Source organism: Bacillus sp. 2175, from assembly GCF_057812155.1.
In genome coordinates this window covers 4,536,785-4,594,455 of record NZ_CM173819.1, presented here as the reverse complement: position 1 = coordinate 4,594,455, position 57,671 = coordinate 4,536,785, and the positions used below count along the sequence as shown (strand labels likewise).

The 57,671-nt window shown below is 36.2% G+C and carries 51 protein-coding genes and 4 pseudogenes (1 of these 55 cut by a window edge); 36 read left to right on the top strand and 19 right to left on the bottom strand.

What is annotated here, in order from left to right; genetic code table 11:
• Window positions 1–517 (bottom strand): annotated as a pseudogene (locus ACXKY9_RS23845) (dockerin type I domain-containing protein) (its annotated part extends 362 nt beyond the left edge of the window); the annotation flags it as partial.
• Between the two features lie 327 nt (window positions 518–844).
• On the opposite strand from ACXKY9_RS23845, the gene glgB reads away from it, so the two are divergent.
• From glgB to glgP, 5 genes are all read left to right on the top strand, one after another.
• Complete coding sequence (glgB, locus tag ACXKY9_RS23840; protein ID WP_000111398.1) at window positions 845–2,782, top strand: 1,4-alpha-glucan branching protein GlgB; 1,938 nt, start codon at window positions 845–847, stop codon at window positions 2,780–2,782.
• The gene (glgC, locus tag ACXKY9_RS23835) at window positions 2,730–3,860 is read left to right on the top strand and encodes a glucose-1-phosphate adenylyltransferase (protein WP_000057606.1); all 1,131 of its coding nucleotides are present in this window, start codon (window positions 2,730–2,732) and stop codon (window positions 3,858–3,860) included. The genes glgB and glgC overlap by 53 nt, the downstream gene beginning before the upstream one ends.
• Before the next feature lie 18 nt (window positions 3,861–3,878).
• Window positions 3,879–4,913 (top strand): glucose-1-phosphate adenylyltransferase subunit GlgD, encoded by a 1,035-nt coding sequence (glgD, locus tag ACXKY9_RS23830; RefSeq protein WP_000504161.1) that lies wholly within the window; start codon window positions 3,879–3,881, stop codon window positions 4,911–4,913.
• A 114-nt stretch (window positions 4,914–5,027) separates the two neighbouring features.
• Window positions 5,028–6,458 carry a glycogen synthase GlgA gene (gene glgA / locus ACXKY9_RS23825; protein WP_023901191.1) on the top strand — a complete coding sequence of 477 codons (1,431 nt, stop codon included), beginning with the start codon at window positions 5,028–5,030 and terminating at the stop codon, window positions 6,456–6,458.
• Between the two features lie 18 nt (window positions 6,459–6,476).
• Window positions 6,477–8,885 (top strand): glycogen phosphorylase, encoded by a 2,409-nt coding sequence (gene glgP, locus ACXKY9_RS23820; protein WP_000494096.1) that lies wholly within the window; start codon window positions 6,477–6,479, stop codon window positions 8,883–8,885.
• Between the two features lie 103 nt (window positions 8,886–8,988).
• Here the strand turns inward: glgP and ACXKY9_RS23815 are convergent, their stop codons facing one another.
• Window positions 8,989–9,123, bottom strand: coding sequence for a hypothetical protein (locus ACXKY9_RS23815; RefSeq protein WP_000911065.1), 135 nt, complete (start codon window positions 9,121–9,123; stop codon window positions 8,989–8,991).
• Window positions 9,124–9,199: 76 nt separating this feature from the next.
• On the bottom strand, window positions 9,200–9,922 hold the full coding sequence (locus ACXKY9_RS23810; protein ID WP_001260134.1) for a lipase family protein: 723 nt from the start codon (window positions 9,920–9,922) through the stop codon (window positions 9,200–9,202).
• 265 nt (window positions 9,923–10,187) lie between these two features.
• Here ACXKY9_RS23810 and ACXKY9_RS23805 point away from each other — a divergent pair, with 265 nt between their 5' ends.
• Window positions 10,188–10,505, top strand: a complete 318-nt coding sequence (locus tag ACXKY9_RS23805) for a hypothetical protein (RefSeq protein ID WP_167541651.1) — start codon at window positions 10,188–10,190, stop codon at window positions 10,503–10,505.
• Between the two features lie 231 nt (window positions 10,506–10,736).
• Here the strand turns inward: ACXKY9_RS23805 and ACXKY9_RS23800 are convergent, their stop codons facing one another.
• Together ACXKY9_RS23800 and ACXKY9_RS23795 are read right to left on the bottom strand one after the other, a co-directional pair.
• Window positions 10,737–12,173 carry an IS4-like element IS231C family transposase gene (locus ACXKY9_RS23800; protein WP_001053969.1) on the bottom strand — a complete coding sequence of 479 codons (1,437 nt, stop codon included), beginning with the start codon at window positions 12,171–12,173 and terminating at the stop codon, window positions 10,737–10,739.
• A gap of 117 nt (window positions 12,174–12,290) precedes the next feature.
• Window positions 12,291–13,073 carry a TIGR00266 family protein gene (locus ACXKY9_RS23795; RefSeq protein ID WP_001147834.1) on the bottom strand — a complete coding sequence of 261 codons (783 nt, stop codon included), beginning with the start codon at window positions 13,071–13,073 and terminating at the stop codon, window positions 12,291–12,293.
• A gap of 391 nt (window positions 13,074–13,464) precedes the next feature.
• On the opposite strand from ACXKY9_RS23795, the gene cspD reads away from it, so the two are divergent.
• Window positions 13,465–13,665, top strand: coding sequence for a cold-shock protein CspD (cspD, locus tag ACXKY9_RS23790; RefSeq protein WP_001193054.1), 201 nt, complete (start codon window positions 13,465–13,467; stop codon window positions 13,663–13,665).
• 45 nt (window positions 13,666–13,710) lie between these two features.
• Here the strand turns inward: cspD and ACXKY9_RS23785 are convergent, their stop codons facing one another.
• Both ACXKY9_RS23785 and ACXKY9_RS23780 read right to left on the bottom strand, forming a co-directional pair.
• A complete protein-coding gene (locus ACXKY9_RS23785; RefSeq protein WP_000957364.1) occupies window positions 13,711–14,442 on the bottom strand; it encodes a yteA family sporulation protein in 732 nt (243 codons plus the stop codon).
• Window positions 14,443–14,551: 109 nt separating this feature from the next.
• Window positions 14,552–15,505, bottom strand: a complete 954-nt coding sequence (locus ACXKY9_RS23780) for a 1,4-dihydroxy-2-naphthoate polyprenyltransferase (protein ID WP_000425740.1) — start codon at window positions 15,503–15,505, stop codon at window positions 14,552–14,554.
• Window positions 15,506–15,699: 194 nt separating this feature from the next.
• On the opposite strand from ACXKY9_RS23780, the gene ACXKY9_RS23775 reads away from it, so the two are divergent.
• The 16 genes and pseudogenes from ACXKY9_RS23775 (at window position 15,700) to ACXKY9_RS23700 (ending at window position 33,209) form a co-directional block, all read left to right on the top strand.
• Window positions 15,700–17,094 carry an isochorismate synthase gene (locus ACXKY9_RS23775; RefSeq protein ID WP_000616748.1) on the top strand — a complete coding sequence of 465 codons (1,395 nt, stop codon included), beginning with the start codon at window positions 15,700–15,702 and terminating at the stop codon, window positions 17,092–17,094.
• Window positions 17,091–18,845 carry a 2-succinyl-5-enolpyruvyl-6-hydroxy-3-cyclohexene-1-carboxylic-acid synthase gene (gene menD / locus ACXKY9_RS23770; protein ID WP_001059214.1) on the top strand — a complete coding sequence of 585 codons (1,755 nt, stop codon included), beginning with the start codon at window positions 17,091–17,093 and terminating at the stop codon, window positions 18,843–18,845. The genes ACXKY9_RS23775 and menD overlap by 4 nt, the downstream gene beginning before the upstream one ends.
• Window positions 18,842–19,654: a 2-succinyl-6-hydroxy-2,4-cyclohexadiene-1-carboxylate synthase gene (gene menH, locus ACXKY9_RS23765; RefSeq protein ID WP_000869215.1), complete on the top strand. Its 813-nt coding sequence runs from the start codon at window positions 18,842–18,844 to the stop codon at window positions 19,652–19,654. Before menD ends, menH begins: the two co-directional genes overlap by 4 nt.
• Window positions 19,655–19,723: 69 nt before the next feature.
• A complete protein-coding gene (gene menB, locus ACXKY9_RS23760) occupies window positions 19,724–20,542 on the top strand; it encodes a 1,4-dihydroxy-2-naphthoyl-CoA synthase (protein WP_000963884.1) in 819 nt (272 codons plus the stop codon).
• 167 nt (window positions 20,543–20,709) lie between these two features.
• Window positions 20,710–22,194, top strand: coding sequence for an o-succinylbenzoate--CoA ligase (locus ACXKY9_RS23755; RefSeq protein ID WP_000449561.1), 1,485 nt, complete (start codon window positions 20,710–20,712; stop codon window positions 22,192–22,194).
• Between the two features lie 12 nt (window positions 22,195–22,206).
• Window positions 22,207–22,806, top strand: a pseudogene (locus ACXKY9_RS23750) (IS607 family transposase).
• Window positions 22,803–23,959 (top strand): annotated as a pseudogene (locus ACXKY9_RS23745) (RNA-guided endonuclease InsQ/TnpB family protein). Before ACXKY9_RS23750 ends, ACXKY9_RS23745 begins: the two co-directional pseudogenes overlap by 4 nt.
• A 155-nt stretch (window positions 23,960–24,114) precedes the next feature.
• A complete protein-coding gene (gene menC, locus ACXKY9_RS23740) occupies window positions 24,115–25,221 on the top strand; it encodes an o-succinylbenzoate synthase (protein WP_176887172.1) in 1,107 nt (368 codons plus the stop codon).
• A gap of 255 nt (window positions 25,222–25,476) precedes the next feature.
• The gene (locus tag ACXKY9_RS23735; protein ID WP_000822518.1) at window positions 25,477–26,175 is read left to right on the top strand and encodes a response regulator transcription factor; all 699 of its coding nucleotides are present in this window, start codon (window positions 25,477–25,479) and stop codon (window positions 26,173–26,175) included.
• A complete protein-coding gene (locus ACXKY9_RS23730) occupies window positions 26,168–27,274 on the top strand; it encodes a HAMP domain-containing sensor histidine kinase (RefSeq protein WP_000002610.1) in 1,107 nt (368 codons plus the stop codon). Before ACXKY9_RS23735 ends, ACXKY9_RS23730 begins: the two co-directional genes overlap by 8 nt.
• Before the next feature lie 82 nt (window positions 27,275–27,356).
• Window positions 27,357–28,217, top strand: a complete 861-nt coding sequence (locus tag ACXKY9_RS23725; RefSeq protein ID WP_000759395.1) for a D-Ala-D-Ala carboxypeptidase VanY — start codon at window positions 27,357–27,359, stop codon at window positions 28,215–28,217.
• Between the two features lie 319 nt (window positions 28,218–28,536).
• Window positions 28,537–29,637 carry an amidohydrolase/deacetylase family metallohydrolase gene (locus ACXKY9_RS23720; RefSeq protein WP_000139960.1) on the top strand — a complete coding sequence of 367 codons (1,101 nt, stop codon included), beginning with the start codon at window positions 28,537–28,539 and terminating at the stop codon, window positions 29,635–29,637.
• Complete coding sequence (locus ACXKY9_RS23715) at window positions 29,615–30,718, top strand: DgaE family pyridoxal phosphate-dependent ammonia lyase (RefSeq protein ID WP_000510106.1); 1,104 nt, start codon at window positions 29,615–29,617, stop codon at window positions 30,716–30,718. The genes ACXKY9_RS23720 and ACXKY9_RS23715 overlap by 23 nt, the downstream gene beginning before the upstream one ends.
• Before the next feature lies 1 nt (window position 30,719).
• A complete protein-coding gene (gene dagF, locus ACXKY9_RS23710) occupies window positions 30,720–31,475 on the top strand; it encodes a 2-dehydro-3-deoxy-phosphogluconate aldolase (RefSeq protein WP_000181937.1) in 756 nt (251 codons plus the stop codon).
• Window positions 31,468–32,484: a sugar kinase gene (locus tag ACXKY9_RS23705; RefSeq protein ID WP_001227523.1), complete on the top strand. Its 1,017-nt coding sequence runs from the start codon at window positions 31,468–31,470 to the stop codon at window positions 32,482–32,484. Before dagF ends, ACXKY9_RS23705 begins: the two co-directional genes overlap by 8 nt.
• The gene (locus ACXKY9_RS23700; RefSeq protein WP_000539262.1) at window positions 32,484–33,209 is read left to right on the top strand and encodes a GntR family transcriptional regulator; all 726 of its coding nucleotides are present in this window, start codon (window positions 32,484–32,486) and stop codon (window positions 33,207–33,209) included. The genes ACXKY9_RS23705 and ACXKY9_RS23700 overlap by 1 nt, the downstream gene beginning before the upstream one ends.
• A 54-nt stretch (window positions 33,210–33,263) precedes the next feature.
• Here ACXKY9_RS23700 and ACXKY9_RS23695 read toward each other — a convergent pair.
• Window positions 33,264–34,423 (bottom strand): IS3-like element ISBth8 family transposase gene (locus ACXKY9_RS23695; RefSeq protein ID WP_087874946.1). Its coding sequence is split into 2 segments (ribosomal slippage): window positions 33,264–34,165 and window positions 34,165–34,423, totalling 1,161 coding nucleotides; the frame shifts between segments, so codons are not numbered across the junction.
• A 192-nt stretch (window positions 34,424–34,615) separates the two neighbouring features.
• Here ACXKY9_RS23695 and gntP point away from each other — a divergent pair.
• Window positions 34,616–35,941 carry a gluconate permease GntP gene (gene gntP, locus ACXKY9_RS23690; RefSeq protein ID WP_000356199.1) on the top strand — a complete coding sequence of 442 codons (1,326 nt, stop codon included), beginning with the start codon at window positions 34,616–34,618 and terminating at the stop codon, window positions 35,939–35,941.
• A gap of 135 nt (window positions 35,942–36,076) precedes the next feature.
• Here gntP and ACXKY9_RS23685 read toward each other — a convergent pair whose 3' ends face one another.
• Window positions 36,077–36,748: a YqeB family protein gene (locus ACXKY9_RS23685; RefSeq protein WP_000710356.1), complete on the bottom strand. Its 672-nt coding sequence runs from the start codon at window positions 36,746–36,748 to the stop codon at window positions 36,077–36,079.
• A 46-nt stretch (window positions 36,749–36,794) separates the two neighbouring features.
• Complete coding sequence (locus ACXKY9_RS23680; protein WP_000132246.1) at window positions 36,795–37,385, bottom strand: TetR/AcrR family transcriptional regulator; 591 nt, start codon at window positions 37,383–37,385, stop codon at window positions 36,795–36,797.
• Window positions 37,386–37,641: 256 nt separating this feature from the next.
• Between ACXKY9_RS23680 and ACXKY9_RS23675 the strand changes: the two genes are divergently transcribed.
• Window positions 37,642–37,836: a YjcZ family sporulation protein gene (locus tag ACXKY9_RS23675; protein ID WP_001290395.1), complete on the top strand. Its 195-nt coding sequence runs from the start codon at window positions 37,642–37,644 to the stop codon at window positions 37,834–37,836.
• A 53-nt stretch (window positions 37,837–37,889) separates the two neighbouring features.
• Here the strand turns inward: ACXKY9_RS23675 and ACXKY9_RS23670 are convergent, their stop codons facing one another.
• The 6 genes from ACXKY9_RS23670 to ACXKY9_RS23645 all read right to left on the bottom strand — a co-directional run bounded on the left by ACXKY9_RS23670 (window position 37,890) and on the right by ACXKY9_RS23645 (window position 46,451).
• Entirely contained in the window at window positions 37,890–39,863 is a 1,974-nt protein-coding gene (locus tag ACXKY9_RS23670; protein ID WP_000144954.1) for an FtsX-like permease family protein, read from the bottom strand.
• A complete protein-coding gene (locus tag ACXKY9_RS23665) occupies window positions 39,860–40,612 on the bottom strand; it encodes an ABC transporter ATP-binding protein (RefSeq protein WP_000393250.1) in 753 nt (250 codons plus the stop codon). Before ACXKY9_RS23665 ends, ACXKY9_RS23670 begins: the two co-directional genes overlap by 4 nt.
• Window positions 40,613–40,632: 20 nt before the next feature.
• The gene (locus ACXKY9_RS23660; RefSeq protein ID WP_000144974.1) at window positions 40,633–42,588 is read right to left on the bottom strand and encodes an ABC transporter permease; all 1,956 of its coding nucleotides are present in this window, start codon (window positions 42,586–42,588) and stop codon (window positions 40,633–40,635) included.
• A 68-nt stretch (window positions 42,589–42,656) separates the two neighbouring features.
• Window positions 42,657–44,636: an ABC transporter permease gene (locus tag ACXKY9_RS23655; RefSeq protein WP_000145049.1), complete on the bottom strand. Its 1,980-nt coding sequence runs from the start codon at window positions 44,634–44,636 to the stop codon at window positions 42,657–42,659.
• Window positions 44,637–44,730: 94 nt separating this feature from the next.
• A complete protein-coding gene (locus ACXKY9_RS23650; protein WP_000765341.1) occupies window positions 44,731–45,753 on the bottom strand; it encodes a sensor histidine kinase in 1,023 nt (340 codons plus the stop codon).
• A gap of 2 nt (window positions 45,754–45,755) precedes the next feature.
• Window positions 45,756–46,451, bottom strand: coding sequence for a response regulator transcription factor (locus ACXKY9_RS23645; RefSeq protein ID WP_000276738.1), 696 nt, complete (start codon window positions 46,449–46,451; stop codon window positions 45,756–45,758).
• A gap of 209 nt (window positions 46,452–46,660) precedes the next feature.
• Here ACXKY9_RS23645 and ACXKY9_RS23640 point away from each other — a divergent pair, with 209 nt between their 5' ends.
• Genes ACXKY9_RS23640 through ACXKY9_RS23630 form a run of 3 tightly spaced genes read left to right on the top strand, consistent with a single transcriptional unit; the run spans window position 46,661 to window position 48,230 of the window.
• Window positions 46,661–46,933, top strand: coding sequence for an autorepressor SdpR family transcription factor (locus ACXKY9_RS23640; protein WP_001070526.1), 273 nt, complete (start codon window positions 46,661–46,663; stop codon window positions 46,931–46,933).
• Entirely contained in the window at window positions 46,930–47,568 is a 639-nt protein-coding gene (locus ACXKY9_RS23635) for an SdpI family protein (RefSeq protein WP_001225508.1), read from the top strand. Before ACXKY9_RS23640 ends, ACXKY9_RS23635 begins: the two co-directional genes overlap by 4 nt.
• 23 nt (window positions 47,569–47,591) lie before the next feature.
• Window positions 47,592–48,230, top strand: coding sequence for an SdpI family protein (locus ACXKY9_RS23630; protein WP_000820678.1), 639 nt, complete (start codon window positions 47,592–47,594; stop codon window positions 48,228–48,230).
• Between the two features lie 44 nt (window positions 48,231–48,274).
• On the opposite strand, the gene ACXKY9_RS23625 is transcribed toward ACXKY9_RS23630, so the two are convergent.
• Entirely contained in the window at window positions 48,275–49,147 is an 873-nt protein-coding gene (locus ACXKY9_RS23625) for an AraC family transcriptional regulator (protein WP_000377728.1), read from the bottom strand.
• 306 nt (window positions 49,148–49,453) lie between these two features.
• Here ACXKY9_RS23625 and ACXKY9_RS23620 point away from each other — a divergent pair, with 306 nt between their 5' ends.
• From ACXKY9_RS23620 to ACXKY9_RS23595, 6 genes and pseudogenes are all read left to right on the top strand, one after another.
• Window positions 49,454–50,224, top strand: a complete 771-nt coding sequence (locus tag ACXKY9_RS23620) for an ABC transporter ATP-binding protein (protein WP_000859655.1) — start codon at window positions 49,454–49,456, stop codon at window positions 50,222–50,224.
• Window positions 50,211–52,160, top strand: coding sequence for an ABC transporter permease (locus ACXKY9_RS23615; RefSeq protein ID WP_000176154.1), 1,950 nt, complete (start codon window positions 50,211–50,213; stop codon window positions 52,158–52,160). The genes ACXKY9_RS23620 and ACXKY9_RS23615 overlap by 14 nt, the downstream gene beginning before the upstream one ends.
• A gap of 142 nt (window positions 52,161–52,302) precedes the next feature.
• Window positions 52,303–52,881 (top strand): class I SAM-dependent methyltransferase, encoded by a 579-nt coding sequence (locus ACXKY9_RS23610; RefSeq protein ID WP_001176053.1) that lies wholly within the window; start codon window positions 52,303–52,305, stop codon window positions 52,879–52,881.
• Window positions 52,881–53,480, top strand: a complete 600-nt coding sequence (locus ACXKY9_RS23605) for a DedA family protein (RefSeq protein ID WP_000418920.1) — start codon at window positions 52,881–52,883, stop codon at window positions 53,478–53,480. Before ACXKY9_RS23610 ends, ACXKY9_RS23605 begins: the two co-directional genes overlap by 1 nt.
• Before the next feature lie 109 nt (window positions 53,481–53,589).
• Window positions 53,590–53,781 (top strand): annotated as a pseudogene (locus ACXKY9_RS23600) (hypothetical protein).
• Window positions 53,782–54,013: 232 nt separating this feature from the next.
• Window positions 54,014–54,241 carry a hypothetical protein gene (locus ACXKY9_RS23595; RefSeq protein ID WP_000970752.1) on the top strand — a complete coding sequence of 76 codons (228 nt, stop codon included), beginning with the start codon at window positions 54,014–54,016 and terminating at the stop codon, window positions 54,239–54,241.
• A gap of 212 nt (window positions 54,242–54,453) precedes the next feature.
• Here ACXKY9_RS23595 and ACXKY9_RS23590 read toward each other — a convergent pair whose 3' ends face one another.
• Entirely contained in the window at window positions 54,454–55,173 is a 720-nt protein-coding gene (locus ACXKY9_RS23590; protein ID WP_000461060.1) for a glycosyltransferase family protein, read from the bottom strand.
• A 232-nt stretch (window positions 55,174–55,405) separates the two neighbouring features.
• On the opposite strand from ACXKY9_RS23590, the gene ACXKY9_RS23585 reads away from it, so the two are divergent.
• Window positions 55,406–56,077 carry a DUF7003 family protein gene (locus tag ACXKY9_RS23585; protein ID WP_001168352.1) on the top strand — a complete coding sequence of 224 codons (672 nt, stop codon included), beginning with the start codon at window positions 55,406–55,408 and terminating at the stop codon, window positions 56,075–56,077.
• Window positions 56,078–56,101: 24 nt separating this feature from the next.
• Entirely contained in the window at window positions 56,102–56,611 is a 510-nt protein-coding gene (locus ACXKY9_RS23580) for a DUF2199 domain-containing protein (RefSeq protein ID WP_000830213.1), read from the top strand.
• 40 nt (window positions 56,612–56,651) lie between these two features.
• On the opposite strand, the gene ACXKY9_RS23575 is transcribed toward ACXKY9_RS23580, so the two are convergent.
• Window positions 56,652–57,554, bottom strand: a complete 903-nt coding sequence (locus ACXKY9_RS23575) for a diacylglycerol/lipid kinase family protein (RefSeq protein ID WP_000167894.1) — start codon at window positions 57,552–57,554, stop codon at window positions 56,652–56,654.
• Window positions 57,555–57,671 lie beyond the last annotated feature (117 nt).

Here is a 57,671-nt window from a genome sequence, read left to right as displayed (position 1 = left end):
TCACCTCTACATATAAGTTATAGTCGCGTTTATTAACTGGAAGTCCATTTAGTTTGAAGTATCCGTATTTATCTAGTGAGCCTTCAAACTTATGACGGTAAGAATCAGTCGCATATACTTTTACGCCAAGCTTTGTATAATCGAACTTTTCATCTAAATATTCGCGTTCATTTAAGAACGCACCAGGTTTAATATTTCCTTCTACTAGTGAGTTTAAGGACATAACTGAGAATGTTTGATCTTGAAGTACACGCATTCTATTTGGTTCTGATTCACCTTGTTTCCAGTAAACAAAAATTGGTGACTCTAATTGAGCGTTTGCTTCATAAAATTCATCATTTTCTACTTTGAAAGTTACATCAATGAACGGGAAATCACCATCTAATCCAGCAAAGTTTTTGTCATCGATAGCGCCGCCAACTGTAACAGAACCTGCCTCTAATTTCGGTTCATTTACTTTTGCAGTTACTCCTTTTTCGGAAAGTAGCTTTTCAAAAGCAGGATTAAATTTCGCATTTCAATAACATTGTGACAAAAAATATTGAGAAACATTTTTTTATGACAGATTATTTTGTTTTGATTTTGAGTGGAAAATAGCATGAAAAATAGGATAAACATAATAAAATAAAGGTTGAGAAAAAATAATTGGTAAAAATATAGAAGAATAATAAAGCGTTTTCAATGAATATTCGTCAAAATTCGATATTTTACACGGAAATGTGAAGAAAAACTAACATTTTTAAGAAAAAAACGAATGTTTTTTATAAATTAACAAGGATATTGCAGTTTTTCGCAGAAATAGTTAAAGTATAAAAAATTCTGTCATCTAAGTGAGGTGAACATATTGAGTGTAATAAATTGTGAAGAAGTGAAACGAGATGAGTTTCATACAGAAAAGTACTATGAAAGTTATAACATCTTTGGCGCACATGTTGTGACGGAAGATGAGATTCAAGGGGTACGATTTACAGTCTGGGCTCCTCATGCGAAAGCAATGAGTGTTGTTGGAGATTTTAATGAGTGGGATTATGAGCAACATAAGATGCTACAAGTGACAGAAGAAGGGATTTGGTCCTTATTTATACCGCATATTGAAGAAGGAGAAATATATAAATATGCGATTGAAACGTTGGCTGGTGACGTCATTTTAAAGGCAGATCCGTATGCTATATATGCAGAAGTAAGACCGAATACGGCATCTGTAGTTTTTGATATAAAAGGATATGAATGGAATGATAAAAACTGGAATCGTAAGAAAAAGAAAAAACCGATTTATAAAGAAGCGATGACAGTTTATGAATTACATTTTGGTTCTTGGAAAAAGAAAGAAGATGGAACACTATATTCTTACAGGGAAATGGCAGAAGAACTCATTCCGTATGTGGTGGAACATCAATTTACACATATTGAAATTATGCCGCTTGTTGAGCATCCATATGATCGTTCTTGGGGATATCAAGGAACGGGATATTATGCAGCGACGAGTAGATTTGGTACACCGCATGATTTAATGTATTTTGTCGACGAATGTCATAAATATGGAATCGGTGTCATTTTAGATTGGGTACCGGGGCATTTTTGTAAAGATGCTCACGGTTTATATTTGTTTGATGGCACACCGACCTATGAATATAAAGATAAAGATGTACAAGAAAATCTAGTATGGGGAACTGTCAATTTTGATTTAGGAAAGAGAGAGGTACGTAATTTCTTAATTTCAAATGCGTTATTTTGGATGAGATATTTCCATATTGATGGTTTCAGAGTAGATGCAGTTGCGAACATGTTGTACTGGAATAAAGAAGGACAAGAGCAAAGTAATGAGTACGCTGTGTCATTTTTAAGGGAGTTAAATGAAGCAGTGTTTGCAGAGGATGAAGATTTTCTTATGACGGCAGAGGATTCAACAGCTTGGCCACTTGTAACAGCACCAACGTATGAAGGTGGGCTTGGATTCAATTACAAATGGAATATGGGCTGGATGAATGACGTGCTGAAATATATGGAGTGTGCGCCAGAGTACAGAAAATATATTCATGAGAAAATGACGTTCTCTTTACTATATGCTTACTCTGAAAACTTCATATTACCCCTTTCTCATGATGAAGTCGTTCATGGGAAAAAGTCGTTATTAAATAAAATGCCAGGTGATTACTGGGATAAGTTTGCTCAGCTTCGTTTATTATATGGATATTTCTTTACTCACCCAGGAAAGAAATTACTTTTCATGGGAGGAGAATTCGGGCAGTTTGATGAGTGGAAAGACCTTGAAGATTTAGATTGGAATTTACATGATTTTGAAATGCATCGTTATATGCATGATTACTTTAAAGAGCTCATAGCATTGTATAAGCGCTCAAAACCACTTTGGCAGCTTGATCATTCGCCTGAAGGTTTTCAGTGGATTGATGCTAATAATAACGAGCAAAGTATTTTCTCGTTTATCCGCCAAGGGGATAAACAAGAAGATGCGTTAGTTATCGTATGTAATTTTACGAAAGCTACATATGAAAACTATAAAGTAGGTGTACCAGATTTCGAGTATTATAACGAGATTTTAAACAGTGATGCACAGCAATATGGCGGTTCGGGACAAGTGAATAAGAAACGTCTTAAGACGATTCTAGAACCGTACCATAATCAAGCAGCACATGTAGAGATTACAATTCCACCATTTGGCGTATCCATATTACGACCAGTGAAGACGAGAAAGGGGAGCAAAAAACAAGATGGCTCAAAAACAAAAGTGCGTAGCAATGTTACTAGCAGGGGGAAAAGGTAGTCGTTTAAGTGCATTAACAAAGAATTTAGCCAAGCCAGCTGTTCCATTTGGTGGTAAATATCGCATTATTGATTTTACGCTAAGTAACTGTGCGAATTCTGGTATTGAAACGGTTGGGATTTTAACGCAATATCAACCACTCGAACTTCATAATTATATCGGAATCGGAAATGCGTGGGATTTAGACCGAGTAAACGGTGGGGTCACAGTCTTACCTCCTTATGCGGAGTCTTCAGGGGTTAAGTGGTATACAGGTACGGCAAGTGCCATTTATCAAAACTTAAACTATTTAAGTCAGTATGAACCGGAGTATGTTCTCATTTTATCAGGCGACCATATTTATAAAATGGATTACAGTAAGATGCTAGATTACCATATTCAGAAAGAATCGGACGTATCCATTTCTGTTATTGAAGTACCTTGGGATGAAGCGAGTCGCTTTGGCATTATGAATACAAATGAAGAAATGGAGATTGTTGAGTTTGAAGAGAAACCACAATTTCCAAGAAGTAATCTTGCATCAATGGGAATCTATATTTTTAATTGGTCAATTTTGAAAGAGTATTTAGAGATGGATGCAAGAAACCCTGAATCTAGTAACGATTTTGGAAAAGACGTACTTCCCCTTTTATTGGATGAAGGGAAGAAGCTAATGGCGTATCCGTTTGAAGGATATTGGAAAGATGTTGGAACGGTGAAGAGCTTATGGGAAGCGAATATGGATTTGCTTCGCGATGAAACATCACTGAATTTAAACGATCGTAATTGGCGTATTTACTCTGTCAATCCAAACGAACCGCCTCAATATATTGCTGAAAAGGCGAAAGTAGAAGAATCGCTTATTAACGAAGGGTGCGTCATTGAAGGGGACGTGAAGCATTCTGTGTTATTCCAAGGAGTGACGGTGGAAGAAGGAAGTATGGTGATTGATTCTGTCGTTATGCCAGGGGCTAAGATTGGTAAAAATGTTGTGATTGAAAGAGCGATTGTTGGATCAGAAATGGTTATCGAGGATGGAACAATCATTCGTCCAGAAAAGAATGTTGACGATGTAGTATTAATTGCTGAAGGGAAATAGAAAAGGGGGATGAAATGAATGGGAGAAAAAATGTTAGGAATTATTAATGCAACGGGAAGTTTTCCTTCCTTAAAGAAAGTAACAGGGCATCGTTCACTAGCGGCGTTACCGTTTGGGGGCCGTTATCGACTCATTGATTTCATGCTTTCAAATATGGTGAATTCTAGTATTCATAGTGTGGCAGTTTTTACAAGCCATAAAAATCGTTCGTTAATGGACCATGTTGGTTCAGGAAAACAGTGGGATTTAGATAGAAAACGAGACGGACTATTTTTATTCCCGCCAAACTGCCAATGTGACCAAGATGAATTTGGGTCTTTTGCACACTTTAGAAGACATATTGATTATTTTCTAAGAAGCAGAGAAGAGTACGTTGTTATTACGAATAGCCATCTCGTAACAGCATTAAATTTTCAAGCGGTGTTAGAGCGACATATACATACGGCAGCTGATATTACGGAAGTTTGCCATGAAGGGGTTTCACTTCAAACATATGTGTTAAAGAAACAATTATTGTTAGACTTATTTGAGTCATATAAAGATCTGGAACAATACAGTTTATTTGATGTAGTGAGAGAAAAGCGCGGGAAATCATTACACATTGCTACATATGAACATACTGGATATGTAGCAATTATTGACTCGATTGAAAGTTACTATAAACATAGCTTAGAAATTTTGCAACCTGCTATTTGGAAGCAATTATTTAAGAAAGAAGCACCGATCTTTACGAAAGTAAAAGATGAGCCACCAACTCGTTATTTAAAGGGTGCAGTCGTGAAAAATACAATGATTGCAAACGGTAGTATTATTGAAGGGGAAGTCGAAAACAGTGTTGTTTCTCGTTCAGTTAAAATTGGAAAAGGTTCAATTATTCGTAACAGTATTATTATGCAAAAGAGCCAAATTGGAGATAACTGTATAATAGATGGTGTTATTATTGATAAAGATGTGAAAATTGGTGACGGTGTCGTATTAAAAGGAAACGCCGATGGGCCGTATGTTGTAGAAAAAGGAAGCGTACAAAACAGTACGATTAATAGTTATTCTTAAAAGAATCAGTGGGGGCTTTTTCCTCCACTGATTAAAGTTTTAATTCAAATGAAAACTCGAAGGGAGGAAGCTGCAAGAGGAGTAATAAAAACTTTTCGCGCAGTGGGACAACAAGTGAATATTTTATTTGCAGTATCAGAATGTGTACCGTTTGTGAAATCGGGAGGATTAGCTGATGTAGCGGGTGCGCTCCCAAAAGAGCTGAAAAAATTAGGAGTGGACGTTCGTATTATACTTCCGAATTATAGCCTCATTCCGCAAAAGTTAAGAGATGGATGTACGTTACATAAAGTAATTAACGTCCCGCTTGGGTGGAGAAATCAATATTGTGGAATTTTAAAAGGTGAGCAAGACGGAATTACGTATTACTTAATAGATAATGAATATTATTTTAAGAGAGATTCTCTGTATGGTCATTATGATGACGGAGAGCGTTTTTCTTATTTCTCAAAAGCGGTGTTAGAGTGTATTCCGCACCTTGATTTTGAAGTGGATGTTCTTCATAGCCACGATTGGCATACGGCTATGGTTAATTTCTTACTTCGTGAAAAGTATCAAGATAACCCGTTATATGAGCGTATTAAAACGGTATATACAATTCATAACTTACAGTTCCAAGGTGTATTTCCTCCTGAAGTAATGTACGACTTGTTAGAACTTGGTGATGAATATTTCCACAGTGAGCAGTTAGAGTTTTATGGGAATGTGAACTTTATGAAGGGCGGTATTATCGCTTCGGATCAAATTACAGCGGTGAGCCCGACATATAAAGAAGAAATTCAATATGAATTTTTCGGTGAGAAGTTAGATGGATTACTGCGAAAATATAATGATAAGCTTAGCGGCATTGTAAATGGTATTGATACGAGCGTATATAATCCAGAAACGGATTCGTATATTAAGGCTCAGTATGATGCAGAGTCATTATATGAAAAGAGTGAAAATAAACGCGCCTTGCAGCGTTATTTTGGTTTGCCAGAAAAAGAGGATACACCAATTATTTCAATGGTAACGAGATTAACGAAGCAAAAAGGTCTTGATTTAGTACGTACTGTATTCCGCGAAATAATGGAAGAAGATGTACAATGTATTATTTTAGGATCAGGTGATTCGGAATATGAGCAATTCTTTGAATGGATGGCATATGAGTATCCGGAGAAGGTAAAAGTTTATATCGGATTTAATGAAGAATTAGCTCATCAAGTGTATGCAGGAAGTGATTTATTCTTAATGCCATCGCTGTTTGAACCGTGTGGACTTGGACAACTTATCGCATTAGCATACGGTACGATTCCAATTGTAAGAGAAACAGGTGGATTAAACGATACGGTACATTCTTATGATGAAGAAACTGGAGAAGGAAATGGTTTTAGTTTCACGAATTTTAATGCACATGACATGCTGCATACGATTCATCGTGCAATTGAATTCTATCACGATAAACCGGTATGGGAGCAGCTTGTAAAACAAGCGATGACTGAAGATTATAGCTGGGAGCAATCGGCTCTTGCTTATAAGGAATTGTATAAAAGTCTCATGGAATAACATGTAGGTGGTGAAAAAATGTTTACTCATGTTGAAAGTTTTAAATCAACTTTTCTAGAAAAGTTAGAGACGATGTATGGTAAAAGTTTTAAAGATTCTACAACTCGTGATCAATATAATACACTCGGCCATATGGTACGTGAGTATATGAATAGTCAATGGATTGCAACGAATGAGAGTTATCGATCCGGAGAGCAAAAGCAAATGTATTACTTGTCTATTGAGTTTTTGCTTGGACGTTTGCTTGGAAGTAACATCTTGAATTTAGGTATTAGAGATGTATGCGAGCAAGGGTTATCTGAACTAGGGATTTCGTTACAAGAGTTAGAAGAAGTGGAAGCAGATGCAGGCCTTGGTAATGGTGGGCTTGGACGCTTAGCAGCCTGTTTTCTCGATTCACTTGCATCTTTAAACTTGCCAGGACACGGCTGTGGAATTCGTTATAAACATGGTTTGTTTGATCAGAAAATTGTTGATGGTTATCAAGTCGAATTTCCAGAACAGTGGCTTCTTCATGAAAACGTATGGGAAGTAAGAAGGCATGATCAAGCTGTAGAAGTAAGTTATTTCGGCAATGTTGAACCGCTAGAAATTGACGGGCGTTTAGAGTTTAGGCATACAAATGCAGAAGTCATTATGGCCGTGCCATATGATGTGCCGGTAGTTGGCTATGAGACGAGTACTGTAAATACACTTAGACTTTGGAATGCTGAACCAGTTCCTTTCCCGCAAAACTGCAAAGATATTTTGAAATATAAGCGTGAAACAGAGGCTGTATCGGAGTTTTTATATCCAGATGATACGCATGATGAGGGAAAAATACTTCGTTTAAAACAACAGTATTTCCTCGTATCAGCAAGTTTGCAAAATATCGTTCGAATGCATAGAGAAAGATATGGTGACCTTCGTCAACTACATGAAAAAATTGCGATCCACATTAACGATACACATCCGGTTTTAGCAATTCCGGAACTGATGCGTATTTTACTAGACGAAGAAAAGTTAGCATGGGAAGAAGCTTGGCACATAACGACGCAGACGATTTCTTATACGAATCATACGACGTTATCAGAAGCGCTCGAAAAGTGGCCAATTCACATTTTTAAACCGTTATTACCGAGAATTTATATGATTATTGAAGAGATTAATGAACGTTTCTGTCATGAACTGTGGGAACAGTATCCGTATGAGTGGGATCGTATTGAAGCAATGGCGATTATTGCACATGACCTTGTGAAAATGGCTCATTTAGCGATTGTCGGTAGCCATAGCGTAAACGGTGTAGCGAAAATTCATACGGAAATATTAAAGCAGCGGGAAATGCGATTGTTTTATGAATTTTATCCAGATAAGTTTAATAATAAGACGAATGGAATTGCTCATAGGCGCTGGCTTATGAAAGCAAATCCACAGTTAACAAATCTCATTTCAGAGGCGATTGGAACAGAGTGGAAGAAAGAACCGATTAAGCTTCAAGAGCTACAATTAGTTCAATATGATGCGAGTTTCCAAGAGAAATTTGCAGAGGTAAAACAAGAGCGTAAAGAGATTTTAGCGGAGCGTATTCATAATACAATGGGGATTACCATTGATCCAAATTCTATTTTTGATGTGCAAGTGAAAAGATTACATGCTTACAAACGACAATTATTAAATGTTCTTCATATTTTATATTTGTATAACCGTTTGAAAGAGGATGCTAGTTTTACATTTTATCCGCGTACTTTTATTTTTGGAGCGAAAGCATCACCTGGCTATTATTACGCGAAAAAAATTATTAAATTAATAAATGAACTCGCAAGAAAAGTAAATAATGACCCGTATGTCAGTCAATATATGAAAGTTATCTTTCTAGAAAACTATCGAGTTTCTTTAGCAGAAGATATATTCCCGGCAGCGGATGTAAGTGAACAAATTTCAACGGCGAGTAAAGAAGCATCGGGAACAGGTAATATGAAATTTATGATGAATGGTGCGATTACACTCGGAACGCTAGACGGTGCTAACGTTGAAATAAAAGACCGGGTCGGTGATGATAACTGTTTCATTTTCGGTTTAACAGCCGAAGAGGTTCTTCATTACTATCAAAATGGTGGATATCGTGCAAGTGATTATTATCACCACAATGGGCACATTAAAAAGGTAGTAGATCAGTTAACGAATGGTTTCTTTGCACAGTCGGGAGCCGAATTTGAAGCAATTTACGATTCTCTCGTTATTCAAAATGATGAATATTTCGTTCTGCGAGATTTTGGTCCATATGCTGAAAGACAAGAAGCTGTCGGTAGAGCTTATGAGAACCGAACGAAGTGGCTAGAAATGTCGATTTTAAATATTGCACAGTCTGGTCATTTTGCGAGCGATCGAACGATTTTGCAGTACAGTAATGAAATTTGGGGTATTGGTAATGCAGTTAAACAGTTTTAAAGAGGTTGCTATATTGGGAGATATATTATCGATTTACCAACAGAAATGGATATTAATAAATAAAACGTGCTTAATAAAATTAAGCTCGTTTTATTTATTTTGCTTAAGAAAGAAATGGAACAGTGGTATATATGATACCTGCCCCATCATACTCTCCTGTCGCAAAGTATGAAAATGTAAAGAAACCTGTAACCGTAAAAATTACAATAAGGAAAAATGCGAAGATAAATTTTAACATGTAAGGTCCCCTCATCCAAAAATAACTTCATAGATTATTATAGTATACGAATATTTTATTTCCAATTGTTTACTGGTTAAAAATGAGAAGTCAGACATGTTTTGTATGTTGTAATGGAATGATTATTTGTAATGGATTTTGTGTTTTTTGTAAATGTCATGTTGTGATGGACGTGTGCATACTCCCAATCATGATCATTAAAATTTATGTTTCGGGGAGGGAGAAGTGGGACGACATCGAATAAGTTGACGAAACGAAAGCTACTAGCTACTTGTAGTTTATAATAATTTCGAAAAGCGATATCTCCTACTTTTGGAGAAGCGAATGTATAAAGTCCATACTGTGCGAAGGCAGTATTTATACGTGCATCTAATATGTGTAATGTGGCAAGCGCGCCACCTAGACTATGCCCAGTAGCTAGCAGTTTTTTATGTGCTGGCAATGATACGAGCATATCCATAATAGAATCACGACAAGACTCATAAATAGAGAGAAAACCGTTATGGACATTTCCGCCATTTAAAGCATAAGGATAAGGTTTTTGATTGACGAGAGAATCAATAATCCAATCTGGATCTGTTTGAGTGCCTCTGAAGGCAACGATAATTGTATCCTCAGATTCTAATATAAATCCGAACCATTCTGTTGTTTGAATGGCCTTTCCTTGAAAACCTTGTACATATTGAAAACCATCTGGTATTTCGAAAATACCATTTTGTTTATATTGTTCATACGTTAACTCACAACAAGAAGCTAACAGTATGGCAGTTTCTTTATCAAAGGATAAAGGAGTACGCATTAAGGTAGCCCTCCTTAAGAAAAGGTATAGTTTAATATATGCGGTGAGGAACTTGATTCATTCTTTTGGAGGTGGGGAATAGCTTGTATCGCTTACCTAAATCAGTGGAGGAAATTATAATGGCAAAATAAAACAGTGCCTGATAAGGGCACTGTTTACTCTTTTTCATCTCAAGGAATCGACTTTTTTAGTTATTCTTAATGAACTGACGCATGCGTTAGTTGCATAAGTAAGAGGTTTGAAAAAATAGCCTGTATATATTTGAATGATGAATAACTTACCTATTTTCTTGTGTTTGTTTGCGTTACATACAGAAAAAATTCGGAAAATAAAACATATTATTTATCTGTTTGTTTTTGCTTCTTTTTCAAATACTCCGTACGCAATTTTTCAAGTTGCTGCTTTTTATCAAATTTGGCAGGCTTCTGTTTTTCATGGAACTTTGCCACAGCTACCTGACTTTTGGAATCCAATTGATATTTTCCCACTTTGTTCACCTACTTTTCTTGTCTCTAAAGAGAATCTACTCAACAAATATAATATACCTTATTTTCCTGAAGTAAACCTTATTACTTTATTTTAACTGCTTTTTCTCGTTTGTAGACGTAAATTAAAACACCCTTTCACTTTATTACTGCAAGCAAGGGTGTTTTAATTTTATTATTTTATTAGTTGATGGCCATGCCCCATGCCCATCAACTTAAGGATAGAAACTCTACGGTTTTCCATTAATTGAAATGAACAAACTTTTAAACAGTATAATCCTCTTAAAAATGAGCATACGAAATAAACCCTAACGGGTTTCATTTTTTTCTTATGCAGCTTTCTTTTGTTTTCTCAATCCATTATACTCATAGACAACACCCATAATATCAAAGATAGTTTTCTTCTCATATCGATGGGATTTCCGGCCATTTTTCTTTAGTAGGGTAAACAGGCGGATTAAAACCTTTGTTATTATACGGGTGTTTCTCTGTATCGCTTGATATAACAGGGATAGATGATCTTGAATCATCCCAATTGCTTTATATTCGCTTAGTTCTCTTTTGTGCTTTTGCAACAGAAGTTGGCGCATCTTAAACATCGTGGAAGAACATATAAAAATGGCAATGAGTTTTCCATACACATGGCATTCTAATCGCTCTTGTTTGATAGTTTGCCAATGATGAATTTGAAATAGAGATTTCCACGTTTTAAATATGATTTCGATCTGCCAGCGGAGGGAGTAAAAATCATGAATTTGTTCCATCGGAACCACTTCCCAAGGCGTATTCGTAACATATATGTTGATACCCGTTAATCGTTTACTCTTTTCTGAAAATGTAATCCCCTTTTTACTTTCGGTATAGCTTTGTTTTTTTCTACGTTCCAGTATTTGTTCCTCTGTTAATCGGTAGATAATTACTCTTGTAAATAATCTTTGATTCTTGCCAATATACGACTCTTTTATTTCATACGTTTGTCCTGGTTTTAACGTGTGCATAATGTTCTCTAAATCAACTTGGATATACTGTGACTGTTTTTTGATTGTCCCATTTCGAAAGTATTCTGGAAATGGATTTTTCGTATAGACGGTATGGTTTAACTTAAGTCTTGATATATAGCACACGCCACGTTGATCCATTTGATCTAAGTCTTCCAATGAAAAATATCCTAAATCACGAATACACAGATCACCCGGCCGTAAGGTATCTAAGCAATCTGTTCCAAATGTTTTATCATTATTTTTTCCAGGACCTACCTGGAAGTTTAAAAACTGTCCGCTGTGTAAGTCATATTCTAATTGAATCTTGATACCTGCAGTTTGTGCACAACCACCTGACCCAGGATATACATGTGCTAAATGTTTCGGTACTTGGAAAATCGTCGCATCTAAAATACGGATTCGTTGAAAATACGTGAGTGCTGCACTTGAAATGGCTGATGTTTTACAAAGTTTACTTTTCCATAATGCAGAAAAAATATATTTCAAAAATTCAACCGCTTTTTTATCAAAGCGTTTATTGAGTCCTTCTGGACTCATAAGAGTGCCTGTGGCGGCGTGTAATTGACTGCATAGTCGAACGAGAGAATCACTCGCTGTACGTTGACTGACCCAGATACATATGGTAGCTAATTCATTTCCTGAAAACTTTCGTTTTCTTTTTACAAAACCTAATTCTTTAGCGAGTTCTTCCAAAAGAGAAGGGGTTAAATGACGATACAGCTCTTCAGAAAATAGTTGTAATTCATCTTGAATTGAAAGATTCATAAAAAATGTCATCCTTTCTAGCTAGCTTTTTAGAAAGAATAACGTTTTTTGACACTTGGGGGTAGTGCAAATTCTTAAGTTGATGGGCATGTGGCCATGCCCACATAAGGGCACAGTTTACTCTTTCCCATCTAATAAACGACCAAGGCCACCTAATACACTACCTTCGCCAGTACTTTGCGCTGCTGGGCTTGTAAGGCGTGCTGCTAATCGGCTAAGTGTTAAGGACTGAATCCAAACTGTTCCAGGTCCTTCTAACGTTGCGAAGAATAAACCTTCGCCGCCAAATAGAGCTGTTTTTACTTTTCCAACGAACTCGACATCATAGTTAATGTCTTTTGTCATAGCAACGAGACAACCTGTATCAATGCGAAGTTTCTCACCAGGTTTTAATTCACGTTTATATACAGTTCCACCTGCGTGCATGAAAGCAAGACCGTCACCTTCAAGTTTCTGCATGATGAAACCTTCACCGCCGAAGAAACCAGTTCCGATTTTTTTCGTAAACTCGATTCCGATAGAAACGCCTTTTGCAGCACAAAGAAATGCATCTTTTTGACAAACTACTTTTCCTTGATATTCTGTTAAATCTACAGGAATAATTTTACCCGGATAAGGAGCAGCAAAGGATACGTGACGCTTACCGTGACCTGTATTTGTAAATACAGTCATAAACATGCTTTCGCCTGTAACGAGACGCTTACCAGCGCCCATTAATTTTCCGAATAAACCTCCAGATGGGCCAGAACCATCACCGAAGATTGTTTCCATTTCGATGTAATCTTCCATCATCATCATTGCGCCAGCTTCTGCGATAACGCTTTCTTCTGGATCTAACTCAATTTCAACAAACTGCATATCATCGCCGTATAATTTATACTCGATTTCATGTGCTTGCATTTTTTTCACCTCGTATGTAATAGATACTTATATTGTACAGAATTTAATAGGATTAGAATACTTTAGTTTTGTTAATTTTCAAATAAAGTGGAACAAACCAAAACTGATTATCAGCTCCCGCCAATCAAGCTGTCCGCAAATACCGGGCTAAAATATGAATATGGAAATTCAACATTATATTAAAATTATAAAAAAATGGTGGAATGAAAGTGTTCTCATTTGACGTTTTGGATATAGCGTGATATAGTGAAATCACTATTGAGCTACATAATGTGGTACGGAAATAAAGCACGTTGAATTAAAGGCTGTAAGCTTGTTATACATTCATGTCCTTTATATCCACCTTTTCATGTGGATTCATAGTTTCATTTTTATTTAGGAGGTACATGACATGCAAACAGGTAAAGTTAAATGGTTCAACAGCGAAAAAGGTTTCGGTTTCATCGAAGTTGAAGGTGGAGACGATGTATTCGTTCACTTCTCAGCTATCCAAGGTGACGGATTCAAAACTTTAGAAGAAGGTCAAGAAGTTTCTTTCGAAATCGTTGAAGGTAACCGTGGACCACAAGCTGCTAACGTTACAAAAAACTAATTAGCTAGCGATAAAAAGCATTCCGATTTTCGGAATGCTTTTTTTTTATTCTTTGGAACTCGACTCATTTGAAGATAATTCGCCCTTAAAGGTACGCTCTTCAAAGTCATCAAGCATTTGCTCATATTCTTCATGTTCTTCCGTAGCGAAAACTTGCGGATTTTTTCCATACATATCTGTACCAATAAAGTTTTCGAAATCCTCTACGTAGCCTACGTTTTCTTCACTATTTACGTACATGCCATTATAGTTTTTCGAATCTTGTCTTTCTAAATCAGATGGTGTTTCAGATGTTCCGTAATTAGCAACATCTTGCCATGCATCTTCTGCATCATATTCAACAGAACGATCTTCATCATGTTTGTGGAAAGAAGGAGATAACACTTCTTCTTCGACTGGTCGTGTATTCATATTTAGCTTATTTGTCGCGTGCTGGATGCATGTTGTAGCAGTCGGCATTGCTTCTAATCTTTCAAATGGAATTTCTTCGCCAGACACTTCGCAAATGCCGTACGTACCCGCTTCTATTTTTTGCAAGGCATGTTTCGTATCCGCTAGCTGTTTATGCCAAAGTTCAATAAGCCCGAAGTCTTTTTCACGTTCATATAGCTCTGTTGCCATATCAGCTGGATGGTTATCATAGCTAGATAATTCTCCAACAGACTCACGTTCAGATGCACGATCTTCATTTTCGTGTGTTTGTATCGTTTGCTCTAGTTCGTGTTTTTGTTTTTCTAAAACGGATTTAAATTGATTTATTTGTTGTGGAGTTAACATAGTCGTCCACCTTCCTACAATTCAGTTTCTTTACATAGTATGAGCGTTGCGAGTAGGAATTATGAGATGAATTTCAGATATGAAAAAGGAGCCGCATAAGCAGCTCCTTTTATAGAAAGTATCCAAGTAATAATCCGATTCCCATGAGGAGACCGAAGATCGTATTTGTTTTTGCTGTTGCAATCATCGCAGGTACCATTTCCATTGGAATGCTTTTGCCGATAAAGCCTTTCGTCGCTTTAAATGCTTTCGGTGCACTTAAAAATACGATAAGCATCCATGGTGATACGATGCCCACGATAATTAAAGCAATTGTCCAAATGTAGGAAACGATGAACATAGAAGCAAGTACACCAACCGCTCTTTCACGTCCAACGAGAATTGCTAACGTTTTACGACCGTTTTCTTTATCGCCATCTAAGTCACGAATATTATTAGCTAGTAAAATGGCACCAATTAAAATGGAGCTTGGAATAGATAGTAAAATGACTTCTGATGTTACAGTTCCAGTTTGAATAAAGAATGAAATTCCAATAATGATAACACCCATAAATAATCCGGCTGTTAACTCTCCAAATGGTGTATAGGCAATGGGAAGTGGGCCACCCGTGTAAAGGTAAGCAACGGCCATACAAACAAGACCGATTGCAGCAAGCCACCAGCTAGAATTCATACAAATATAAACACCTAATAGTATTGCGATGCCGAAAAATCCAAATGCTAAGTTAAGCACTGTTTTTGGCTGAATGCCATCGCGAACGATAGCGCCGCCGATACCAACTGAACCTTCGTGATCGAGTCCTCTTTTATAATCAAAGTATTCATTAAACATGTTTGTTGCTGCCTGAATGAGAAGACAAGCAAGAAGCATTATAAGGAAAAGAGGGAGATGGATTTGATTTATACCTCCGACCTGCATTGCATAGGCTGTTCCGATGAAAACAGGAACGAAAGCTGCTGTTAATGTATGGGGACGTAGTAAACTCCACCAAATGCGCCAGCCTGTTTGCTTGCTTGGTTTTGGCGCCGTAGGAGAGGAATTCGTTTCGACGTTCATTTCCATGTTGAATCCTCCTTTGGTCACATATTGTACACAACTAAGTGTAGAAAAAGCATCATTTAGTGTCAACGTTTATTTTCTAGGAAGAGAAGGTGAATTTCTCAGAAATGCTAAACGTTGACAGGCCTTTCGTTTGAGGTGTATCTTAAAATCAAGCGTAATTATGACTATTTTTCGCCCATAGGGGGGAGACAATTGTGATTCAAACGAAACAAAAAGGCTTGCAAGAAGTTCTTAGTGCAGCCATTAAGCATGCAACTGATGAAAAAATATTGGTTAGTTTTGTAAAACAAATAGACTGGATGGATCCGCTTCTGTTTTATGCAGCAGGAAAAAGGATTGCATTGGAAAATAGATGTTATTTTGCAGATCCAGCTCAGCATGTAATATTTGCTGGAATTGGCTCTGTTTTCACTATAGCAAATTCTTCTCACAAACGCTTTCAAGCGGCTCGTGACGAGTGGGATAAAGTAAAAGAGAAAGCATTTGTACAAAGAGAAAAATATGAATTTGGAACAGGTCCTCTTTTATTTGGTGGATTTTCATTTGACCAAGAAAAAGAGAAAACGGACTTATGGAAAGAATTCGATGATACGACATTTTCACTACCAGCATTTTTATTAACTGTAAAAAATGAAAAAGCATGGTTAACGATGAATACATTCGTTTCAGCAACAGATTGTGCAGAAACTCTTTATAACGAAATTGTTTCTTTAGAAGAGAAAATTTTTGGGGAGAGTAAATGTGCATTAGAAGGATTGAAATTAACAGTTACTTCTAAAGTGGAAGTGGATCCGAAAGGCTGGATGAAAGCCATTAAGAAAGTGCAAGATGAGATGAAGCAGGGTAACGTGCAGAAGGTTGTATTAGCGAGGGAGCTAAAAGTAGAAATGGATCATCATATTGATTCTGCTCTTGTTTTAGAAGCACTTCGCATTGGGCAACCGGATTGTTACGTATTTTCTTTTGATTATAAAGGAGCATGCTTCTTAGGAGCGACGCCAGAGAGGTTAATTCGTAAAGAAGATGAGAAGTTTACTTCGATGTGTCTTGCTGGTTCAACTGGTCATGGTCAATCTATAGAAGAAAGTAAGCGAAATAGTAATGCGCTTCTTCATGATGAAAAGAATTTAGCTGAACACGGTTATGTTGTGAACATGATCAGGTCGGTATTAAATGAGCACTGCGAATACGTTAATATTCCGGAGAGTCCAGGTCTATTAACAACGAAAAACTTAATTCATTTATATACGCCTGTAGAGGCAAAAGGCACTGCGAGTCTTTTAACGATGGTAGAAGAATTACATCCAACACCAGCTCTTGGCGGGACACCTCGTTTGGAAGCGATGAAACTGATTCGTGATGTTGAATTGTTAGACAGAGGATTATATGGTGCACCGATTGGCTGGATAGATGATGAAGGAAATGGTGAATTTGCGGTTGCACTTCGCTGCGGATTATTAAATGGCGAGAAAGCATCCTTATTTGCCGGTTGCGGGATTGTAATTGATTCAGTACCGCAACTTGAATATGAAGAGACAAGTTTGAAGTTTAGACCGATGCTTGGTGCTTTGGAGGAATTAATGAAATGAACAATCATATAGAAGCATTATCATATTATTTAGGCGCGTTCGTGGATGAACTGACGCGTCTAAATGTATGTGATGTTGTCATTAGTCCAGGCTCACGGTCAACGCCGATTGCTCTACTAATGGAACAACACGAAGGAATGAACACATATTTACATGTAGATGAAAGATCTGCAGGATTTTTTGCGCTCGGTATCGCAAAAGCGAAAAAACGTCCGGTTGCATTATTATGTACGTCAGGAACGGCAGCAGCGAACTACTATCCAGCTGTATGTGAAGCTTTCCATTCACGAGTGCCGCTTATCGTCTTAACAGCAGATAGACCGCATGAATTAAGAGATGTCGGTGCACCACAAGCGATGAATCAATTTAATTTATACGGTACGTTTGTGAAGCAATTTACAGAGATGGCACTTCCAGAAGCGAGTGAAGCGATGTACCACTACGCTCGCATGACAACGCAGCGCATGATAGCAAGTGCTTGTTTAGCGCCGCAAGGACCTGTTCATCTTAATTTTCCAGTTCGTGAACCGCTTATCCCGGACTTTTCATTAGAAAGTTTATGGGATAAAGGACGCGGGGAATATACAGAAGTAGTTCAGCAAGGGAACGTGGTGATGCCGAGTGAATATGTAGATTCTCTTGTAGGGCGCCTTTCACATATGGAAAAGGGGCTTATTATTTGTGGAGATGATAGTCATTCAGAAATCGCAACGTTTGCAACGCAACTAGCTGAAAAAACGGGATACCCAATATTAGCAGACCCACTTTCTAATATTCGTAGCGGACACCACGATAAAACGATGGTAATCGACTGTTATGATACATTTTTACGAAATGAATTGTTAAAAGAGACGTGGAAGCCGGACGTTTTAATTCGTTTTGGTGGTATGCCTGTTTCGAAAGCATTAACGCAGTTCATTAAAAAACAAACGAAAGCTGTTCATATCGTTGTTGACGAATCTGGACAATGGAGAGATCCAGCTCTTGTTGCGACAGAAGTTGTACAGGCAAGTGATATTGCATTTTGCAGTACATTAATAGAAAAAATGCCAGTTATGAAAAAGAATGATTGGTCCCAAATGTGGCAACATATAAACGAAAAAACGAAGGAAACGCTTCGTGAAATGGAAACATATGAAACTGCATTTGAAGGAAAAGTCATTACAGATATTGTACGCGTATTACCAGAAGGAGCAACGTTATTTGCGAGTAATAGTATGCCAATTCGTGATACAGATTCATTCTTCTTCACATCAGATAAAAATATTCAAGTGATGGCAAACCGCGGTGTAAATGGGATTGATGGCATCATTTCGACAGCTTTAGGAGCGAGCATGATTTGCGATCCGCTCGTATTAGTCATCGGTGACTTATCATTCTATCACGATTTAAATGGACTATTAGCTGCAAAATTACATGAATTAAATATAACGATTGTCGTTGTAAATAATGATGGTGGGGGTATTTTCTCATTCTTACCACAATATGAGAAAAAGGAACACTTCGAATCGTTATTTGGAACGCCGATTGGGCTTGACTATGAGCATGTTGTTAAAATGTACGGTGGTTCATTTAGCCGTGTAAATGGTTGGGAGCAATTCCGGGAGGAAGTACAAAAGGGAGCAACGACAGAAGGTTTACACGTTGTAGAAATTTGTACGAACCGTGATGAAAACTTAACGTTGCACCGTACGTTATGGGCAAAAACACAGGACGTAATTACTACATCATTGCAAGGTGAATCAAAATGAAAGTAACGCTGCAAGGTGTATCGTATGAATATGAAGTAGTCGGAAGCGGGGAACCACTTCTACTTCTTCATGGTTTTACGGGAAGCATGGAAACGTGGCGTTCTTTTATCTCTTCATGGAGTGGGCAGTTTCAAGTTATTGTAGTGGATCTTGTTGGACACGGAAAGACCGAGAGTCCTGAAGATGTTGCGCATTATGACATTCGAAATGTGGCATTGCAAATGAAAGAACTATTAGATTACCTTCATATTGAAAAAGCACATATACTTGGCTATTCAATGGGCGGTAGACTGGCGATTACGATGGCGTGTCTATATCCAGAATATGTACGTTCTCTTTTATTAGAAAATTGTACAGCTGGACTCAAAAGTGAAGATGAGCGAAAAGAACGCTGTGAAAAAGATGAGCGACTTGCCGATAAAATTGAGCGAGAAGGCATAGAAAGTTTTGTATCGATGTGGGAAAATATTCCGCTGTTTGAAACGCAAAAACGTTTAGCAAAAAACGTACAAGAAGCGGTGCGAAAAGAACGACTTGCTAACAATCCAAAAGGACTTGCAAATAGCTTGCGCGGCATGGGAACAGGGGCTCAGCCTTCATGGTGGGATGAGCTACACAACTTGAAAATGCCTGTTCTTTTAATGAACGGAGAGCATGATGAAAAGTTCTTTCGCATATTAAAAAACATCGAAAAATGCGTCTCTGACGCGAAATTTGTCAAAATTGATGGTGCTGGCCATGCAATTCATGTGGAACAACCGGAAAAGTTTGATACAATAGTAAAGGGATTTCTAAAAACTATGCAGTGATGCTTTTTTCAGTTAAGAATGAAGTTACACTTATAGATGAGATCAGAAATATACAAGGAGGTAGTTGTAATGGCTATTGAATGGGTAAAAGAAGGCAATTACGAAGATATTATTTATTCAACATACAATGGTATCGCAAAAATTTCGATTAACCGTCCTGAAGTACATAACGCATTCCGTCCAAAAACGGTAATGGAGTTAATCGACGCTTTTGCACAAGCTCGTGATGATGCAAATGTTGGCGTTATCATTTTAACAGGTGAAGGTGGACGTGCATTCTGTTCTGGCGGCGACCAAAAAGTTCGTGGTCATGGTGGATATGTAGGTGACGACCAAATCCCACGTCTAAACGTATTAGACTTACAACGTCTAATTCGTGCAATTCCTAAACCAGTTATCGCAATGGTAGCAGGTTATGCAATCGGTGGAGGACACGTACTTCATATCGTATGTGACTTAACAATCGCTGCAGACAACGCTGTATTCGGACAAACAGGTCCTAAAGTAGGAAGCTTTGACGGTGGATACGGAGCTGGTTACTTAGCTCGTATGGTAGGCCACAAGAAAGCTCGCGAAATTTGGTACCTATGCCGTCAATACAGTGCTGGGGAAGCGCTTGATATGGGCTTAGTAAATACAGTAGTACCATTAGAACAACTTGAAGCAGAAACAGTACAATGGGCACAAGAGATCTTAGCAAACAGCCCAATGGCACTTCGTTTCCTAAAAGCTGCATTCAACGCAGACACAGACGGTCTAGCTGGTATTCAACAACTAGCTGGAGATGCAACGTTATTGTACTACACAACTGACGAAGCAAAAGAAGGTCGCGACGCATTCAAAGAAAAACGCAGTCCGGACTTCGGTCAATTCCCTCGTTTCCCTTGATCAAATCAAAAGCGGAGCCGACTGTTTAGCCCCGTTGACTAAGGTTCTTAGACGGAAGCGGCTCGCCCACAAAGTGAGTCGCAACCAAATGATCAAACCGGAAACAAAACAACTAAGAGACTTGATGTCACATCAAGTCTCTTTCTTTCATGAAAGGAGAATGTATGATGGAGACGATGCCAAATTGGTTAAAGCAACGTGCATTTTTAACACCAGATCGTACTGCAATTGAAATAGAGGAAAAGGAAGTTACTTTTATGCAGCTGCATGAAAAGGTAGTATCTGTTTGTGAACACCTCACGCATGTAGGAGTGAAGCGAGGGGAAAAGGTGGCTGTTCTGATGAAAAATGGTATGGAGATGATTACAGTTATTCACGCCCTATCGTACGTAGGAGCAGTAGCTGTGCTTTTAAATACGCGTCTTTCAAGAGAAGAGCTACTTTGGCAAATGGATGATGCTGAAGTTATTTGTTTAGTGACCGATCAAGAATTTGATGCTAAAGATGTTCCTGTCTATTCATTCGCCGAAGTGATGAATGGACCAAAAGAGGAAGCCTCTATACAAGAAGAATTCTCTTTAGAAGAAGCGATGACGATTATTTATACGTCAGGGACGACAGGGAAACCGAAAGGCGTTATTTTAACATATGGAAATCACTGGGCCAGCGCGGTTGGCTCTTCGCTTAATTTAGGACTTCGTGATGATGATTGCTGGTTAGCGTGTATGCCGATGTTCCATGTTGGCGGGTTATCTCTTCTAATGAAAAATATTATGTACGGCATGCGCATTTTACTCGTTCCGAAATATGATGCTGATTTTATTCATACAGCACTTCAAACGAGAGGCGTAACGATTATTTCAGTCGTATCAAAAATGTTAACTGATTTATTAGAGAGACTTGGAGAAGAAACATATCCTTCTTCTTTACGATGTATGTTACTTGGCGGAGGACCAGCGCCAAAACCGTTACTCGAAACATGTGTAGATAAAGGAATTCCTGTGTATCAAACGTACGGTATGACAGAAACGTCTTCGCAAATTTGTACGTTGTCCGCAGATTACATGTTAACGAAAGTAGGATCAGCTGGAAAGCCACTATTTCAGTGCCAACTTCGTATTGAAAAAGACGGCGTAGTAGTGCCGCCACATGCGGAAGGCGAAATTGTAGTAAAAGGGCCGAACGTAACAGGCGGTTATTTTAACCGTGAAGATGCGACGCGTGAGACAATTCAAAACGGATGGCTTCATACTGGCGACCTCGGTTATTTAGATGAAGAAGGATTTTTATACGTATTAGATCGCCGCAGTGATTTAATTATTTCTGGCGGAGAGAATATATATCCGGCTCAAATTGAAGAAGTGTTGCTGTCCCATCCAGCGATAGCGGAAGCTGGTGTTGTAGGTATGACTGATGATAAATGGGGACAAGTACCCGCTGCTTTTGTTGTGAAAAGCGGGGCGGTAACAGAAGAAGAAATTCTTCACTTTTGCGAGGAGAAATTAGCGAAATATAAAGTGCCGAAGAAAGCATGTTTCTTAGAGGAATTACCACGTAACGCTTCGAAAAAATTGTTAAGACGAGAGTTAAGAGAATTAGTGGAGGAGAAAGAAACAGTAAACAAAAACATAGACAAAAGTAGGCATATATAATAAAAAGTAATTATGAAACAATATAAACCAAAAGAATTTTCAGAAATGCTTAATGTCTCTGTTAAGACATTGCAAAGGTGGGACAATCAAGGTGTTTTAACTGCTTACCGAAACCAAAAAGGAAGATGATACTATACAGAAGAACAGTATAAGGAATATATGGGTATTCAAGAAGAAAATAAAGTAGGCAAAGTAGTTATTTACACAAGAGTATCAAATCCAGGTCAGAAAGATGATTTAGAAAATCAGGTTGAGTTTTTAAAAACATTCGCAAATGCACGAGGGATGATTGTAGATGAAGTTATCAAAGATATTGGTAGCGGATTAAACTACAAAAGAAAACAGTGGAATAACCTGATTGACAGTTGTATGGAAAGAAATATTTCGACTATCATCATTGCACACAAAGATAGATTTGTACGTTTTGGATATGAGTGGTTTGAAAAGTTTCTTCGTAAAATGGGAGTGGAAATTATGATTGTTAACAATGAAAAACTATCTCCTCAAGAAGAACTTGTGCAGGATTTAATATCTATCATTCATGTATTTAGCGGTAGAATATATGGGTTGAGAAAATACAAAAAGAAAATGTCGGAGGATGAAGATTTATGAAAAGAGCATATTTAATAGAAATCAAACCGACAACTGAACAAGTTAGTAAAATCCGTCAAACTATTGGGGTGTGTCGATATGTATATAACCTGTATATCTCTAAAAATAAAGAGGCATATGAGTCGGATGGGAAATTTCTTAGTGGCTATGACTTTTCTAAATGGTTAAACAACATTCATACAAAAGAGTGTGACCAGTGGATTAAAGAAGTGTCGAGCAAAGCGGTAAAACAAGCGATTATGAATGGAGATAAAGCTTTTAAGCGATTTTTTAAAGGTTTATCTAAGTTTCCACGATATAAAAAAAGAAGAAGCAAGATGTGAAGTGCTACTTTCCGAAAAACAACAAAACAGATTGGACAGTAGAAAGACATAGAGTAAAAGTCCCTACAATTGGTTGGATAAGGTTAAAAGAGTATGGATATATTTCAAAAAATACAACTGTAAAAAGTGGTACAGTATATCAAAGAGCAGGAAGATACTATGTGTCTATACTCTGTGAAGTGAAAGAGGTAAAACCAAATTCAATTCTCAATGCAGTAGGTATAGGAATTGATTTGGGAATTAAAGACTTCGCTGTACGTAGCGATGGAAAAACTCACAAAAATATAAATAAAACAGTACAAGTAAAAAAGATAGAAAAACGGTTAAAACGTGAACAACGCTCTTTATCACGCAAATTTGAAAATATAAGAAAGAGAGGTGAACAACCTGTTACTAATAAAAGAGCGAATATAAACAAAAATATTCTTAGGGTGCAACAGCTACATGCTAGGCTAGCAAATATTCGATTAGCGTATGTAAAGTCTATTGTAAATGATGTGGTGAAAACCAAGCCAATGTTTATTACAGTAGAAGATTTGAATGTGAAAGGTATGATGAAGAACAAACATCTATCTAAAGCTGTAGCGCAACCATGTTTTTATGCTTTTAAAACATGGTTATCAACGAAATGTAGGGAATATGGAATTGAACTACGGCAAGTGGACAGATTCTATCCATCTTCTAAAATATGTTCATGTTGCGGTCAAAAAAAGTCGGATTTAAAGCTGTCTGACCGAGTATATACATGTGATTGTGGAAATGTAATGGATAGAGATTTAAATGCATCTATCAACCTTTTACAAGCAAAAAAATATACAATACTAACGTAAATAGATTGTATATATGTACGGTGGGCTACATCGGAATTTACGCCTGTGGAGTGTCACAGCAAACTGTAGTAGCAAGTGATTAGCGAGGCAGGGCACGTAGAAGCAGGAATACTCTAAGAATATACATTTGTCTATATTTTTAGTAGCAGATGTAGGTGGAAATAAAAAAAGCGACACTTCATATAACAGAAATGCCACTCGTAATCCCGTTTGCTGCAAGCTACGGGACTTACGAAAAGCGTGAGAGTATCGTTATTGAATTAGAAGATGAAGATGGGTACATTGGATTTGGCGAAGTCGTTGCGTTCTCTGAACCGTGGTATACGGAAGAAACGGTGAAGACGGCGCTGCATGTACTGCAAGACTTTTTAATACCTGATTTATTAAAGGCTGAAATTTCTCATCCGAATGAGGTACCGGGTCTATTTCAACATATAAAAAGAAACCGAATGGCAAAGGCCGGAATTGAAGGGGCTGTTTGGGATTTATATGCGAAGTGTCAAAAGAAATCGTTAGCGACAGTGCTTGGCGGAACGAAGTCTGAAATTGAAGTCGGCGTTGTAATTGGGATCAATACGATTCCGGTTATGTTAAAACAAATCGAGAAGTACGCAGAAGAAGGATACGAGCGTTTTAAAGTGAAAATAAAGCCAGAGCATGATTACGAATTATTGAAAGAGATTCGAAAAGAGTTTCCGCATATCCCGCTAATGGCAGATGCAAATTCAGCATATACATTAGGGGATACGGAGAGGCTGAAACGACTAGATGAATTCCAATTAATGATGATTGAACAACCGTTAGCCGATTATGATTTTCTTGATCACGCGGAGTTGCAAAAGAAAATTGAAACGCCGATTTGTTTAGATGAAAGTATTCATAGTTTAGAAGATGCACGCGTTGCGATTACCCTTGGTAGCTGCCAAATTGTGAACGTTAAACCAGGGCGAGTGGGCGGATTAACAGAATCGGTTCAAATCCATAATTATTGCATGGAGCACAACATACCCGTTTGGTGCGGCGGTATGGTGGAGATGGGGATTTCAAGAGCACAAAATGTTGCGCTTGCCTCATTGCCGAACTTTACGATTCCAGGCGATATATCTGCTTCTAGCAGACATTGGGAGCAGGATATTATTTCGCCGGAAGTGACGCTTAAGGGCGGAAAAGTTATGGTGCCGCAAAGTGTTGAAGCTGAGTATGAAGTAGACCACGGAAGGTTGGCGGAGATCACGAAACAGCGAATTGTTTTGGAGCGGTAACTTGAGTCTTTAAAGTAGCGGGCGAATTTCGTTGTTAATTGTCGGTAAGTCGATATATTTCAATAATCGCTGATATAATGCGAGTTACGGTCGATATAATTGAGAAATCGCCGATATAATTCAAGTTATGGTCGATATATTTGGAAAATCGCTGATATAATTTTATTTACAAAGGTTACTCTAACGGGTAACCTTTTCGTATTGTACAAATTGGATAGACTAGTTTACAATCGAGCGTATAAAAGGGGGAGTAAAATGAAGCGCATTTCAATTTTAATAGTGGATGATGAGGCAGAAATTGCTGATTTAATTGAGATACATTTAGAAAAAGAAGGGTACCACGTCGTGAAGGCAGCAGACGGGGAAGAGGCTGTTCATATTATTGAAACGCAGCCAATCGACTTAGTGGTTTTAGATATTATGATGCCGAAAATGGATGGGTATGAAGTGACGCGTCAAATTCGCGCGAAGCACCATATGCCAATCATTTTCTTAAGTGCGAAAACGTCTGATTTTGATAAGGTGACAGGTCTTGTATTAGGTGCAGATGATTATATGACGAAACCTTTTACACCGATTGAATTAGTTGCGCGTGTAAATGCACAATTACGTAGGTTTCTTACATTAAATCAGCCGAAAGTAGCGGGGAATAAATCTGCTTTAGAGGTAGGCGGAGTTATTATTGATCCTGAGCAAAGAACAGTGAACGTCTATGGAGAGCAAATTGAGTTAACGCCGAAAGAGTTTGATATTTTATATTTATTAGCGAGCCATCCGAAGAAAGTGTATAATGTGGAAAATATTTTTCAGCAAGTATGGGCAGATGATTATTATGAAGGCGGAAATACAGTTATGGTACATATTCGTACGTTGCGGAAAAAGCTTGGGGAAGATAAAAGAAAAGATAAGCTAATAAAAACAGTGTGGGGAGTAGGGTATACTTTCAATGGCTAATATGATGAAAAGTTTTCGATTTAAAATGATTGCCTTATTTGCGTTAAGTATGGTGCTTGCAGCAACTGTAACTTATATAATTTATAAAGGATTGCAGCTGTATTATAAAACGATGGTTCGCTATGAAGAGCCTTTAGCGCAATTTAGGTCAGTGGTAAGGGAAGTTGGAGACATTAACTTCTTTTTAATTTTCTTTATTCCGTTATCTATTATCTTTTTCTTCTTTTTGACAAAACCGTATTTAAAGTATTTTAGTGAGATTTCTAACGGGATTCATCATCTTGCGAACGGTAACTTTACGAATAAAGTTCAAGTTTCATCAAACGATGAGTTTGGAGATATCGCACGTGAAATAAATGTTGCGAGTGAAAAGTTAAAAGAAGCGGTGGAAAGAGGAGACTTTGCTGAAAGTAGTAAAGATCAGCTCGTTGTAAACTTAGCTCATGATTTAAGAACTCCATTAACATCCGTGTTAGGGTATTTAGATTTAATTCTTAAAGATGAGAATTTAACAAAAGAACAAATTAAACATTTCTCCACAATTGCATATACGAAATCGCAAAGGCTCGAAAGTTTAATTGATGAGTTATTTGAAATTACACGTATGAATTATGGCATGCTAAAGCTAGATAAAAAGCCGATTGATATAAGTGAACTACTTATACAGTTAGATGAGGAATTGTATCCTTTATTAGAGAAACATCATTTACAAGCTAGGTTGAATATTGATCCTCATTTGCCAATTAACGGTGATGGAAAATTGTTAGCTAGAGTATTTGAAAACTTGTTAACAAATGCCGTTCGATACGGATATGATGGGCAATTTGTTGATCTGAATGGGTATATCGATAATGGAGAAGTTGTCGTACAAGTTATGAATTATGGAGACAGCATTCCAGAAGAAGATTTACCGTATCTTTTTGATATGTTTTATACAGGTGATAAATCGAGAACTGAGAACCGTGGCGGGACAGGCCTTGGACTGTTTATTGCGAAAAATATTGTTGAGCAGCATAACGGTACAATTTCTGCTGAAAGTAATGTAGTTAGAACAATGTTTGAAGTGCGATTGCCAAAAGACGAGAACTTAACAATTTAATAAAAATTTAAACTTTACCCCACTTTTTATTTTAATAGTTTTTTCTATTCTATACGTAAGTTACGTTAAGGAGGAACTAGAAATGAAAAAGTGGGTATTTATTTCTTTTTTTATAGCATGCACAGTATGTGTAGGCTTTTATATATCACCGTTATTTCAAAAGGAAATCGATGTTAAAATTGTCGGAAAAGATGAGCTAGTAAAGGCGGCAAATACCGAGAGGAAAGAGATTACGAAGGAACAAATTTATAAGGGTGATTTATTATTAGTTAATAGGGATTATCCAGTAAAAAAAGATAGTATTAGGTCTGATATTATAAATGTAAATCATAATAGTGAATTAGTAAGAGGCTACGTAATATTTGATAGAAATCTTCGTTTATCAAAGTATGTTGTAAAAAAGTTTTTGAACGTTGTCGATGCGGCTGGAAAAGATGGCGTACAGCATTTCTTAATGAGTAGTGGGTATCGAGATTTTAAAGAACAAAGTAAATTATATAAAGAAATGGGATCTGATTACGCGCTTCCAGCAGGATATAGTGAACATAATTTAGGATTATCACTAGACGTTGGATCAACGCAAAAGAAGATGGAGAAAGCGCCTGAAGGAAAATGGATCGAAGAGAACGTATGGAAGCATGGCTTTGTATTACGTTATCCGAAAAATAAAAGTAACATTACTGGAATTCAATATGAGCCATGGCATATCCGTTATGTTGGCCTACCTCATAGCGCAATTATGCAAAAAAAGAATTTCACACTAGAGGAATATTTAGAGTTTTTAAAAGAGGAAAAAGAGGTTTCAACTGAAGTAGAAGGTAAGAAATATACTGTTTCTTATTATAAAGTTTCTGAGAATACGAAAGTGAACGTTCCAGCAAACAAGCAGTATGAAATTTCCGGGAACAATATGGATGGGGTTATTGTGACGGTTCAGGAATAGAGAAAAAAGGCTGTGCCATTTGGGACAGCCTTTTCTTATATAAGAAAGGAATTGAAGTTTTTTTGTCGGTAAATCGATATTCCTTGTCGAATCGTTGATATATTGTAAGTTATGATAGATATAATTGAAAAATCGTTGATATAATTTCCTATACTATTACCATTTTGGAGGAGCATCTTTTTATTCACTTTCAAACATTATAACGTTATATTTACTTCTCCCTTTTTTTGTGTTACGCTAAACGTGTGAAAGACATATAAAATGAAACTTTAATGTAAGCGTATTCTTATGGCTTCTTATAGAAAAGGGTGGAAGTACAATGACAGAACGATTCGTACTACGTAATGTAAAACGTGTGAACGGGGAAGAGATTGACATTGTAATTGAAAATAATAAAATCGCACAGGTGACGAAAGCTGGTGCTGGCGAGGGTGGAAAGGTTCTTGATTACTCTGGTACTTACGTATCGAGTGGTTGGATTGATTTACATGTTCATGCTTTTCCGGAGTTTGATCCGTATGGCGATGAGGTGGATGAAATTGGCGTTAAGCAAGGGGTAACGACAATTGTTGATGCGGGTAGCTGCGGTGCTGATCGTATTGCAGATTTAGTAAAAAGTAGAGAGCAGGTAAAAACGAATTTATTTGCCTTTTTAAATATTTCTCGTATCGGTTTGAAACGAATCGATGAATTATCCAATATGGAATGGATAGATAAAGAGAAAGTAATAGAAGCAGTAGAAAAGTATAAAGATGTAATCGTTGGGTTAAAGGCGAGAATGAGTAAAAGTGTCGTTTGTGATAGCGGAATTGAACCGCTTCATGTTGCACGCTCTTTATCTCGTGAAACATCATTACCAATTATGGTACATATCGGTTCAGCGCCTCCTCGCATTGAGGAAGTTGTACCTCTTTTAGAAAAAGATGATGTCATTACACATTACTTAAACGGGAAAGAAAATAATTTATTCGATGAAGAAGGCAAACCGCTACCTGTATTACTAGATGCAGTGAATCGTGGTGTTCATTTAGATGTTGGTCACGGTAATGCTAGTTTTTCTTTTAAAGTAGCAGAGGCGGCGAAGCATCACGGTATTGCTTTTAATACAATTAGTACAGATATTTACCGGAAGAATCGTATACACGGTCCCGTGTATAGTATGGCTCACGTTCTTTCGAAATTCCTTTACTTAGGTTATCCGCTAGAAGAAGTAATTGACGCGGTTACGAAAAATGCAGCAGAGTGGCTGAAAAAACCAGAGCTTGGCCGCATTCAAGAAGGAGATATTGCAAACTTAACTTTATTTACAGTGAAAGATGAGAAGGTTACGTTAATTGATTCAGAAGGGGATCAGCACATTGCTGAAAGAAGGATTGATACGAAAGGGGTTGTAATCAATGGGTCATTCATTGAATGCTAAGTACGGATTAAAAAGAGTAATTAATGCGAGCGGTAGAATGAGTATTTTAGGTGTATCCGCTCCTACAGATACAGTTATGGATGCGATGAAACATGGTGGACAAAATTATGTGGAAATTGCTGATTTAGTAGATAAAGCGGGAGACCATATTGCGAGAATTCTAGATTCAGAGGCAGCGGTCGTTGTGAACTCAGCATCGAGTGGCATTGCGCTTTCTATCGCTGGTATCGTGACGGAAGGAAATCGCCGTAAAAGTGAAAGACTTCATCAAGAAGTAATCGCGAAAAACGAAGTAATTATGTTAAAAGGTCATAACGTTCAATACGGTGCTCCAGTTGAAACGATGATTTATTTAGGCGGCGGTAAGCTTGTTGAAGTGGGTTACGCAAATGAAGGGAAAGCAGAGCATATTGAAGATGCAATTGGTGAAAATACAGCAGCGATTCTGTATGTGAAATCACATCATGCAGTGCAAAAAAATATGATTTCTGTTGAAGAAGCATGGGAAGTAGCGCAGCGAAATAACGTACCACTTATCGTTGATGCGGCAGCTGAAGAAGACATTCAAAAATATGTGAAGTATTCAGACCTTGCCATTTATAGTGGTTCAAAGGCAATTGAAGGACCTACTTCTGGTATTGTTGGCGGTAAACGAAAATATATCGAATGGCTGAAAGTGCAATTACATTGCATCGGAAGAAGTATGAAAGTTGGGAAAGAAACAACTTTCGCCTTACTTCAAGCGCTTGATGAGTACGGCGTAAAAGAAGATAAAAGTGAGCAAGAAAAAGAATTGCTACAAGTACTTATGCCGCTAAAAGAATTAAAAGGTGTAAATGTAACGATCGTTCAAGATGAAGCTGGAAGAGCAATCTTTAGAGCACGTATTCATATTAGCGAAAAAGAGTTAAATAAATCGGCAAAAGACGTTGTGACAGCATTACGCGAAGGGGAAATCGCAATCTATACACGTGATTACGGAGTAAGACAAGGATTCTTTGATATTGATCCACGTCCACTTCAAGGTGATGACATACATGTAATTGAAGAAAAATTGAGAGAAATTGTAGGGGGAAACTAAAATGACAAATATTCAAAAACGTTTTTATAAAGGCCGCGTAGCATTAAATGTATTAGCGAACAATACCCGAAATGCGAAAGATATTTTTGAAGCAGCAGAAGGGTATGTAGTAGTGGGGGTATTATCAAAAGACTACCCAACAGTAGAAGAAGCCGTTACAGCAATGAAAGCATACGGAAAAGAAATTGATGACGCTGTATCAATCGGACTAGGAGCAGGAGATAATCGCCAAGCGGCAGTTGTAGCTGAAATTGCGAAGCATTATCCTGGCAGCCATATTAACCAAGTGTTCCCTTCAGTTGGAGCGACACGTGCAAATCTTGGCGAAAAAGATAGCTGGATTAATAGTTTAGTATCCCCAACAGGAAAAGTGGGTTACGTAAATATTTCTACTGGTCCAATTAGCGCAGCTGGAGAAGAAAAAGCAATCGTTCCAATTAAAACAGCAATTGCACTTGTACGTGATATGGGCGGAAATTCATTGAAATACTTCCCAATGAAAGGTTTAGCTCATGAGGAAGAATATCGCGCAGTTGCGAAGGCTTGTGCAGAAGAAGGATTTGCATTAGAGCCAACAGGCGGAATTGATAAAGAAAACTTCGAAACAATTGTACGTATTGCGCTTGAAGCAAACGTAGAGCAAGTTATCCCGCACGTGTACTCTTCTATTATTGATAAAGAAACTGGTAACACGAAAGTAGAAGATGTTCGTGAATTATTAGCAGTCGTGAAGAAGCTAGTTGATCAATATGCGTAAGAAAATTGCAGCGTTTGGCGAAGTAATGATGCGCATGCAAGTACCTGGATATGAATTGTTGTCGCAAGCTAACACGTTAAATTACTCATTTTCAGGTACAGGTGTGAACGTTGCAGCGGCACTTTCTCACTTAGGGCATGAAGGGCTTCTTATTTCAACTTTACCGGAAAATTCGGTTGGAGAGGCAGCTGTATCTTACATTCAAAAGTTAGGGATTCAAACTTCTCTTGTTTCAAGAGGCGGTAAATATGTAGGTATGTATTTTTTAGAAAATGGATTCGGTGCACGTGCAAGCCGCGTTACGTATTCGAATCGACTAGAAAGTAGCTTCAATACGGCGTCTGAAGAGATGTACCAATTTGAAGAAATTGCTAAGGAAATTGATATCGTTCATTTTTGCGGTATTACACTTGCGATGAATGATACGGTGCGCCATCATATGAAGTCTTTAGCGAGAGCAGTTAAAGAAAACGGAGGAACCGTCGTTTTTGATTGTAATTATCGTCCATCACTTTGGGGAGAAGACGGATATGAACAGGCAAAACCGCATTATGAAGAAATGCTGGGACTTGCTGATATCGTTATGATGAACGAAAAAGATGCAATGTTCGTTCTTGGAATGAAAACAGAAGAGACAGAGCGAGAGGCGCAACTTGTTGATCTTATTCCAAAGGTTGCTGAAACATATCATATCGCTACAATCGCTGGTACACATCGCTCTATTAATAGTGATAATACACACTCGCTACGCGGGTTTATATGTAAAGATGGTGCGTTCACTTTTGCAAAAACACTTGCGTTTTCTGTATATGATAGAATAGGTGCTGGAGATGCTTATACGAGCGGGATTATTCATGGCGAGATAGAAGAGTTTGCACCAGAGAAAGCTGTTTCATTTGCGTCAGCAGCTGGAATGCTTGCACATACAATCGTCGGTGATACGCCCATGTCATCAGAGAAGGATATACTTCGGGCAATGACGGCATCAGTAGGTGATGTAGAAAGGTAGTGGGTGTAACGGTGAACGTAACGAGGAAAAAAGGACCATTATATTTACAAATAAAAAATATTATTCGTGATCGAATATTGCATGGTGTATATGCGATTCATACGAATATTCCTTCTGAACCGCAGTTAGAAGAAGAGTTCAAAGTGAGCAAAATTACAGTGCGTAATGCAATTAAAGAACTCGCTCAAGAAGGATATTTAGAAAAGAAAAGCGGTAAAGGAACGAAAGTTATCCGTAATACTTCTGCGACAAAGTTGTCAAAAGGTAAGAAATTTACAGAAGTGTTAGTGGAAGAAGGATATAAAGTACAAAAGAAATTGCTAAAAGCAGAAATCGTTCATAATGAAGAAGGAACGGTGCCATTTCGATTATTCGGCAAGGAGAGTTTTCGTATTGAACGTTTATATACGTTAAATGATGCACCTTACATTCATTATACGCACTATTTCTCAGCAGGAATGGCAAGTACAGATTTATCGGACTTTGACTTGCAATCGCTTTATGATTTAGTTGAAGACCGAGGCATTCACTTAGAAAACTTCAGAGATGAATTCGCTGTTGGACTCGCGCCTAGTTTCGTTGCAGAAGCGCTAGGTGAAAAAGAGGGGACAGCGTTATTAAAACGTATGCGCTATTCTTATGATGAAGTTGGCGAAGTAATTGAATATAGCGAAGGCTACTACAATACAGAAATGCAGTATTATGTAGTGAATTATGACGTATAAAAAAGAGGGGATGTTGGTCATCTCCCTGTCAAGTAGACAGAAATAAAAAGAGTATTATGCCACGGCCTTTTCCCGATATTCTATCGGGGAAAGGCCGTGAAGTTTTTCTTGGAATCTTTCTGTATTATAAAATTGAATATATTCTTGAATTGCTCGGTAGGCCATTTCATATGTTTTTGGGCACACTAAATACAACTTCTCTGTTTTTAAATGTGAGAAGAATGATTCGATACACGCATTATCAAAACAGTTTCCACGTCTAGAATGACTACCGACAAATCCTAATTTCTCTAACTGTTTTGCGTAGGATTTAGATGTATATTGAAACCCTTGATCTGAATGGAAAAGGGGCTTAGTAGTTAATGACTTCCCTTCTAATTGACGTAATGTAGTTAAAACCAAATCTAAATCATTTCTTGAAGATAGCTTCCAGGCAACAATTTCATTGTTGTATAAATCTAACACAGCCGACAAATAGGCAAATTGTTCTCCGATTCGTACATAAGTAATATCTGTTACGAATTTTTGATTTTGCTTTTCAGCTTGAAACTCTCGATTCAAATGATTTTTAAATACCACAGATGTTTTTCTTCCATAAAACGGACGTTTTTTTCGAATGATAGATTGAATACCCAGCTCTCTCATAAGACGACGAACACGTTTATGATTCATTACCATTCCTTCTCGAGCCAAAGCACGAGTCATACGTTTATACCCATAGTAAGGGTGCTGACGATGAATAGATAAAATATGTTCTTTATGCCACATATCCCTTTTCTGACGTAAACGCTGCACGTTATGATATTTCCGCCATTTATAGTAGCCAGCCTTAGAAACTTCCGCGATTTGAAGCAACCATCGGAGTGGATAGGCTTGGCGTAATGAATCGATAAGAGAAAATCGTTCTTTCTTTAGGACCATTCCTTCCCGTGTAGATTTGGATTGCGCTTTTTTAAATACTCAACCTGTGCCTTCAAATAAGCATTTTCTTCTTCTAGACTATTAAAATTCTTTCGATTCCAGACACCACGTTGATCATCAAAGGACTCCCCTTGTTGCGCACGTTTTACCCACTCAATAATCTGGGCATCGCTCTTCACACCGAGTTGTTCACGAATTTCTCGCAATGATTTTCTCTCTTCTAATCGAAGACGAACTGCTTCTCGCTTTAGTTCTTCTGTATATTTTTGAAATGATTGTCCTTTTCTTGCCATAAAAAAATCCCCTCCAGATAAAACAGTATTGAGTCCATCATATCAGATGGACTCTTTTTTTACTGTCTACCTATAGGGGATAATACCATGTTCCCTCTTTTTTTATAAAGTAAAACTTTAATTAGTGGAGGAGGGCATCATCCACTAATTATTAGCTCACACCAATCGGGATAAAAGTAAGGGGAATGAGAGATGGATATATACTTATTAATCGTCACGTTACTTGCGATCACAATTGTTATTTTAGGGGTATCATGGTGGAAATGGCATGCATTTATTAGTTTAACAGTTGCGAGTTTATTTTTAGCTATTATGTCTGGACTGAATGTAACGAAAATAGTGGCTGCCTATGAAACTGGTGTTGGTAGTGTACTAGGGCATTTAGTTGGTATTTTAGCACTTGGAACAATTTTAGGAAAAATGATGTCCGATTCAGGGGCAGGCATGCAAGTTGCAGATTTCTTTATTCGATTTTTCGGTGTAAAAAAATTACCTTGGGCTATGTTATTTGCAGGGTTTGTTATAGGGATTCCCGTATTTTTTGAAGTGGGGATTGTCATTTTATTACCACTCGTTATTTCAATTCGAAAAACGACGAAGCAAAATATATTATTAATTGCGTTACCTGTCATTGCAGGATTATCTATTGTTCACGGGCTCGTACCACCACATCCAGGGGCGATGACAGCAATCGGTATTTATAACGCGAACTTAGGAAAGGTACTTTTATATTCATTAATTATCGCGTTACCAACAGCCATTATCGCAGGCCCAATATTTGCAAAGTGGGTACATAAGAGGGTTATACCTGAAAATGAACCGGAGCTTGTTCGAGTTACGACAGTATCAACTGATTTGCCAAGTCGTAAAGTTTCATTCTTTATTATTTTATTACCAGTTGTATTGATGATTTTATCAGTAGTTGCACCATATATTTCATTACCGAAAAAATTGACTGAATTTTTTGTGTTTATAGGGAGTCCAGTAATCGCCTTACTTATTTCATGTTTCGCAGCATTTTATTTACTTGGTATCAAACAAGGTATTAATAAAAAGATGATTAAAAAATTAACAGATGAAAGTTTATTGCCTGTCGGTTCTATTATTTTAATAATTGGTGCAGGCGGTGGATTTAAACAAATATTAATTGAAAGCGGCGTTGGAACAGCTATTGCACAAATGGCAGAACATATTTCGTTATCACCAATTGTATTAGCTTTCATGGTAGCTGGTTTAATTCGAATTGCAACAGGTTCAGCTACAGTAGCATTAACGACAGCAGCAGGGATTGTTTCACCAGTTATTCAGCACATGTCTGGTGTGAATTTAGAGTTGCTAGTTATTGCAACCGGTGCAGGATCATTAATGTTTTCTCACGTAAATGATGCAGGGTTCTGGCTTGTAAAAGAGTATTTAGGTTTGACGGTGAAGGAAACATTTAAAACGTGGACGGTACTCGAGACATTGTTATCATTTATTGCATTTGGTTTTGCTCTTTTGTTGAATATGTTTCTTTAGGGAGAAAAGCCCATTTTAATTAATAAAACCCACAGGAGAAATTCAATTTCTCTGTGGGTTTTGCTATTTTTTAATCGTAGTTACTTACAAATATACAGGGCAAGGTGCTTTTTATATCTTTTTTCTATTGTCCTATTATTTAATAGAACGGACATACTGATTTTCTCCATCGTCTTTGACAAAGACTCCTAGCTCATTCAAATCTTTGCGTAAATGCTTCTTTTTTTTCGAGTTTCCTTCTCGAAGGGCATTTCGTCTTTCATACAAAATAGTATTTATGCTTTTATTAAATCGCGCATCCTCTAATTTCCATAAGCTATACTCATGTTTATAAGGATCTTGTTCCACCCAGGGGAAGTCGTGCATTAAGAAAGTATCTTTAATTTTGCTTGGGGTAATGTCAGATGTTTCACGTAACCATTCTCGGTCTTCTTGATCAATGATAACCACTTGACGCTTATCTACAAAAACGGCTTTTACATTTGATCTGGTGATTTGTTTCTTTTGATCGTCCTTATTCACGTGAATGCTTTCCGAAGTAATGTTCATTTTTAAAGCTTCACTATAAATAATTAAAGAAAATAAAATTCCTGCAATAACACCAATTAGCATGAGGATAATAGGAAGCCAGAAGGGATTAATAAAATTTAAAAGTTCTATAATTTTTGAATCAGAAAAGAGAGGAATCTTTTTTATAATCTCTATTAATTTAGGTGAAAAATATCCAATAACGCCTAAAAGGATTGGACTTACTATAGCAAGTAACTTTTCTAAAAAACCTAATCCAATGACAGATGCCTTTTTCATGTGTAGTTCATCCTTTCTTATATATATTTTTTAACCAGGGCATGTTTTAAATAGTGAGTTTTTTCACCATTTTTATGAGCTCATCTGAGTAATTTTCTATGGATATAGATGAATTTGCCTTCAACATTCTTTCTTCGATTGCTCCTAAAATAAATGAAGCTAATGTGTCGGTTTGAAAAGAGTTAGAAAACACGCCATTTTGTTGTCCAGTCTTCAAAATATCTAATAACATCGTTCTAAGAGCATCCTCTTCGTCGTCTTCGATTCTGTAATAAGGAATGTTCTCTTCATTTCTTGCATTAAAGACAATCTCAATTAAGGCAATATTATTTTTGTAATGAGTTTCTTGATAAGCCAAGTGTGCTTCAATAAAAGCCTCTAGTTTATTTATTTCAGATTGAGCTAATAGTACTCGATTACTAATAAATTCATGTTGTTTGGCAACTAAAAATTGTAATGTACGGTTCATAAGGTAAAGCTTATCATTAAAATGATAAGAAATAAGTCCGGTACTAATCTTAGCCTTTTTTGCCACCTTCGTTAAGCTCAAGTTGTTATATCCAACCTCTTCTAATGTATCAATACATGCAAGAATAATTTGTTCACGCCTAGCCTCTGCAATAAAAGAATCAGTCACGCTATTCAACTCCTGATTTATATAATTTGAATGTATAATCAAAAAATTGATTGATCGTTCAATTAAATATTAGTAAGAAATTATTAGTATGTCAAATGTTTTATACCTACATCTTGATAAGGCTCATTTTCTGAAACAAGCCCGTTTTTAAGAAAGCCAAGCTTCCTATTCGCCCTGAAAACATACTATAAATGGAATCCCCTCATTTAGAACAAGAGGAACTTGTTATGAATGATACTAAAGGAGGAATAGGGTAATGAGCGAAAAGTGTGAACACAGACATGATGATTGTAACCGCAGACATGGTTGCGGAGGCGGTTTTGCGCTTCTAATCGTATTGTTTATTTTATTAATTATCATCGGTGCTAGCTGCTTCGGCGGAGGCGGCGGTTGTGGTTATGGCGGTTACGGCGGCTACGGATATGGTGGCTACGGCGGATATTGCTGCTAATTATTAAAAACTATTGAAAATGGCCTTGTGCAATACGCACAAGGCCATTTTATTCATATTTTTATATGCTGTGATAATTTATTAATGTACAGAGAACGGATTAAGAAGAAGAAAATGATCTCGATAATCCCGAAAAAGGTGAGTACGATACATGTCTCTTTTAGTAAGGAGAAAGAAAACATGCTTTGTAAAAACTTAACCGCAAATAATGTGTGAACACCAGCAACGATGTAAGGAACGAAAAATAAAATTCCTAATTGAATCGTTGCAGAGCGAAACATTTCTGATTCAGTTAAGCCAAGCTTTGTAATCGTAATATACTTTTGTCTTTCAGTTGTTAAGTCATTATACATACGGAAGTATAGAACACTAGCCGCACCGATAAAGAAAATAAAGCCGAGAAATGCCCAAATAAAGAATTGAGCAACTGCATTTCCTTTACCGTAAATGAGTTCATCCGTAGCCGTATGTATGAAGAAAGGAACTTGAGCGTTCTCTTCTGTATGCTTTTCGTAGAACTCACGCGCATCGCCACTAATAACACGTAACATATTTTTGGTTGGAACGATTGCATTTTCCCAGTTTTCTACGAAGTAGTTATAGATTACAGTTGTTTCAATATGAGGAATCATATTATCAAATACATAATCTTGTACGACAGCTAAATGTGGGAATGCAAAGGATGGTTCGATTCCCTTATTAATAAACCCTTTAATATGAAATTCTTTTTTATTAGACCCGAGTGTAATCGTATTTTGCTTTGCAAATGGATTAGATACGAGATCGAGAAGTTCTGGTGAGTGCCGAGAAATAATATAAACTTCTGTAGAATCGATTGTTATTTCCGGTCTTTTCAATTGTTTAGCAATTGCGTTATAATCACTCATCTTCATAAGCATAATATCTTCTTTGGAAGCTGTATCTTTTAATACTGTAAACTTATATTTTTTGTAAAGAAAATTATTAGTTGTAAGCTCCGTTTCAATTGTAGAAATATGCTTTTGTTCAAGGGAATTGTCACCTTCTGATGTATACGTGAAGGGAACGGGATATCGCTCTAATACTGATGCCTTCGTATTGTTATTAGCGGCGAATAATCCAATAATAATCGTAAATGCAAGTGCAGATAGCATAGAAACAATAAAGAGTACATTAATATTACTGCGTGTACGAGAAACTAAATCTGAAATCCATAACATATTTATTTGTTTCAAATAAAACTTTCTGCGCTTCTTTAAAATATAGATGAAAAGAAGGAATGTTTGTGAAAAGAATAAATATGTCCCGACTATTACGAGCGGTAAAATAGATAACATAATAAAAAAGACAGATCCATTTTGCACATTTTTTTCCGTTACGTAGCCTCGCGGATAACCAGCGATATAATAGCATAGCCCTAAACAAATTAAAGCGAATAAAGAGATGAGTATAGATGGTCTTTTTTCAGCTGGCATTTTCTTGTTCCCTTTAATGAGGTGGGCTGTCTTTCGAGTACGAATAAACATTGGTGTAAATGTAGAAACGATTAAAAATAAAATGATAAACGTTACGGTTGTAACGATAATCGCTTCTGTTGGCCAATATAAATAGAGACCTTTCGCACTTGTTAATTTCGAAGTGACTAATAAGAAAAAGTTAGAAAATACAAGTCCACCTTGAATGCCGATAAAGATAGATAATATCCCAATTATCATGTTTTCGGTAAATAACAATCTTTTTAATTGTCTCTGTGAGATACCAAGAATAGTGAGTATCCCGAATTGCTGCTTCCGAACATTTAAAAATGTTCCAATTGAATATAAGAGAAAGAAGAACGAGAACATAACGATCACAAGTTGTGCTGTACTAGCTAAGTTCATTAGAGGATCACGTTCTTGAAAGCTTTGTACACTCTGTAAGCGCGGATGATACGCGTATACAGTAAATGAAAAGAAAACCATGATAGAAAAAGCACTACTTACAAAGTAGGCGAAATATGCTTTCGAATTACGTGAGACATTTTTAAATGCGAATTGCCAAAATGTCATCCACGTCTTCCTCCTAATAACGCTAGAACATCTAATATTTCTTGATAAAATTTCTCGCGATATAATCCGCGGTGTAGTTCATTGTAAAGCTCTCCATCTTTAATGAAAATAACACGGTTACAATAACTTGCTGCAAACGGATCGTGCGTAACCATTAAAATCGTTGCATCTTCTTCTTTATTTAATTTCGTAAATAACTCCATTACGTCAATTGCCGCTTTTGAATCTAAGTTTCCTGTCGGTTCATCGGCTAGTAAGAGAGAAGGGTGATGAATAACAGCACGTGCTACTGCGGTACGCTGTGCTTGTCCCCCAGAAACTTCAAAAATACGCTTGTCCAAAATATGATCAATTCCAAGCTTTTTTGAAATGTTATCAAGCTTTTCATCCATTTCTTTTAATGGAACATTATCTAATGTTAAAGGTAGTACGATATTTTCACCGATTGTTAGTGTATCTAGTAGGTTAAAGTTTTGGAAAACAAATCCTAACTCTTGTCTTCGGAAAATAGCTAACTTCTCTCTACGAAATGTGTGCGGTTTTTTTCCGTTAATCACGACATCACCAGAAGTCGGAGAATCGATTGTAGAGATAACGTTTAAAAATGTAGATTTTCCGCTACCAGATGGTCCCATAATGGCAACGAATTCCCCTTTATCCACGTGTAAATTTATATTTTTTAAAGCAGTATGAGGGACTTTCCCCTCATATACTTTTGAGACGTTTTTTATGTGTAATACTTCTTCCATAGTAATCACCTTTCTACTTTTTAAAACTTAATGTGTTGTGATAATTTTTGCATATAAAAGGAACGAATTAAAAGGAAAAATAAAATTTCAACTGTTCCAAAAATCAACAGTACGACTGTAATTTCAGCGAAGAACGAGAGATGTAATATTTCTTGTAGCATCTTTGTCGCAAACATCGTATGGATTGATGCCATAATGTAAGGTACGAAGAAAAGAATCGCAAGCTGAATTGTCGCTGAACGTTTCATTTCAGTCTCAGTTAAGCCGATTTTCGTAATCGTTATATATTTTTCTTGCTCATTTGTTAAATCTGTATACATCCGGAAGTAAAGAACACTGCCAGCACCGATAAAGAAAATAACTCCTAGGAAAGTACCAATTAAGAAGAACGAAGCGACATTTAGTTTTGTCTTATATAGAGAATCGCTCGCTTCACTTGCATGGAAAGGTGGATGCTCTGCTTGAATTGCTGCATTATCGTTATGGATTTTTGTTATAAACGATGAACCGATATTATGTGCTTTTTCCCAATCTGTAACTTTAAAGCTATATACACTCATTTGTTTTGAAACGTTGGATAATGCTTCTACATTTTCATCAGATAGTATGAGCAATTGGTATATTAAGCGATTTGGGAATGGGTTATAACTTTTATATTCTTTCACTTGTAGTTGTAAATTGTTTTGAGTAAGTGTAAGAGTATTTTTGTTGTCTTTATTATGAAGCGTTCCAATAACTTGATCATCTAAGTCTTTCATAAGAATATAAGATTCATTCTTATTGACCGTGAGCGTTTCCCAATTTAAAGCCTTAGCAAGTACATTATAGTCACTTTGTTTAATGGCATAATAGAGCTGCGTGTTATCTTCAGCCGAAGATACTTCATATATATCCGTTTTAAATTTTGTATAAGTAAAGTGCTCTTCATTAAATTTCTGCTCTAACCAGTTTAAATGTTCATCAGCTAACGTATTTTCAGTATGTGATAAATAAGTAAACGGGAAAGGGTTTTGTCTAATTTCATCAAACTTTGTAAACTTCCCGAATCCATATAAGAATGTAATCATTGTAAAAGCGAGCGTCGATAGCATCGCTACAATAAAGAGCATGTTAATGTTTGTCCGAATACGTGATGCTAGATCTGAAATCCAAAGCATATTAATTCGTTTCATATAAAACTTTCTTCGTGTTTTTAAAATACGAATAAGTAAAAAACTAATTTGTGAAAAGAAAAAGTATGTTCCAGCTGCAATAAGCGATGGGATGACAAATATACTAGAGACGGCATATAAAAGCCCAATTATGTCACCTAGCGACATAAAATACAGCGGATTTGCGGCTAACGCATATCCACATATTAAACAGGTCGCACCAAATAGAGAGATGAGCACGGATGCTTTTCTTTCTTTTTGTTGTTTTCCTTCTTTTAAAAGACGTACGGCTTTTCTCGTGCGAATGAGCATCGGTGTAAAAGATGATACGAGAATGAAGAGGCCGAGAAAGATGATGATAGTTAAAACGATAGCACTTGTAGGCGGATATAAATATAAACCAGGTACGTGTGTAATTTTGGCGGTAACTAACAAAAAGAACTGTGAAAAGACAAGTCCAAGTTGAATGCCAAAAAATATAGAAAGAGCACCAATTAACATATTTTCTATAAATATGAGTCGCTTTAATTGTTTTTGAGATATGCCAAGCACTGTTAAAATCCCGAACTGTTTTTTTCGTACTTTTAAAAACGTCCCGATTGAATACAGTAAAAAGAAAAATGAAAAGAACACAATGACAACTTCTGAAATTGTCATTAATATGTTCAGAGAAAAATTCACGTCTGTCATATGCAATTTAGGATGAAATAAATAAACTGCAAATGAGAAAAAGATTGCGATGGAGAACGCACTGCTTACAAAATAGGCGAAATAAGCTCTGGCGTTTCTTGTGACGTTTTTAAATGCAAACTGCCAAAATGTCATTCACCTAAACCTCCTAATAGGGTGAAGATGAAAAGAGTATGAGAGATACTCTTTTCATCAAGTTTGTTTTAAATATTTTGTCCACTCGTGTAATGTGATAATTTTTGCATATAAAGTGAACGAATGAATAAGAAAAATACGATTTCAACGAATCCAAAAATAATAAGAACGGCTGAAACTTCTTTGAACAGAGATAAACCAATTACATCTTGTAGCATTTTTGTTGCGAACATTGTATGAATGGATGCCATAATGTACGGAATGAAAAATAAAATACTAAGTTGAATGGTTGCAGATCGTTTCATCTCTGTATCTGTTACACCGATTTTAGAAATCGTTATATATTTCTCTTGTTCGTTCGTCAAATCCGTATACATTCTAAAGTAAAGAACGCTACCAGCTCCAATGAAGAAAATAACTCCTAAAAATGTCCCGATTAGGAAGTACGCGGCACTACCTGATGTTATTTTGTATAACGATCCTGCTGATTCAAAGGAACGAATAAGAGGCCCTTCATACTGGTATTTATTTCGATCTTTTTGTACCTTTTCTATAAAATTATCAGCAATTTCATATGTCTGTTCCCAGTTTTGAATTTTGTAATTGTATGCTGATATATGTTTTACGGTGTTAGGTAAGTTATTTACGATAACATCAGGCAACACTATCGTTTGATATGAAAAGTCAGATGGGATTGCGTTTACATGCTCATAGCCTTTAACTCTTAATTTCGTATTTGTACTAGAGAGTGTAATGTAATCTCTATTGTAGCTTTGCTCAAATTCGTTGAATATGGTGATATAAGATGTCCCTGTTAACACATATGCTTCGTTATCATCCATAAATAGTTGTTTCATTCGTAAAGAATTCGCAAGTTTGTTATAGTCACTTTGCTTAATTGCGTATACGTCATTATAAATAGCTATATCTTTATCTTCTTTTAGTGGTGTTTCATATATATCAGCTTTTATTTTTTGATAAGGGAAATGCTCTTTTTGTAATTGTTGCTCAAGCCAATTTAAATGCTCTGTAACAAAAGGGTTCGCATCATACGAGAAATAAGAAATTGGGAAAGGGGAAGTTCTATTCACCTCTAGCTTAATAAATTTCCCGAATCCATATAGGAACGTGATCATTGTGAAAGCAATTGTAGAGAGCATCGCTACAATAAAAAGCATATTAATATTCGTCCGAATACGGTTTGCTAAATCTGAAATCCAAAGCATATTAATCCGTTTCATATAAAATCTTCTTCTTTTCTTTAAAATATAAATCAGTAAGAAACTAATTTGAGAAAAGAAAAAATATGTTCCTATTGTAACAAGCATTGGGATAACGAAAATACTCGAAACCATATATATAACACCGATTTGCGGGCTTACTGATACGAAATATTTAGGATTTCCAGCTAACGCATAACCACCAAATAAACAAATCGCACCAAATAATGAAACAAGTATGGATGGTTTTCTTTCTTTTTGTTTTCCACCATTTGTTTTTAAAAGGTGTACCGCTTTTTTTGTACGAATAAGCATTGGTGTGAATGCAGATACAATGATAAAAAGACTAAGGAAAACAATGGTTGTTAAAATAAACGCGTTAGTAGGACCGTATAAATATATTCCTGGAACATGCGTAAGTTTGGCTGTTACTAATAAAAAAAATTGAGAAAAAACAACTCCAAACTGCATGCCGAAAAAGATAGATAAAATCCCGATTAACATATTCTCCATAAAAACAAGACGATGTAATTGTTTTCTTGATATTCCTAAAATGGTCAAAACACCAAATTGTTTTTTTCTAACTTTAAAAAAAGTACCAATGGAATATAGTAAAAAGAAGAAAGAGAAAAATACAATTACTACTTCTGAAAATATCATTAATCCTGAAATTTCAGAGGTCATGTCAAAGTTTTGTAATTTCGGATGGAATAAGTAAACAGCAAACGAAAAGAACACAGCAATGGAAAAGGAACTACTTACAAAGTAAGCAAAATAAGCTCTCGAGTTGCGCGTGACGTTTTTAAATGCAAATTGCCAAAATGTCATAGATTATACCTCCGGCTAGAAGATATAGAAGTAGTTGTATTGCAAAAAATGTATGAGAGTGTGTTCTCATACATTTTGCTTGCATATGTTACGATCATGCTTCGGTCACCTTCTCCGTATGTTCTGCTTGATTATTTGCAGCGTTGTGGAAGATGATTTTAATCGTCGTTCCTTTACCAACTTCAGAATCTAGTTTGACAGAGTGACCTAAATAATCACAAATTTTACTTACAATATAAAGCCCCATACCAGTAGATTCTCCGAATGCGCGACCGTTTTTCCCAGTGTAAAATGGTTCAAATACTCTTCGAATATCTTCTTGCGGAATACCAACACCTTCATCACGAACTTCTAAAATAATATCCTTTCCGTTTCGGTAAGCAGATAAGAAAACTTTCTTTCCGCGCTCACCAGAGTAACGAACAGCATTTGTCATTAACTGATAGATGATAAATTTTAGCCATTTCGCATCAGAAGCAACTTTTAAATCAGAATGGACTTCTAAAACAGGGAAGACACCATTACGAATGAATAGTTCTTTTAATCCGTTAATATTTTTTGTTACCGTATCTTTTAATGAAATCGTCTCAACATGGAAATCTTCATGGAAGTTATTTAACCTAGCCATGTATAAAGCCATATCAAGCCCTTGGTTTAGACGCTCTAATTCTTTTTTAAACTTTGGAATTAAATGCTCGTCTTCCATTTCTAGCACCATAAGCTGCATAACAGAAACAGGTGTCTTCATTTGATGTACCCAGTGGTTAATGAATAATTGATGTTCTTGTTGTTTTACTTCATACGATTGTAGTTCTTTTTGGAAGAGGCGGTACTGCGTACGCACGAGTTCATTGACACCGTGAGGCATCGGAGCAGTTGCTCTTTCAATAAACGCATCTTCCATTTTTTCTGGTTGCTCGCTTAATCTATGGTACATTCTACGATTGCGAACGTAACGGTAAGCGAGGAAACAAATAAATAAATATAAACTTAAAACGACGAAATAAAATTTATTGTTTTGAAATCCATCTACTGCATCATAAAGAACGAAAATGATACCGAAGTTTAAAACGTACAGTAGGAAAAATGCAAAATGATCACGTAAAAATAGCTTCATGCTTATTCACTCCAAGTTGCGTTAAAGCGATATCCAAGTCCACGTACTGTTTCAATAGAGTTCTCAATACCAAGCTCATTAAACTTTTTACGAAGACGCGTAATGTTTACGTTTAATGTATTTTCTTCAACGAAGCTTTCGTCATCCCAAAGCGCAGCTAATAAATCTTCACGGCTTGCTGTACGAGGGAATTTAGATAATAACATTTCAGCTAAAATAGCTTCTTTTTTCGTTAAAAGAACTTGTTCAGATCCGAAGTGAATTTCAGGACGTTCTGGGAATAGTTTTAAACCTTCTACTTCAACGATACGTTCAGAAATATTTGGTGCATAATCACCGTAAATACGGCGTAATTGTCCTTTAATTTTTGCCATTACAACGTCGTAGTGGAATGGTTTTGTAATGTAATCATCCGCACCGCTTTCAATTGCCATAATTTGTTCCATCTCACCAGCACGCGCTGAAATGAAAATAATTGGACAAGTAGATTCATGACGAATTTGACGGCACCAGTAGAAACCATCGAATTTCGGTAAGTTTACATCAAGTAAAACAAGATGTGGTTTCACAGCGTTAAACGATTCCATAATATCATCGAAATTCTCTGCAACAACAGCTTCATAACCGTACTTCTGAATGTGAGATTGCAGTAATGATGAAATATTTGGATCGTCTTCAACGATTAAAATTTTATACATATGTATATTCCTCCTCAGAAAAACAATTGTAGCTATAGTGTATCATGTGTTTCAAGTCTTTTCATTATGTTGAAAGATAAGCTAGTAAACAGTATAGGTTAAAAGTGAGAAAAGTAAAAAGGGCCTCGTATATAATTGACAATCAACTGAAATCATTTTAACATTTAGATAAGTATCTAAATGTCTAATTATCGAAAGGAAGAAAGACATTGAATCAAGCATTCAAAGCATTAGCAGATCCAACAAGGCGAAAAATTTTAGACTTATTAAAAGAAGGTGATCTAACCGCTGGTGAGATCGCTGAACATTTCAATATGACAAAACCAAGTATTTCACACCACTTAAACGCACTTAAAAATGCTGAACTTATTCAAGATGAAAAGAAAGGGCAATTCGTTGTGTACTCTTTAAACACAACGGTCTTTCAAGATTTGTTGACTTGGGTGTTTACATTTACGAATAAGGGGGAAGAGGGGAAATGAGAAAGCATATATTTCCGTTACTATTAATAGCTTTAACGATTATTGCATGGTGCATCGCGTGGCCGCATTTACCGGGAGAGGTTCCGAGTCATTGGAATGTGTCTGGTGAGGTAGATGGGCGTATGTCAAAAATGGGCATGATGATTTTGGATGTTGCAGTTATGGTTTTTATATATGCTTTATTGACTTTATTGCCTAAGATAGATCCTAAGCATGAGAATTATGAGAAATTTTCTAAAGGGTATAATGTAATAAATTATAGCGTATTATTCCTATTATTTTTAGTAAGTATCATTGGAATTGGAGCTGGATTAGGTTATGACATTCCAATGAAGAGTACACCATATATTCTTGTTGGTCTTTTATTTATAATCATCGGAAACTATTTACCACAATGTAAACCAAATTACTTTGTAGGTATAAAAACACCGTGGACATTAAGTAACGAGGAAGTATGGAGAAAGACACACCGTTTTAGTGGGAAGGTGTTTGTTGTATTAGGAGTTATTATGATTTTAAGTATTTTTGCTCCGGCAGCGTGGAAAGGTTTCCTAATCATTGGCATTATTACCGGTGCAGTAGGATTAACAATGGGATATTCATATATTGCTTATAAAAAAGAAATAGGGGCTTAATAAAAAATTATGGGGGAGAGAGGATGAAAAGACACGTATTACCATGGAGTTTAATTATTGGCATTGTAATTGGATGGTATATTGTATGGCCACATTTACCAGAACAAATTCCACGCCATTATAATGCAGCAGGAGTAGTAGATGGATATTTTTCTAAAGTAGAAGCAAGTTCTGTTTCAATAGGAAGCATGATGTTGCTGTATTTGATATGGCTAGCTCTTGGGTATATTGACGTAACGAAAGATAAGTATAAACAGCATGCTAAAGTCCTTTCCGCAATCCGTTATGCTATTCTTTTGATAGGATTCGGCTGTAACTTATTTGCGCTATTAGCAGCGTCTAATTATATTGCATCGGGCTCAATTGCATTTAATTTTGGACTTGGAACATTGTTTCTTGTACTAGGTAATTACATGCAACAAACGAAGCCAAACGGGTTAGTAGGCATTCGAATGGACTGGACATTAGAAAATCCTGTAGTTTGGAGGAAAACACATAGATTTGCTTCGAGGGTATTTGTAATAGGTTCACTTTGTATATATGCCGGGGCTTTGCTTCCAGATCCATTTAATATTTTTATAGGGATTGGAATCATATTAATATGCATTATCGTATCAACAATAAAGTCATATAGTATTTATAAAGAAGAGTTGAAAATGTAAATAAAGCTGCTTTTCCTTTTAGGGAAGAGCAGCTTTGTTTTTTATCACTTCTTCAAAACCGGTATCCAAATTTCACTTTTAAAGTTTGGAGAAGATATATCTTTCTGTTTATTCCACAATATCTCCGGTCCTTCCGCTAGTTCATAGTTCGAAGAAGGGAACCATTCAGAGTAAATACGTCCCCATACATTTTGTAATGCATCAGGAAATGGACCGACAGCTTCGAATATAGCCCATGTTGAAGCAGTAACTTCAAGCTGTTTAAACTGCTCTGGACAATCCTTTGTTGTGGCTACTCCAATGTAGTGATCGAGTTCTCCCTTTTCCTCCATTCTTCCTTCAGAAAAGTTAGTAGAAGCACTAATGATTCCAGTAGGTTCAATGTTTGAAAGGGACTTTAATGTTTGAATAGAATCTGGGTTTAAACTTTTCCACATAGAAGCAATTTCTTCATTTACACCGTTAAAAACGATTGGTACTCGTTTTGTAATACCTATAATTCGAAATGGCTCTTTTTCTTCAATTCGATAGTTCATTTCATTTCCTCCTTGAATGGATAATTGGAAGGTCATTGGTGAATAAGCCTTCAAAGAATGGCTACTATTTCGGGCTTCAGAAGGTGTTATACCGTGCAAGTTTTGAAATGCACGAGCGAATGAATCTGGTGAGTTGTACCCATATTTTATAGCGACATCAATGACTTTTGCATCGCTATTTTTTAGTTCAAAGGCAGCGAGAGTAAGACGTCTACAGCGAATATAATCAGACAGTGATATACCTGCTAAAAACGAAAACATTCTTTTAAAGTGATACTCAGAACAGAGAGCTAGCCTCGCAACTTCTTTAAAATCAATTTCATTCGTAAGGTTATCTTCAATATAGCGCATTGCAGTATTCATATTTTTAAGTGAATCCATATTATGACCTCCTCTGTACATAGAATAGCAGGAACGAAATAGCTCCATCCGACATTTCGTGCACAACTTTGTAGGGGACATTTTTAACCTTACAAAATTGTAATGTTCCTGTAAGGAGAATGAATGGATGGTATGATATCCCAATGTTATAGTAACAAAGTACTTTTGTTCAGTAGGTTAAATTTTTATATCTTTACTTATGCGTCTTACATAACTGTCATGTTTGTGTAAGAAACATCGATAGTGGCAAGAGTAGAGAGTGTATATAGTTGAAAATAGAGAATAGAAGAAATGAGGGATGTCGAGATGAAAACAGTGTTAGAAGCAAAAAATATTGAAAAAGTGTACGACACGGGTGGGAATAAATTTGCAGCGTTAAAAGGTATTAACTTACAAGTAAAAGAAGGTGAGTTCGTTGGAATTATGGGACCTTCTGGTTCTGGTAAGACGACTTTACTAAATGTTCTTTCTACAATTGATAATGCGACGAACGGTGAAATTTTAATTGATGGAAAAGATATTGTAAAGATGAATGATGATAAGTTAGCGTTATTCCGCCGTGATCATTTAGGTTTCATTTTCCAAGATTATAACTTATTAGATACGTTAACGGTGAAAGAGAATATCGCTTTACCACTTGCGTTATCAAAGGTGAAAGCGAGTGAGATTGATCGCCGCGTTCTTGAAATCTCAAAGAAATTCGGTATTGATCATATTTTAAGTCAGTTCCCATATCAAGTATCTGGTGGACAGAAGCAGCGCTGTGCAGCATCGCGTGCAATTGTTACGAATCCAAGTATGATTTTCGGAGACGAGCCAACTGGAGCACTTGATTCTAAATCTGCAACAGATTTACTTGAAAGTATGAAGTCGTTAAATGAATATGATAACTCAACAATTTTAATGGTAACGCACGATGCGTTTGCAGCAAGTTATTGTAAACGAGTTATTTTCATTAAAGATGGTGAACTATATAAAGAATTACATCGCGGTGAATCGACGCGTAAACAGTTCTTCCAAAAAATTGTTGACGTAATGTCTTCTATTTCTGGAGGTATGGCTGATGACCTTATCTAGCATTGCCCTCCGCAACATACAGCGGAACTTTAAAGACTACTTTGTATATTTTGCATCTATGATTTTTAGTATCGTTATTTATTTTACATTTAAAGCACTGCAATATAATTCACAAATGGAAAAAGCAGCAGAAGCTTCAAAAAAAATTAGCGGAGCGTTCCAAGTTTCAAGTGTGATGCTTATCATTTTCGTAGCAGTGTTCATTATATATTCGAACGGATTCTTTACACGTAAACGTAAAAAAGAAGTTGGCTTATATTCGTTATTAGGTATCCGTAAAAGACAAATTGGTAAAATGCTCTTTTATGAAAATATGTTAATGGGATTAATGTCATTAGTAATTGGGATTGCGATCGGTAGTGTCCTTTCAAAATTATTCCTTGAGTTATTAGTAAATATGATGGGATTAAATTTAAACGTTCATTTTGAAGTACCGATGGCTGCCATTATTGATACAGCAATTATTTTCTTTGTGATTATTTTATATACATCACTTCAAGGATATCGTTTAATTTATCGCTTTAAGTTAATTGAACTTTTCCGTGCAGAACGTGAAGGAGAAGCAATGCCAAAAGGATCTGTCATTATGGCATTAATTTCAGTTTTCTTAATCGGTTCAGGTTATTTTTTAGCATTAATGTACATGAAAGCAGTTATGTATGCAGACTTTATGGTCGTTGCATTATATATTTTATTAGCGACAGTAGCAGGGACTTATTTACTGTTCATGTTCTTCACAGTATTTGTATTGAAACGTGCAAGAAATAATAAGTCAGCATTTTATAATGGTATGAATATGGTAACGACATCACAGTTACTATATCGTATTAAAGGAAATGCGAAATCACTGGCGACAATCGCTATTTTAAGTGCGGTAACATTAACAGCGGTTGGTACGTCAGTTACGATGTATTACAACACATTTACGCAATCAAAAGTTGCTGCGCCGTATAGTTATTCCTATGAGAAAAAAGATGCAGCATTAGATAAAAAAGTAAATGAAATACTTGCTGGAGAGAAGAATAATCACCCAGTCACATATGAATCAGAAGTTGAAATGATTCCTGTGAAGGGAACATTTAAAGGTGAAAGAGCTGATCAAGTTCTGAACACACACTATAATGTTACGAATCAGTACCAGCTTATTTCTCAATCAAGCTTTAATACACTTGTGAAACATTTAGATGTAGAACCTGTAAATTTAAGTGCGAATGAAGCTTTCGTATATGATAGCTTATATATTGAGAAACTTGATTTTGGTCCTCTTTATACAGGAAATACAGCTGTATTCCCTGTTGGAAACGAGTCAAAAGAATTAAAAATTAAAGGTGTAAATAATAGAAGCCTTACAAATTTAAATGAACTATTTGTAATCGTTCCTGATAAAACATATGAGCAAGTGAAACAAGTAAATGAAACGCGTACTGTAAAAAATATTGATGTAAAAGGTGAGCGAAATAGTAAAGAGTTAACAGCAAAATTAGCAAGCATTATGCCAGCTGGAGAATCAGAAGTTTTAAAACCATTTAACGATTTCTATACAGGATTCCAAATGGGGCTTGAAACAACAGGCTTAATGATGTTTATTGGGTTATTCTTAGGATTAGTATTCCTATTAGCAACAGGCTCAATCATTTACTTTAAACAATTAACAGAAGCAAGTGCTGACCGTGATCGCTACGTTGTTCTTCATAAAATTGGTGTAACGAAGCAAGAGATGAAGAGAGCTATCGCAAAACAAGTGAGCTTTATCTTTGCTATTCCGTTAGTAATTGGTATTTTACACAGCCTATTTGCACTAAAAGGTTTATCAAATATATTACCATTTGAAATTATGATTCCGCTTCTAATTAGTATCGGAGTATACGGCGCGATTTATATTGGATATTACTTCTTAACAGTTCGTTCTTATTATAAGATCGTGAGTGCGAAGTAATAAGGGACAGCTATCGCTAGAGGCGATAGCTGTTTTTTTATTCTTCATAAAATCTTAAGAAATCTCCTCAATTTTTGTTAAGAAATAATAGTTATACTTAGAAACAAGTTAAAAACTATTGAACGAATGAGGAGAGGTTTATATGCAACTCATAACATTCTTACATGAATTTATTAAACATCCGAAACATACTGGTGCAATTGCGCCAAGTTCAAAAATATTAGCAAAGAAAATGGTAGATGTAATTGATTTTAATAAAGCGAAATGCATTGTAGAGTTAGGTCCTGGTACGGGAGTCTTTACGAAAGAAATTATGAAGAGAAAGAAGAAGGAAACAATATTTCTTCTTATTGAAATTAATGAAGTGTTTTGCAAGGAACTAAAGAGAAAATTTAAAGATGAGCAGAACGTCATTGTTGTACACGGTTCAGCCGAAAATATAAAAAAGTATATAGAAGATCTCAATATAGAATGCGTGGATTACGTTTTATCGGGATTACCTTTTACCTCTTTACCAGAAGAAGTTTCAAAGCGTATTTTAAACAATGTAATGGAAGGGATACATGAGAATGGTGAATTTATTACATTTCAATATTCACTTGTGAAAAAAGGATTTATACAGCACTTCTTTCCTGAAATTACGCTAGAGAAAGTGTGGCTCAATTTCCCACCAGCGTATGTCTTTAGCTGTAAAAAAGAGCTAAGGAGAGCATATGCATAATGGAATTACATGAATTATTATCTTATATTGAACAATACGGTTATTGGGCATTATTTTTCTGTTTATGGTTAGGTATTATTGGTATGCCAATTCCAGACGAAATGATCGTAATGAGTGGTGGCTTTGTATCTTCACTAGGGATATTAAGTGTCATTCCTGCATTTTTATTAACATATTTAGGTGTTGTATCTGGGCTTTCTTTAGGTTATATATTAGGGAAAATATTTGGTACGAAAGTACTTGATAAGCTAATGAAAAAGAAAAAGGCGAAATATCTTTTGAAATCTCAACAAATGGTAGAGAAGTATGGTCATTATGCGTTAGTCACAAGTTACTTCATACCAGTTGTAAGACATATCGTACCGTATTTAGTTGGAATGAATAACATGCCATTTAAGACGTATGCTTTGTATTCTTATACGACAGGATTTGTTTGGACACTCGTTTACTTTGTGCTCGGTGCTTTATTTGGACAACACATTGAAAGTATTGTAGCGATTGCGATAGAATATGGCTTGTATTTTGGCGTGATTGTTTTTATTGTTACAGGTATTCTTTATTTATATAGACAAAAAAGAATCACACTGATGAGTAAATAGAAGTAAAGAAAGTTTCTTCCAGTATGAAGGAAAAGATAGGATTATAAGTATAAAATTATCTTTATTTAATGGTAAAATATAGGTAAGTAGTTAAGGGAGGAAGAGCGTTGTGCTACTCATTTTTAGCCTTATCTTAATTGGAATTATGTGCAGTATGAAAATAGTATCTTTACACATGATAGAACGACAAAAGGTAGAGGAATGATATGTATATTGTCCAAAATGTGATACAAAAATTAGAAGAGGAAATTCAGCTCCTTTTTGTTCGAAATGTAATTTAATATTTTTAAGTAAACATTAATCCACCTAGTTCTCTTTCGTTTGCTTATTAGCTAAAATGGATTATGAATAACAATAGTATGTAAACGAAAATAAATATAAATGTACACATGGAGTGTTATATTTGGAGATTTTAATCATAGTAGGATGCCTAAACTGTATGGATGTTAACCTTTTTAGAGAAAGATATCCCAGCTAATTTAGTTTGGAAGATTGAAAGAATAGATTGAAAATAGATGAGAAGTGGAGTGCATATGATGGAGACACAAATCGTTATTGGAGTACCTGGTTTATGGAAAGATAGAACAGAATTAATACAAGAAGTTGTGAATAAAAGTAACTATATATTAGCGGGAAATGTTATGCACCATAAGGAGAAAGAGATTGGCTTTGAAATTGATATATATGAACAAGGGATTGAGTATACGAATATTATTGAAGGATATCCCATTATTATGAAGTCTTTCGTAGAGATGGATTGAGAAGTTTTGAGGGTTTTATTACCTGATGACAGGGGGATTCTTCCTACTAGGCCAGAGTGTGATGAATGTTATAAGACTCAATTGGATAGTATTGAGGAAATTTGATAAAAAATAGCTTGAAACCATTTAAGCTATTTTTGAATTATTACATATGCTGTAAAGTAGGTTTTCGATTTGTAGTAATATCTGCTACTGAATAACGCTTCGTTTTATTAGTGCCAGTTAGCCCATTTCGTATTTAGCATATTTTTTTCTTCTTCTGAAATTATATTGTCTTTATACCAGGGTAAATGTTTACAGGTGAAATTATCAGCTACCCTTACGGCATTATAAAAACCGTTACTAATAAATTTTTTATTGTAAACAGCAAAAGTTGTATCAATTCCAGCGTTGAAAACTTTAGGTTTATTGTATTTAGTTATAGGAAAAAGCCAATACTGCATTTCCCATTCTGTTACTGTACATTTTTCATTTGACATGAGCTCTCTGTTGAAATTAGAAGTAGGTATAATGTCTAAAGCAAGGCCGGCTTTAAAGAGTGAAAGCTCGATTGTTAACTGCTTTAAATACTCTAAAAAGTTATCTGACATTTTTTCATTAAAAGATAAATCAGGATCAGTTACAGCAAAAAAATCTGGAAGTAAATCGAAAATATAAGGAACGGCAAAAAAACGTGGTCCATAGTTGGCATTATTTTTCACTAAATTATATTTAGTTGATATTTGCTCATAAAAAGCAAGCAAAGCGGGAGCGGTTGAATTATTGTCCCAAATCCATATATCTTCACTTTTTATCTTTTTGTTTTCTAATTGTTTTAACATATTTTTCACATAAGTAAGGTTATTGAAGGCTATTACTATTATAGGAATGTTTGAATTATATTTTAAGTTTTCTATATTAGAGAGACTTAGTTCGTTCTTACATTCGAACACGATTTATAACACCTCCGAGCAAAAATAAAACACACTGCATTAGAAGCAACAATATTCCAATATATGCGTAAGTAAGAGAAATGGAATCGGTGTACGGCCTATATATGATGGAAGTAGGAAAAGCATTTTTGTTAAGATAGATTGAGTATACGAATAGTGATGAAAGAGGAATTTTTCTAGCTACATGAGAGCACGGTAAACGTTAGATAATATTAATGAAAAGGTGATACATGTGCAAAAAGAGATTTTAAGGTTATTAGATAAAAAGCAAAGTAACTATGAATTTCCTGCCTTTGATAATGAATATATGGATATTTCACAAGTGAAATTCTCTCTTTTCTTTAAAGATGCTAAGGATTGGCTAATGGTGTTTCAAATTGTGGGTGTAGGTTCATTAGGTGTATGTAATGATATTCAAGTATATGGCGATAGAATTACTCATTCAATGGGTGATGATTGCATTTTACAATTAAATAATGGCGATTATGAGTTGTTTGATGATGAAGGTGAATTTATACCGAATATTTATAACGGCAGTTTAAAAATTCGCGAGCATCATTTTGAATATGAATTTACAGAAGAGGATTATATAAATAATGGAATAGAAGTACAAACGACAGAGCATTATCCAACATACTTTATGCGTATGCTCGCTACTAATGAGGAAGCTCAAAAATTATTGTGGTGGGATAAAGGAGAAATTTTAGAAGAGTTCGGTTTAGAAGGCGACTGGGAAGTAGCGTATGAAACGGAAGAATGGAAACATGTTGAAGACGAAAAAGTAAGTGAAAATGAATTCTTCCAATCAGTAGCCGCTGCAATAGAGAAGAAAGATCCAAGTGTTATTGTGAATGAAAATGCTAATACGCATTGGAGAAATTGGGTAGAGTTTGATTGTGACTGAAAAGGATAGGAGAAAGAATGACAAATGAAAAGAAGAAGAAAATCCGGAGAAAAAGTACAAATGCATCGTTTTGCACTACCTCTATGCTACGGAAGTGAAGCACCATATTATTATTACGAGGTAGCGCCCCATGAAAGAGAGGAACGCTTCCATTTAACATCAGATCTTTGTGTAATGGATGGTGAACATTATTTTATTAGAGGATGTTTAGAGATTCCTATAATTGACTACCACAAAAATTTCATATGGACTGTGTGGGTATCACTTAGTAAAGAAAGTTGTGATGAAGTATTAGAAAAGTGGGATGAAAGAGGCAGGGAAAATAGTGATCTTTATTTTGGATGGTTATCTGTAGAGATACCAGTTTATCCAGAAACATTAAATTTAAAAACAAATGTACATATAAGAGAAGTAGGAACGGCACCGTATGTTGAATTAGAGCCAACCGACCATCCTTTAGCGATCGAACAAAGAAATGGAATTACTTTAGAGAGAGTTAAAGAAATAGAGGAAATGATCCAACAATATAACTAGATTAGAAGAGAAAAAACGAGTGCTAGCACTCGTTTTTTTATTACACAACCGCAGGATTATAAATCATCGTAAAGTGTCCTGGTAATAATTCAATGTGACAAGGTGTATGAAGCGAGTTTTCTCCATCTGTATCTACTTCTTTTTCTTCTTTCGTTTCAATATGAATGGATTTCGCTTTTACGTGGAAGATGTCATTTTCATTTGAGTCTTCAAATAGTTTCTTTCCGATGTAATCTTTAAATGCTTGAATACCTGTTGATTTGACTACGAAAATATCAAGTGTTCCGTCATCACATTTTACGTTCGGAATAAAGGATGGAATACCACCAAGATATTCACCATTTCCAACCATGACAAGGACAGCTTCGTCTTCATATACTTGTCCGTCATAAGTAATTTTTACTGGGAATGTTTCAGCATTTTTTACAGTTCGAATTGTGCTTAAATAGTAACCGATTTTACCAAGCTTTGCTTTTTCTTCTGCATCGATATTGTTTGATACTTCAGATACGAGTCCAATGCCCCAGAAGTTTAAGAAATGTTGTTCATTTGCTTTTGCAACGTCAACTGGTTTTATATGTTCTTTTGTAATAAGTTTTGCCGCTTCTGCAATGTTTTGCGGAACACCAAGTGTGCGAGAGAAGTCGTTGCAAGTTCCACCTGGAATGATTGCAAGTGTAGGTCTAGTTTCGAGAGGTGCTAAGCCATTTGTGCATTCAAATACTGTTCCATCACCACCAAAGACGATAATTAAATCTACTTTACTAGCAAACTCTTGGCAATATTTTGTTGCATCACCTTGTTTTTTCGTATGAAGGATATGTAGATCAGGAAAAGCTGCGGCAAGAGGTGGTACGATTTTCGTTAAATTTGTATGTAAGTCACCTTGACCAGCTTTCGGATTTACGATGAGGAGTACTTTTTCAAATTTTGTCTTTGTCATATTTCATCTCTCCCTGTAGTTTGTAATGGAAAGAAAGGAGCTGTTCCCATGTATTTTAGAACAGCTTCTCCCTATTAATTGGGTGCTAAGATTGTCAGTTATTGTCGGTAAGTCGAT

Excerpts from the sequence above, each read along its gene's own strand:
- ACXKY9_RS23705 (WP_001227523.1), top strand. The coding sequence starts at position 31,468 with ATGCGTAAGAAAATTGCAGCGTTTGGCGAAGTAATGATGCGCATGCAA.
- ACXKY9_RS23725 (WP_000759395.1), top strand. The coding sequence starts at position 27,357 with ATGAAAAAGTGGGTATTTATTTCTTTTTTTATAGCATGCACAGTATGT.
- gntP (WP_000356199.1), top strand. The coding sequence starts at position 34,616 with ATGGATATATACTTATTAATCGTCACGTTACTTGCGATCACAATTGTT.
- ACXKY9_RS23595 (WP_000970752.1), top strand. The coding sequence starts at position 54,014 with ATGATGGAGACACAAATCGTTATTGGAGTACCTGGTTTATGGAAAGAT.
- ACXKY9_RS23805 (WP_167541651.1), top strand. The coding sequence starts at position 10,188 with ATGATGAATAACTTACCTATTTTCTTGTGTTTGTTTGCGTTACATACA.
- ACXKY9_RS23655 (WP_000145049.1), bottom strand. The coding sequence starts at position 44,636 with ATGACATTTTGGCAATTTGCATTTAAAAACGTCACGCGCAACTCGAGA.
- ACXKY9_RS23815 (WP_000911065.1), bottom strand. The coding sequence starts at position 9,123 with ATGTTAAAATTTATCTTCGCATTTTTCCTTATTGTAATTTTTACGGTT.
- glgD (WP_000504161.1), top strand. The coding sequence starts at position 3,879 with ATGGGAGAAAAAATGTTAGGAATTATTAATGCAACGGGAAGTTTTCCT.
- ACXKY9_RS23645 (WP_000276738.1), bottom strand. The coding sequence starts at position 46,451 with ATGTATAAAATTTTAATCGTTGAAGACGATCCAAATATTTCATCATTA.
- ACXKY9_RS23665 (WP_000393250.1), bottom strand. The coding sequence starts at position 40,612 with ATGGAAGAAGTATTACACATAAAAAACGTCTCAAAAGTATATGAGGGG.
- dagF (WP_000181937.1), top strand. The coding sequence starts at position 30,720 with ATGACAAATATTCAAAAACGTTTTTATAAAGGCCGCGTAGCATTAAAT.
- ACXKY9_RS23720 (WP_000139960.1), top strand. The coding sequence starts at position 28,537 with ATGACAGAACGATTCGTACTACGTAATGTAAAACGTGTGAACGGGGAA.
- ACXKY9_RS23795 (WP_001147834.1), bottom strand. The coding sequence starts at position 13,073 with ATGCAAGCACATGAAATCGAGTATAAATTATACGGCGATGATATGCAG.
- ACXKY9_RS23650 (WP_000765341.1), bottom strand. The coding sequence starts at position 45,753 with ATGAAGCTATTTTTACGTGATCATTTTGCATTTTTCCTACTGTACGTT.
- cspD (WP_001193054.1), top strand. The coding sequence starts at position 13,465 with ATGCAAACAGGTAAAGTTAAATGGTTCAACAGCGAAAAAGGTTTCGGT.
- ACXKY9_RS23810 (WP_001260134.1), bottom strand. The coding sequence starts at position 9,922 with ATGCGTACTCCTTTATCCTTTGATAAAGAAACTGCCATACTGTTAGCT.
- menD (WP_001059214.1), top strand. The coding sequence starts at position 17,091 with ATGAACAATCATATAGAAGCATTATCATATTATTTAGGCGCGTTCGTG.
- glgP (WP_000494096.1), top strand. The coding sequence starts at position 6,477 with ATGTTTACTCATGTTGAAAGTTTTAAATCAACTTTTCTAGAAAAGTTA.
- ACXKY9_RS23730 (WP_000002610.1), top strand. The coding sequence starts at position 26,168 with ATGGCTAATATGATGAAAAGTTTTCGATTTAAAATGATTGCCTTATTT.
- ACXKY9_RS23785 (WP_000957364.1), bottom strand. The coding sequence starts at position 14,442 with ATGTTAACTCCACAACAAATAAATCAATTTAAATCCGTTTTAGAAAAA.
- ACXKY9_RS23755 (WP_000449561.1), top strand. The coding sequence starts at position 20,710 with ATGGAGACGATGCCAAATTGGTTAAAGCAACGTGCATTTTTAACACCA.
- ACXKY9_RS23615 (WP_000176154.1), top strand. The coding sequence starts at position 50,211 with ATGACCTTATCTAGCATTGCCCTCCGCAACATACAGCGGAACTTTAAA.
- ACXKY9_RS23735 (WP_000822518.1), top strand. The coding sequence starts at position 25,477 with ATGAAGCGCATTTCAATTTTAATAGTGGATGATGAGGCAGAAATTGCT.
- ACXKY9_RS23620 (WP_000859655.1), top strand. The coding sequence starts at position 49,454 with ATGAAAACAGTGTTAGAAGCAAAAAATATTGAAAAAGTGTACGACACG.
- ACXKY9_RS23575 (WP_000167894.1), bottom strand. The coding sequence starts at position 57,554 with ATGACAAAGACAAAATTTGAAAAAGTACTCCTCATCGTAAATCCGAAA.
- glgC (WP_000057606.1), top strand. The coding sequence starts at position 2,730 with ATGGCTCAAAAACAAAAGTGCGTAGCAATGTTACTAGCAGGGGGAAAA.
- menH (WP_000869215.1), top strand. The coding sequence starts at position 18,842 with ATGAAAGTAACGCTGCAAGGTGTATCGTATGAATATGAAGTAGTCGGA.
- ACXKY9_RS23610 (WP_001176053.1), top strand. The coding sequence starts at position 52,303 with ATGCAACTCATAACATTCTTACATGAATTTATTAAACATCCGAAACAT.
- ACXKY9_RS23800 (WP_001053969.1), bottom strand. The coding sequence starts at position 12,173 with ATGAATCTTTCAATTCAAGATGAATTACAACTATTTTCTGAAGAGCTG.
- ACXKY9_RS23685 (WP_000710356.1), bottom strand. The coding sequence starts at position 36,748 with ATGAAAAAGGCATCTGTCATTGGATTAGGTTTTTTAGAAAAGTTACTT.
- menB (WP_000963884.1), top strand. The coding sequence starts at position 19,724 with ATGGCTATTGAATGGGTAAAAGAAGGCAATTACGAAGATATTATTTAT.
- ACXKY9_RS23660 (WP_000144974.1), bottom strand. The coding sequence starts at position 42,588 with ATGACATTTTGGCAGTTTGCATTTAAAAACGTCACAAGAAACGCCAGA.
- ACXKY9_RS23780 (WP_000425740.1), bottom strand. The coding sequence starts at position 15,505 with ATGGAAATGAACGTCGAAACGAATTCCTCTCCTACGGCGCCAAAACCA.
- ACXKY9_RS23625 (WP_000377728.1), bottom strand. The coding sequence starts at position 49,147 with ATGGATTCACTTAAAAATATGAATACTGCAATGCGCTATATTGAAGAT.
- ACXKY9_RS23675 (WP_001290395.1), top strand. The coding sequence starts at position 37,642 with ATGAGCGAAAAGTGTGAACACAGACATGATGATTGTAACCGCAGACAT.
- ACXKY9_RS23715 (WP_000510106.1), top strand. The coding sequence starts at position 29,615 with ATGGGTCATTCATTGAATGCTAAGTACGGATTAAAAAGAGTAATTAAT.
- ACXKY9_RS23605 (WP_000418920.1), top strand. The coding sequence starts at position 52,881 with ATGGAATTACATGAATTATTATCTTATATTGAACAATACGGTTATTGG.
- ACXKY9_RS23670 (WP_000144954.1), bottom strand. The coding sequence starts at position 39,863 with ATGACATTTTGGCAATTCGCATTTAAAAATGTCTCACGTAATTCGAAA.
- ACXKY9_RS23635 (WP_001225508.1), top strand. The coding sequence starts at position 46,930 with ATGAGAAAGCATATATTTCCGTTACTATTAATAGCTTTAACGATTATT.
- ACXKY9_RS23580 (WP_000830213.1), top strand. The coding sequence starts at position 56,102 with ATGAAAAGAAGAAGAAAATCCGGAGAAAAAGTACAAATGCATCGTTTT.
- ACXKY9_RS23630 (WP_000820678.1), top strand. The coding sequence starts at position 47,592 with ATGAAAAGACACGTATTACCATGGAGTTTAATTATTGGCATTGTAATT.